The sequence below is a fragment of the Amycolatopsis sp. NPDC003676 genome, assembly GCF_053587275.1.
On sequence record NZ_JBSFNS010000054.1, the window covers coordinates 1 to 52,201 of the forward strand.

The window sequence follows — 52,201 nt, forward strand, 5'->3', positions numbered from 1 at the left end:
CCCCGTCACCGGACCACCCGGCCCGGCATAAGGCCCACTAGAAGCCCCACCAGGCACCGTCACCGGCGCGGCGCTGCTCGCATGCGTGCTGTCGTTGTTCATCTGCGGCGGCGGAGAGTAAACCGGCTGCGTCGAAGACGTCTCGTGATACGTCGTGTCCAGCCCGTGCATCACCTGGACCGCCTGCTGGTGCGCCGCGTCAGCCTGTTGCTGTTTGGCCGCCACGTCACCCATCGCGATCACGCCCTGCAACGGGTTGCCGTTCTGGAACTGCTCGGTCGCCTTGGCCATCTCGGCCTTCTGGTCGAACCCGGTCGGCTCCGGCATGTTCTTGTGCGCGTAGTCGGCCGCCGCGGACTGCTGGGAGTAGCGGTTCGACACCAGTTGCATCGCGCTGCCGGTTTTTTCCGTGTGGTCCGCCGTGCTCTGGAAGAACGAATGCGCTTGCGTCGCGGCCGTGCCCTGCCATTCGGCACCCGCGGTGTCGGCCGCGTTGCGGAACTCGTTGGACGCGTCCGCGAGCCAGTTGCCATAGAAGTTCGTCACGCGGCTGCGTTCGTTGATGCCCTTGAAGTCCAAGCCCTCGTTGACCATTTTGTGCAGGTCTTCGTGGCTGTACGACGCGTAGTTCGCGTCCGGCGCGGGCGCGTCGCCCCTGGTCTGCTGGCCCTGGAGCAGCTGCTGGCCCTGCTGGACCGAGTACTGCGAGGCATCCCGCTCAGTCGCGCTGCGCGTCTCCGGCGAGTCCTCGCCGACCGCGAAGATCTGGTGCACGTTCTGCGTCCGGGCGTAGTAGTCGCCCGCGGACTCGACGTGCTCCGCGCGATGCTGCTCGGTCATCCGGCCTCCCCGCCCCGTTTACGCACTGTGATCGCTCGCCCCCTGCATCGTACCGAGTCCCGGCGGGCGGCAGGAGGGTTCGCGGAATTTCGCCCCGGGCGGCCGTCTGGGGGAATTGATCAGGGCCTTCCCCGATGTCCGCGCCGCTGCCGCGTGTGACGATGGACCTCGTGCAGGACTTTCTCGACATCAGTGCCCCAGGGCGGGTTTCCTCGGCCGAAGAGGAGCCCTCGGCACTCGTGTCCGCCCAGGCGATGGAGGTCGCCGAACCCGAATCGCGGCCCAAGATGTACCGGCGGCGCTCCGGGCGGGCCGTCGCGGGCGTCGCGAGCGGGCTCGCCGACCACCTCGGCGTTCCGGTCGTCTGGGTCCGCGTCGTGTTCGCGCTGCTGGCCGCGCTCAACGGGGCCGGGCTGCTCGCGTACGGCCTGCTCTGGGTGTTCGTGCCGCAGAGCTCCGAGGAAAGCGAGACCGCGCCCAAGGCCCGCGACCGGCAGCAGGCCTACGGGCTGATCGCGCTCGGCATCGGGCTCGCGATCGCCAGCAGCACGCTCACGGGTGCCATCCGCGGCTGGGTCGCGGTGCCGCTCGCGCTCGCCGCGCTCGGTGCGGCGGTCGTCTGGCGGGAGGCGGACGAGTCGCAGCGGCGGCGCTGGCGCGTCGGGGCCCGCGACGGCCTGGTCGGCGAGGGCGGTCGGCTCGCGGCGATCGTCCGGATCCTCGCCGGGGTCGCGCTGGTGGCCACCGGCATCGGCTTCGTCGTGTTCGCCAGCGGTGACTTCGACCAGGTCAAGTTCGCTCTGATCGCGGTGCTCGCGACGCTGATCGGCGTCGCCGTCCTCACCGTTCCCTTCTGGCTGCGGCTGGTTCGCGACCTCGGCGAGGAACGCCAGGCCCGCATCCGCACCGACGAACGCGCCGAGATCGCCGCGCACCTGCACGACTCCGTCCTGCAGACCCTCGCGCTGATCCAGCGCCAAGCCGACCAGCCCGCCGAAGTCGCCCGCCTCGCGCGCGGCCAGGAACGCGAGCTGCGCGGCTGGCTGTACGGCCCCGGCGGCTACGGCAAGCCCAGCGACAAGCGGACCAAGGAAGAGGAAGAAGGCACTCGCCAGCAGCTGTCCGAGGCGCTCGCCGCGGCGTGCGGCGAGGTCGAGGACCAGTTCGCGATCTCGGTCGGCCAGGTCGTGGTCGGCGACGCCGAGCTGAATCCGCCGCTTACCGCGCTCGTGCAGGCGGCCCGCGAGGCGATCGTCAACGCGGCCAAGCACGCCGGCGTTGACGAGGTCAGCGTGTTCGCCGAGGTCGAGCCCACCGAGGTCACCGTGTTCGTGCGCGACCGCGGCAAGGGCTTCGACCCGGACGTCGTTCCCGCCGACCGGCACGGCCTCGCCGACTCGATCCGCGGCCGGATGGAACGCCACGGCGGCACCTGCAAGCTGCGCACCGCGCCCGGCGAGGGCACCGAAGTCCAGCTCGCCATGCCGGTGAAAGCGAGCAAAGGGGTGGCGTGACCTCGCTATGCTCGGGGGCAGGCGAAGCGAGGGAGTGGGCAGTCGTGACGGAGAGCCAGCGGGAACCGGTCAAGGTCTTCCTCGTGGACGACCACGCGTTGTTCCGCGCGGGAGTGCGCACGGAGCTGGATTCGATCACCGACGAGGTGCAGGTGGTCGGCGAGGCCGGGTCGGTCGCCGAAGCGGTCGCCGGCATCGTGCGCACCAGTCCGCAGGTCGTCCTGCTCGACGTCCACATGCCCGACGGCGGCGGTGCCGAGGTGCTCCGCCGCGTTCGCCCGGAGCTGCCGGATGTCGTGTTCCTCGCGCTGTCGGTGTCCGACGCCGCCGAGGACGTCATCGCGGTCATCCGCGCCGGCGCGCGCGGGTACGTCACCAAGACGATCTCGTCGAAGGAACTCGTCCGCGCGGTGGTCCGGGTTGCCGACGGCGACGCCGTGTTTTCCCCGCGCCTGGCCGGTTTCGTCCTCGACGCCTTCGCCGACCGTCCCGGCTCCGCGCCGATCAACGACCCCGAACTCGACCTGCTCACCCCGCGCGAGCGCGACGTCCTGCGCCTGCTCGCCCGCGGTTACGCGTACAAGGAAATCGCGTCCGAGCTGTTCATCTCGGTGAAGACGGTCGAGACGCACGTGTCGAGCGTCCTGCGCAAGACCCAGCTGTCCAACCGCTACGAGCTGTCCCGCTGGGCCTCGGACCGCCGCCTCGTCTAAGCCGGAGTCAGTTCTTCTTCCGGAGCCACCGCCGGTTTGCGCTGCAACCGGGTCAGCGCGACGCCGACGAGCACCACGAGCATGCCCGCGATCACGCGCAGATTCAGCTGCTCGTGCAGGAACACCGCGCCCAGCAGCACCGACACCACCGGCAGCAGATAGCCGACCACCGACGCGGCCACCGCGCCTTCGCTCGCCAGCAGCTGGTAGTTGAGCGCGAACGCGATCCCGGTGGAACCGAGGCCGAGGATCACCACCGCGATCACCGCGACCGGGCTCAGGTGCACCGGCGTGAGGCCGCCGAACGGCATGGCCAGCACCAGAAACCCCGTCGCCAGCAGCATTTGCCCAGCGGCGATCGCGTACGGCGAGGAGCCGGTGTTCGACAGGTACCGTCCTTCGTAGACGAACGCGAACCCGTAGCTCGCCGCCGCGGCGAGGCAGGCCAGCGCGCCCCAGCTGAGCAGCCCGGACGCCTGCCACGGCGCGAATATCAGCAGGATCCCGCCGATCCCGATCACCAGACCCGCGATCCGCGTCGCGGTCATCCGGTTCGCCGCCCCGAGGAACGGGGCCGCCACGAGCACCCAGAGCGGGGTGGTGGAGTTCAGCACCCCGGTGATGCCAGAGTCCACAGTGGTCTCGCCGACCGCGAAAAGCAGGAATGGCAAGGCATTGTGGAAGAACGCCGCGACGAGCAGGTGTCCCCAGGTGCTCCGTCGCGACGGCAGGCTCCGCCGCCCGATCAGGCACAGTGCCAGCAGCACCACGGCACCCAGCACGAGCCGCGCGAGCACCAGCTGCACGGGAGAAAGCGCTTCGAGCCCGAGTTTGATCCAGAAAAAGCTCGATCCCCACATCAACGCGAGCGCCGCGATCCTCAGCAGCGTCTTCGTCTCGCCCACCCCAGGTTCCTCCTTCGCCTCACTGGCCAGCTTTGCCGCGGCGAGGTGTAAGGACAAGCGAAAATAACTGCAGGGACGTTTAAGCAAAGCTGTAGGATTGAAAGCATGCTCGATGTACGGCGCATGCAGGTGCTGCGCGCGGTGATCACGAGCGGTTCGATCACTGCAGCGGCAAGGAATCTCGGGTACACGCCGTCGGCGATCAGCCAGCAGCTGGCGGTGCTCGAACGCGAAGCGGGCACGCCGTTGCTGGAACGCGTCGGCCGCGGTGTCCAGCCGACCCCGGCCGGGACGCTGCTGTCCGAACACGCCGAGACGCTCAGCGCGGAGCTAGCCCGAGCCGAGGCCGCGCTCACCGAGCTGAAGGAAGGCCGCACCGGCAAGCTCGCCATCCGCTACTTCGCCACGGCGGGCGCGACGATGGTGCCGTACGCGGTGGCCGCGCTGCGCCGGGAACACCCCGGAGTATGGCTCGACCTCAAGCTCATCGACCCGGGCGACCCGCTCACCGAGGTCGAAGAAGGCCGCGCTGACCTGGCGATCATCGTGTACCCGAGGCCGTCGGAGCCGGGCCGGGGCATTGAGCTGGTGCCGCTGCTGGACGATCCGTACCGCGCGGTCCTGCCGCGTGCGCATCGGCTGGCCCGCAAACGTGTTCTCGACCTGACCGATCTTGCCGACGAACCGTGGGTCGGCGTCGATCCGATCCCTGGCGCGTGCCGGGCGATCCTGGAAGGCGCCTGCGCGTCGGCGGGTTTCCACCCGAACGTCGTGGTCGAGTCCGAGGACTATCCGTCCGCACAAGGATTCATCGCCGCTGGGCTCGGTGTCGGTCTGGTCCCGGAGCTAGGCCTGGGCACGCCGCATCCGGGCGTGGTCGTGCGCCGCGTCCGCAATCCGCAGCCGAGCAGGCACATTCACGCGGCGGTGGCCGCACGGGTCGCGGGCAGTCCGGCCGTGCAGACGTTCCTCGAAGCCATGCAAGAGGCGACCGAGAACGTCGCCTGACGCCGGCTCAGACGAACAGCAGCTGCGAAACGCCGATCCCGATCAGGATCGCGCACAGGATCGCCGCGATGGTCAGGATGAGCCGCCGTCGCGCGGCCGCCTTCTCGCGAACGGCCTGCGCGGACGCGGCCTGCTGCGCCGGGGTGGGCGTGTAGCGGGCGGTCGGCTGCTGCATCGCTTGCTGCTGCATCGGCTGCGGCGGAGCGGGAGCCTGCGGCACCTGCTGGACCGGAAGCTGCATGAGCGGAGCCGGTTGCTGCGCGGGCATCGGCGGCTGCTGCGGCGGCATGATGTGCTGGGTGGCGTCCGGCTGGATCTGCTGCGTGACCTCGGGCAGATTCGGCTGCTGCGTCGGCACCGGCCGCGACGCCGGAACTGTCGGCAGCGCGGGCGCGGTCGGCGGAATGAACGCGGTCTGCTCGCGTCCGACGGTGATCGCCTTCAGCGCGTGGACGGTGTCGTCCATGGTCGGCCGGGCTGCCGGGTCGGCGCGCAGCATCTTCTGCAACGCCCCAGCGAGCGGGCCCGCATTCTCGGCAGGTCGTTCCGGGGACTGGCCGTCGTCGCCGAACGGCGGTACGCCTTCGACCGCGGTGTACAGCGTCGCGCCCAGCGAGAAGACGTCCGCAGCTGCCGACGGAGGAGCGCCTCGGGTGACCTCAGGCGCCCGGTAAGCGGCGTGCGGACCGCCGCCGGTGATGCCGATGTCAGTCAGCTTGACGCTGCCGTCGTCCGCGAGCAGCACGGTGTTCGGTTCGAGCGTGCGGTGGACGATGCCCGCCGAGTGGATCGACGCCATCGCGTCGCCGAGCTGAATGCCCAGGAACGCGGCCTGCTCCGGGGTGAGGCGGCCGTGCTCGGCGAGGAACACCGACATCCCGCGCGACGGGATGTACTCCATCACCAGCCACACGTCCTGGCCGTCCGGCAGCACGTCGTACACCGTGATCGCGCACGGATGGTCGATCCGGGCCGCGGCCTTGCCCTCTTCCATCGCCATCGCGCGGGCCTGTTCGGCGCGCTCCGGCGGCAAGCCGACGGGCAGGTACATGCGTTTGACGGCGACGGTCCGGAACAGCCGCGTGTCGAACGCGAGCCACACGATGCCCGCGCGGCCGCGCCCGATCGGCTGGTCGAGCCGGTACCGCTCGCCGACGATGCTGCCTTCTGAACTCAATGCTGTCCCTGGATCGCTTAGCTGGTCGGACCCGTCGGCGGTGCCGTCGCCGAGGTTTCCGACGGCTTCGGCTTAGTCGCCGACGACGACGGAGACACCCGCGTCTTCGACGGCTGCTCCTGCGTCGGAGTGTCCTCCGCCGTAGTGGACTTCCGCGAGTGCCGCGTCGACTGCGTCTCTCGTGTTGAGCTTTCCCGGAAAGACGTAGGCGGGGACGTAGTGGTTGCTTCCGAAGGCGGCTGTGTGACGGACGTCGGCGCGACCGCGGACGACGAAGCGGGCGGAGCCGGCTGCGAGGCGTCCGGCGGATTGCCCGGGGTCAGGAGCCACACGCCCAACGCGACCAGGCCGATCACCACGACGCCGCCGATCAGCGCGGGCTTCTTCCAAGCGCCGGGTTTCTCGTCCTCGTCGTCCTCGGGCGCGGTCTGCACCACCCGGGTGCGAGGCGCGGGCTCCTCGTCGTACGGGTCGTCCTCGTAGTGCTCGGGCACCGGGACCGCGCGCGTGGCGGCGAGTCCGTTGCGGCTCGGGTCGCCGTAGAGCGGCGGTTCCTGGTAGCCGTCCTGGTGGTAGCCGTGGTCGTCGTAGTCGTCCTCCGGGTAACCGGAGCCCGGCGGGTACGGGTCCTCGCCGTAGTACTGCTGCGCGCTCGGGTCGTACTGCTGCGTGACGCCCGGGTCGTCGAGCAGCGTGCCGGAGTGGCCCTGCTCGTCGTCGTGGTGCAGCAGACCGGCCGCTGCCGCGCCGCCCGCCGCACCGAGCGCGGCCGCGCCGAGAGTGCCCGAGGACGAGGCCATCATCGTGTCGCCGTCCGGGCCGCCGAGCGGGGTCTCGCCGCGCGCGACCGCGGACAGCAGTTCCTCGCATTCGTCGGCGGTGGGCCGGTGCTGGGTCTCCGGGTGCAGCAACACCGCGAGCACGCTCGCCAGCGGACCGGACTGCCGCGGCGGATTGATCTGCCCGGCGGCGACCGCGTGCAGCAGGCTCAGCGTGTTCTCGGACAGGCCGAACGGCGGCTGTCCCTCGCAGGCGGCGTACAGCGTGGAGCCGAGCGAGAAGACGTCCGACTCGGGGCCGGGGTCGCCGCCGATCGCGACCTCGGGGGCCAGGTAAGCGGGGGTGCCCGCGATCATCCCGGTCTTGGTGACCGTGACGTCGTCCTTGGCCCGCGAGATGCCGAAGTCGGTGATCTTCACGGTGCCGTTGCCGGCGAGCAGGATGTTGCCCGGCTTGATGTCGCGGTGCACGATGCCGACCGCGTGCGCCTCGCGCAGCGCGGCGGCGATCTGCGCGCCGATCCGCGCGACTTCCAGCGGCGGCAAGGTGCCCTTTTCCTGCAGCACCTGCGCCAGGCTGGTGGAAGCCAGGTATTCCATGATCAGGCAGGGCTGGCCGTTGTCGTCGGTGACGACGTCGAACACGGTGATCGCGTTCGGGTGGTGCAGCCGCGCGGCGATCCGGCCCTCGCGCATGGTGCGCTGCCGGGCGTCCTCCGCCTCGTGGTTCTCCAGCCCCGGCTGGAGCAGAAGCTGCTTGATGGCGACCGTACGGCCCAGCACCTCGTCGTGGGCGCGCCAGACGGCTCCCATCGCGCCGGAACCGATCTTTCCGACGATCCGGTACCGGTCGGCGACCAGACGACCCTCGTCGCTCACGCGACCTCCCTTTGGGGCTCCGACTTGCCGGGGCGGGACTTGTCTACCCCAAAGGGGTGAGTTCGAACCCGCCGCAGCACCGGAGCGTAGGCACCTGCTGTGGACCGTGCGCCGGTTTTGCCGAGACCGACCCGTGACAAGGCTAGGCGCTCACTCTGCGCACACGCACGCGGCACACTTCCGCCGACCCGGCACAACCACGTTCGTGCAGGTCAGGAGTAGACCGCGGACAGGACGCGGGCCTGGGAGATCACATCCTGCTCGACGACGTCGAACAATTGGGTCACGCGCACCAGGGTGCCGTCGGCCTGGTGGACCAGCGCCACGGCGAACACCGAACCGTCGTCCTGGACGTGCATCTCCTGGACGTCGATCGAGTCGGCCCCGCTCCACGCGCGGACCAGATCGCCCGTTTCGCCGCGCGCGACGTTCGGGGCGAGCAGCGAAAGCGCGTTCTCCGGCTGGTGGTCGATCGAGGCGTAGAACTTGCGCACCGCTTCGAGCTTCACCGGATCCGGCGCGGCCGCCGACGACGTGGCGGACTTCTTGTGCGACTCCGCCGCCGACGGGGCGCTCGACGCGGAAGACGACGAGGTGCCGGAGGTGGTCTGCGGAGTCGTGGCACCCGAATTCGACGGCGTGGTGGCCGCGGAATCGGTGTGCTTGGACTGCGTCGTGTTTTCGCTCTGCCCCGACGTCGTGCCGCCGGACGAGTGGCTCTTGCGCTGCTGAGGGACGGCCTGGCCGCCGAGCGCCGCCGCGCCGCTGAATCCGGCGGGCATCGCGGTTTCCTCGGCGACCGGAACGGCGGGCCGCGGTCCGCCGCTGAGCAGCGAGGCGGTGACGACAGCGCCGGCGACGAGTGCGCCAGCCCCGACGAGCCCGGCCAGCTTCGCGCGGCGGGCGAGCTTGCTCTCGGGCTCTTCGACGGGCTCCTCGGCCCGGACGACCGGGCGGCGGGTGCGCGGCGGCAGGTACTTCTGCGGTTCGCGGAACACCTGCTCGAGATACTCGCGGTCGGCTTCGGCCACGTCCTCGAGCAGTTCCGGCGGGATCACGTCCTCGACGCGCACGGCGTCGGGTTCTCGCCGGGTTCGCTGCCGTTCAAGCACGAAAATCCTCGCTCTGGGGGTTCGGGGCGGGACACGACACGGTGGCGGTGTCCCCGGGGCGGTCCGGACTGCCGATTCGTGGTCGGCGCCGGGCCTCGTAGTCGCCAGGTAACCCTGTGCCGACAGGCGGCCGCCAGACTCCGTCGCCGGAATGCCGCCGTCGTACGACGAACGGCAGCTTATGTCACCCAACCGGACGAGGGAACAACCGCTCACCGCTCCGCACGTGCATCGGCATTTGCAGACAGTGTGCTGGTCAGCGGCCGTCGTCGGTGATCTTGCCGTTGTCGTCGAAGGTGAGCGTGCGCTGCTCGGTGCTCTTGCTGCCGTCCTGGTGCGTGACCTCGACGGTGTTCACCGTGGTGCCGTGCTCCGGGTCGATGGTGACCTTCTTGACCTCGAAGTACGCGACGTCGGCGTAGCGCTTGCGCAGCCCTTGCGAGCCCTCCTGCTTGAGGTCGCCGGACGTGACCGACGAGGCCTTCGACGGGTCGGTGGTGACGTTGTTGAAGAACGTCTCCGAGTTGTTGCCCATCTTGTTCGGGTCGTTGGCGGTGAAGTACGGCGGTTCCTTCGTTTCCCGCTGAGCGGGAGTGACCGGCGGCTTCTCCGGCGGCTCGCTGGACGTGGGCGAGTCCGTGGTGCTCGGCGCGGACGTCTTGCTGCCGGTGCCAGGGCCCGCGGACGTGGTCGTGCCGGCGGAGCTGCTGCTCGCGGAACTGCTCGGGCCGGTGCCCTGCTGCGGGTGCGTGCCGTTGTCCGAGGTGACGCCGTCCGGGCTGGTGCTGGCCCCGCTGCGCGGAACGTTGCCGCCGACCCCGCCGTGCTGCCCGTTCGGGATGAGAGCGCTGAGGTTCGGGTTGCCGCCGTTCTGCCTGCCGGGCCAGCCGCCGCCACCGACCGCGTCGGTCGTCGTGGTGGTGGGCCCGCCGACCAGGAACGTCCCGGCGAACAGCAGTCCGACGACCACCGCGCCGGACGCGCCGGTGGCGAACCACGCGGCCTTGCGCCAGGTCTTCGGCGGGGTGACCGACGCGGGCACCGAGCCGAGGTCGAACGTGCCGAGTCCGTCCAGCAGCGGCGCGGCGTACACGCGCACCTCGTCGTCCTGCTGCTCTTGCGTCTCCTGCTTCGAGACGGCGGGCTCGCCGAGGGTGACGCGCTGGCGCCGGGGAGGCTCTTCCGCGACCGGGTTCAGCTCGACGCGTTCGCGAGGGCTTTCCGGCCGGTTGGCCAGCGCGGCTGAGGTGGTGGCGACGCGTTCCTGCCGGGTGCGCCGGGTCGGCTGGGGGAGCGCGCTCTCCTGCGGAGCGAAAGCGCGGTGCTCCTCGGGGATTCGGTCCTGCGGGGGCGCGAAGGCGGCGCGGGATTCGGCGCGGCGGCTCTGGGATTCCGGCTGCCGGGCAGGCGGGGCGGCTTGGCGGCGCTGCGGTTCGACGGGGGGAACGACGTTCTGGCGGGGCTCGGCCAGCCGATCCGGGACGGAGGCCTGGCGGCGTTCGACCGGGGCCCGGCGGCCCTGCGGCTCGACCGGAGCCCGGCGGCGCTGCGGCTGCGGCAGCGGAGGCTCGCCGATCGGCAACGTGCCGCTCGCGGTGGGAAAAACCGGCTGGTTCGGGGCCGGGCGGTTCCCGTCGTCGGGCGCCCGGTTCGCGCGCGGGGCCGGTGCGCCGCGCTGCTGCGGGTTCTCGCTGCCGCGTTGCACCGGAGCGGCCGGGCCGCCGCCGTTGCGGTGCCGGTGATGACCGGCGGAGCGGGCGGGCACCACGGGAGTCCAGGTGCCGTCGGCGCGGACGCGGTGCCGTCCGGGGACGGTGACCTCGGCGTCCGACACCGCGCCGGGACGGTCAGCGTGCCGCGGACCGCCCATCGTGTTTCCCGTCATGCCGGTCCGACCCCTCCGCGAGAGGGGCGTGACGGCACCGGGGCCGTCGTCAACCCGAACGGAGCAGGGAGGAAGAGAACGACGCTTGCGTCGTCACTTGCGAACTCCCGCGCAAATGCACGCGCACGCGGAGAACGGCGCGCAGAGCCGCAGCTCCCGCGCGTCCTCCGGGCATAGCCCGGCGTAAACGCCAGGGTCCTCACGGACTTCACAGTAGGAAACCGGCAGGCGAATGTCTTCACCCATCCTGCAACTTGCACCGGTTTCACTCGACCGGGCGCGCCCGAACGGGCGGCACGTCACGCAGCGCAGCATGCCGCCCGGTATTTCCCCAGTTCGGGGGCTAATCAGCCGCCGCTGCGGTACTTCGCCTGCGTCGACTGGAGGGCCTTCACCGACGTCGCGCCGCTACCGACCGCGATGACGATGGCGAGGATGTCCAGCACGACGTTGCCGGAAGTGAGCAGCCAGGCGAACAGCGAGGCCGCGGTGGCGCCGCCGGCCAGCGCCCAGCGGCTGCGCACGTACTGCGCCACCGGAGCCCCGCCCGCCCGCTTGCCCGCCGCGTTGTTCAGCATCGCGAGGTAGCCGACGTGGCCGAGGGACGCCAGCACGCTCGCGATCGCGATGATGACGGCGATGATGTTAATCATGTGTCCAGTCTGCCCGGTTTCCGTGCGGCGCGAATCGGGGATGCCCCGGATACCGCGTCAGCGGCCCAGCCTGCCGCGGCCGAGGTTCAGCAGCAGCATCGCGAGCTGACGGCCCTCCGGACCCAGTTCGCGGTAACGCGCCAGCACGTCCATCTCGCGGTTGTAGACGATTTTCGTGCCGCCCGCGGCCATCCGGGCCGCGCCGATGGTCTTCGACACCTCTACCCGGCGCTTCACGAGCCGGAGGATTTCGGAGTCGAGGAAGTCGATCTCCTCGCGAAGCGACGAGATGTCTTCGCCCGCCGACGTGTGCTCGGAAGGCTGTCCGTCGGCGTTCTGCGTCTGCGCGTTCATCGGGACCTCTCTGAAGTCCGGACTCCCTGTGGCCCAGGGACGGCGAAAGCCCCGGGTCCAGTGGACTCCGGGGCTGCGGGTGATGGCGGGTGGGGCACTACGCGATCACGGGAGCCGGAGTCCGGGTCCCGTAAAAAAATCGCTCGCTGCTGTGCCGCACGCTTTCAGTATGGCACAGGCGCACCCGGTCGCCGCCGGAACGCCCGCACCCGCGCGTGCAGCACAAGGCTGATGAACAGCCAGAACAACGGCATCGCGGGCCAGAAGAACAGCGCGCCGCCGACGGCCCAGCGGACGATCAGCAAGGTCGCGAGCACCACGACGATCCCGAGATGAACGCGCAACGCCGGATGGTCGCGCAAGGCGGTTCGGGTGAGCGGCCAGCCGCCGCCGCGCGGCCGTACTGGCTCCGGGCGGGGAAGATCTGAGGTGAGTTCGCCGAGTTCGTCGGTGTAGCGGACGGCGTAGACCGCGCGCAGCCGCTCTTCCACCTCTTCGAGCGTGAGCCGTCCTTCGGAACCGGCGGCCTGGATGGTCTCGGCGACGCGCTCGCGGTCGCCGTCGGAAGCCCTCAGCCGGGCGGGAATCTTGTCGTCCATGCCGTTCGATGCTCCGCGCCGCGGCGGCCTCGCGCGTCGGACGCGAGGCGACACTGCGGCGTACGTCGGCAAGCGCAGGCCGACCCCGTGGCTGTTCCGGGACTGTCGTACCCCCGGGGTAGCGTTGACAGACGATGGACACCCTCTTCGATCTCCCCGCAGACCCGCCCGCCCGCGCTGCCCGGCCGGGAACCGCAGACCTGCTCGAGGACCTCAACCCCGCCCAGCGCGAGGCGGTGACGCACGCCGGAGGTCCGCTGCTGGTCGTCGCGGGAGCCGGATCGGGCAAGACGCGCGTGCTCACGCGCCGGATCGCCTACCTGCTCGGGCAGCGCGGAGTGCATCCGGGCGAGATCATGGCGATCACGTTCACCAACAAGGCCGCCGCCGAGATGCGCGAACGCGTAGCGGCGCTTGTCGGCAAACGCGCGAACGCGATGTGGGTGTCCACGTTCCACTCGATGTGCGTGCGAATCCTGCGCCGTGAGGCGAAAACCCTCGACATGTCGTCGAGTTTCTCCATCTACGACTCGGACGACACGAAGCGGCTCATCACGCTCGTGGCGCGGGATCTCGACATCGACCCGAAGAAGTACGCCGCGCGCACGCTCGCGGTGCACATCTCGAACCTGAAGAACGAACTGGTCGATCCGGACGAGGCGGCCTCGAAGGCGGCCAACGACCTGGAGCGCCGGGTCGCCGAGGTCTACACCGAGTACCAGCGCAGGCTGGCGAGCGCGAACGCGTTCGACTTCGACGACCTGATCATGCGGACCGTGTCGTTGCTGCAAGCGTTCCCGGACGTCGCGGAGTACTACCGGCGGCGCTTCCGGCACGTCCTGGTCGACGAGTACCAGGACACCAACCACGCGCAGTACACCTTGGTGCGCGCGCTGGCCGGCACCGAGGCCACGGATACCGGGATCGAGCCCGCCGAACTGTGCGTGGTCGGCGACGCGGACCAGTCCATCTACGCCTTCCGCGGCGCGACCATCCGCAACATCGAGGAATTCGAACGCGACTTCCCGAACGCGCACACGATTCTGCTGGAGCAGAACTACCGCTCCACGCAAACGATCCTGTCCGCGGCCAACGCGGTGATCGCGCGCAACCCCAACCGGCGCGCCAAGCGGCTGTGGACCGATTCGGGCGACGGCGAGAAGATCGTCGGCTACGTGTCGGACAACGACCACGACGAGGCCGCGTTCGTCGCCGGGGAGATCGACTCGCTGGCGGAGAAGGGCGAGGCGGACTACTCGGATGTGGCGGTGTTCTACCGCACCAACAACCAGTCGCGAGTGTTCGAGGAAATCTTCATCCGGCTCGGCCTGCCGTACAAGGTCGTCGGCGGCGTGCGGTTCTACGAGCGGCGCGAAGTGCGGGACATGATCGCGTACCTGCGCGTCCTCGCGAACCCGGACGACACGGTCAGCCTGCGGCGGATTCTCAACGTCCCCAAACGCGGCATCGGCGACCGTGCCGAAGCAGTTGTGGCCACGCACGCGGAACGGGAACGGATCTCGTTCTGGGCCGCGTTGCGCGATGCGGTCGAGGACAAGGTGGCGCTGCTGAACCCGCGCTCGGCCAAGGCGATCACCGGATTCGTGACGCTGCTGGACGAACTGCAGGAGATGGCGTCGTCCGGCACCGAGGTGCACGACCTGCTCGAAGCGGTCCTGGAGCGCACCGGCTACCGCGCGGAACTCGAGGAATCGGACGACCCGCAGGACGCGTCGCGCGTCGAAAACCTCACCGAATTGGTGACTGTGGCGCGCGAATTCGCCGAGTTCACCGCCGAGGTCACCAACGACGAAAACGCGGAACTGGTCCTGGACGACGGCGTCCCCGCCCCCGGTTCGCTTCCCGCTTTCCTGGAGCGGGTTTCGCTGGTCGCGGACGCCGACTCGATCCCCGCCTCAGACGGCGGCGAGGAAGGCGACGGCGGCGCGGGCGTGGTCACTTTGATGACCGTGCACACGGCGAAGGGCCTGGAGTACCCGGTCGTCTTCTGTACCGGCTGGGAAGACGGAGTTTTCCCGCACATGCGCGCCCTGGGCGATCCCGCGGAGCTGGCCGAAGAGCGCCGCCTGGCCTACGTGGCGATTACCCGTGCGCGGCAACGACTTTACGTGTCGCGGGCGCTGACTCGGTCGGCCTGGGGACAGCCGCAGATGAACCCGGCCTCCCGCTTCCTGGACGAGCTGCCGCCAGACCTCGTCGACTGGCGGCGCCTGGAACCGTCCTCGCCCGGCTTCGGAAACTTCGGCTCCTCTTCCGGTTCCTCGTCGGGCCCGCGCGCCGCGACGACGTGGGGCCGCCGGTCCTCGACGTCGACGACTTCGAGCTCGCCGTTCGGGAAGGGCTGGAAGGAGACGGTGGCCCTGAAGCTGGACGTCGGAGACCGGGTGAGCCACGACAAGTACGGCCTGGGCACGGTTATCTCCTGCGACGGCATCGGCCCGCGCGCGACGGCGACGATCGACTTCGGAGCTTCGGGCAAGGTCCGGTTGATGCTGATCGGCAGCGTGCCGATGGTGAAACTCTGACTCTTGCCCGCGGATCGTGCGCTGCTGCGGTCCCGGTGGTCTGATCCTCTGTGCCGGGTGCCGGGTGCCGGGTGCCGGGTGCCGGGTGCCGGGTGCCGGGTGCCGGGTGCCGGGTGCCGGGTGCCGGGTGCCGGGTGCCGGGTGCCGGGGTGTGTCGCTTGATGGCTTCTTGTCGGCTAGGCCCGTGTCCTGGGCCGGATTCTCCGCGATCCCGCCCGCCAGCAGAGTCGAGCAGGTCGAGCCGGGCTGTGCCTCCAACACCCGCCGCTGCGCTCGCCGGTCTCGCGGACGAGGTCATCCCCGTGCCGCCGCTGCTCCGCGGGTTGCTCCAGGATGCTTCGCCTCCGCAGGGACTGGCTACGCCGATACCCGGCACAACCCTCGTCTCCGTCTCTGCCTCCGCACGATCCGCCGCGCCGCTACTGGATGCCTCACCGAGCGCTGACCCCTCAACTCGCTGGCGTCTGATGCTGTCCGTGCTCACAACATGCAGCGAGCGTGCCCGGAGCCGGAGCCGGAGCCGGAGCCGGAGCCGGATCCAGGCCCGGATGCCTTCTCCTGCCCCGTTCTGGACATCTTTCGCCGGACCGAGTGAACTCCCCAGCGATCCACCCGATCTTGTCGGTCCTCTCCGGCATACTTGGCTTCATCGAACACAAGTTCGATGAAATGCGGTATGCTGTGTGAAGGGACGCAGGGGATGGATGCGGTGCTGTTTGGGGTATTTGCCGCCGGGGTACAGGAGTACTTGAGGAGAGTCGCGGGGACGGTTGCTGTGGGGACGGCAGCCCGGCCAGCTCGGGACGCGCCAGGGGATGTGGCGCGGCTGGCCGCAGCATGGCGCGCGTTGCTGAGGCAACACGCATTAGGGCCAGACGGCAGATGCGTCGTCTGCGGAGGAACGTCGCGCGCCGACGAGGGGATCGCGCGATGGATGCCGTGGCGAAGACGCGCGGACCTGTGCACCGTGTGGCGGGTAGCAGTCGCCTATTTCGTCCGTCGCCTTCCTGGCAACGATCCGTGATACGCACACCTGGCGGCCTAGCTCGGATGCCCACACATCGCCAGGCAAAGATCGCCGAGGATTCCCTGCGCCACCGAGTTGTTCAGGGCGACTTCCACCTGATGCACTGCGACGAAAGCGAGCCTGATTGATCGATGTTCTGCCGCAAGCACGCGGACTTCCCACTCGCGGCGTGGTTCAGCAGCATCAGTTTTCCCGTGCGCAAAGCAGATTCCGCCGCTGTGCGCACAGGTGACTCGCGCAGTTCAAGCTCGTCGGCGATCGTCGCGGCAACTGGTGCACCGGTTGTCTGGCGTACGAAGCATGCGGGCCAGACTCGATCGAGACCGTCGTGCGGAAGCTGAGTCCAGCTGGCTGCCTGACCGGCGAGAAGCGCGGTTCGAGTTCAGGCGGCGACCATCGTGCGGCGGCAAAGCCAGTGCAGCGGTTGGCCAGCGGGTGATCCGCGCGGTTCAGGCTCAGTTGGCGATCGTCCTGCGGCAGCGGATGCCACCGCGCCCATTGCCTGACGGGCGAGAAGCGAAGATCAGCTGACGTTCACGCCGCGGGCAGCGAGCCACGGGCGCGGGTCGATCTTCTTGCTGCCGTCCTGCCACACCTCGAAGTGCAGGTGCGGGCCGGTGCTCTCGCCGCGGTTGCCGATCTCGGCGATCTGCTCGCCGCACTTGACCTTCTGGCCTTCGCGGACCGAGAAGCTGTTCATGTGGCCGTAGACCTGGATGGTGCCGTCGTCGAGCTGGACGCGTACCCAGAGGCCGAAACCGCTGGCGGGGCCGGCCTGGATGACGGTGCCGTCGGAGGCGGCGTAGATCGGGGTGCCGATCGAGTTGGCGATGTCGATGCCGAGGTGGCTCGTGCCCCAGCGGGCACCGAAACCGGAGGTGAACGTGCCGTGCGCGGGCATGCAGGTCTTCGGGCGGGCAGCCTCTTCGGCGGCCTGGCGCGCGGCTTCGGTTTCCGCCTGCACGCGGGCCTTGGTGACCTTGGCGCTGTCGGCCATCTTCGCGGCTTCGGCGGAGGCGTCGACGGCGTGGCCGGTCGGCAGCAGTTCGGGAGCTCCCCCGGAGCCCGCGCTGCCGAGGGTGAACGAGGCGCTCGCGTTCTGTGCGTTGGCGAGCGGGGTGACCGCGGCGTCGGAATCCCCGCCGCTGGTGGACTTGAGGGTCTGCCCGGCGGCGGCTGCGGCGAACGCGCCAGCCGCGACGGCGGCGACCACGACCCGCCCGCGAAGGGCGGAGGAGGGCGGGGAGATGCGGTGCTGTCCCCGGACGCGGATGACTGCACCGTCCAGTGCGTCTTTCAGCGCCGGGGAAGGGGCTTGGCCGCCGGGGGAGCGGTGTGAAGCCAAGACAGGGCCTTCCATCGTCGGGGAGTCGGGCGGAAGAGAACTCGGGCGGGGGATCCCGTGAACGAACCTCGGGGGTGATTCGCTCAGCGTTCTGCTTCGTGACCTGACTGTAATGGGGACCGCAGGACAGTAACGAAGCGGTGCCTCAATGAGCAAGGCGCCACCGGGCTTTCGGCCGAACGAGTGGCACGCATCGAGCTTCTAGCTGTGGAAACTACCCAAAGTTAATCGGGAACTACTTCGCTGGATGTGGCTTGAGTCACATACCTTCGGATGGCCCAACGCCGCTGAAGCCCTCCTGGCGGCTTAGCGGACGAAATAACCGGCCGCCCGGGCGCGTTGAAGCAGTTTCACCTAGATATCTGTGATGCCGCTCACTCGCACGCCAGGTCCATCGGACACTCTTTGACGGCTTCGCCTCGCGACCTCGAGCTACCGTCCGGCGACGGATCTTTCCCGCCCCGAGCTGCCTGGGCCGCAGGTCGAGGCCAGGTCTGTGTGTTGCCCCGACTGCACCAGCGCCCTGCCCGGCCAATCCTTGCGGCCCGGCTCCCCGGATCGCCAGGATTCCCCGCGTGCTGGCTTGGCTGTCGCTGATCTCTCCGCGACCCGGCTGGCACCTGCCCTCCCCGGCAAGCTCCGGCCATCCCCGTACCCGGCGGATCGTCCCCACGATCTGCCAGTGCCCGTCGCGGATTCGTCCGCGACCCGGCCGTGCCTGCCCCCGGCAAGCCCTGGCCGACTCCGTCCCTGTCAGGCCCTCCCCGGCCTGACAGGGACGGAGATCGCGGCTCCCCTCCGCGATGCGGCCGTTCACCTGCCCTCCCCGGCAGGTCTCGGCCATCTCCACCTCGGTCCCGGCAAGTCGTCCCCACGACCTGCCGGCACCCGCCGCGGCCTCCCCGCCGCGGCCTGGTCGGGCGCCTGCCACGAACAGGCATCCGACCTCGTCCATCGCCCCCGCGATGTGTCCCCGCACCTCGTCCCGTGCCGGAGTGACGCCCCGAACGACTCTCCCTTACGCGACTTCCCCGAAGTTTTTCCTCGACGCTCCCTCCGGCCCTTCGGTCTCTCTGCCGTCGAGACCTCCGGCCCACGCCCCTCTTACGCGGATCGGAGGATTTTTCTTCGCACCTGTCAGACGCGCGGGGACCGCCGGAGGTTCATCCGACGCCGAATTCACCCGCAAGTGCGTTCCGGCCTGGTCGAGGCGGCCCTGCCGTCCGCCTGCCGGGACCGGTCCTTGCTAGCGTCGCGAGCGATGACTCCGCCGACCCCAGAGCCTCCCGACGGCGACTCCGCCCCGGACACCCCGGGCCGTCCCGCCGGATCCCGGCGTCCCAGCCTCGCCGAGCGCAAGGCCGCCGCCCGCGCCCGAGCCCGTCGCGACGCCGGTCGCGCGAAATCGGATCCAGCCGACTCGTCCCGTCGCGGCGGGAAGACTTCCGCTGAGGGGCCGGCCGACTCGTCCGGTCGCGATGAGCCGAGGTCGGTGGGAAGACCGGAAGACTCGCCGCCTAGCCGCAGGAGTTCGCTCGATCGTGGCGAGGAGGCTTCCTCTGGAAGCCCCGCCGAGGGATCTCGTCTGGGCGGAGCGACTTCTGGCGGAGGCTCGCGCGACCGTGGCGAGCCGCAGTCAGCGGAAAGCTCAGCCGACTCGTCCCGCGGGGCCGAGGCAATCGCGGAAAGCTCAGCTGCCCCGTCCGGCAGCGGCGAGCCCGCGAAGAAGGACCCGGCCACTCAGTCCGGCCGAGGAGACGCGGCAGCCGCGCGACCGAGCGACCAGGCCACTCCGGCAGGCGTGTCCAGCCGGCAAAACTCCGACGCTGACCCGGTCGAGCGGAGGTCAGCGCCCCGCACCATCCCCAGCCGCCGAGACTCGAGCCAAGACCCAAGCCAAGATTCGGGCCAAGGCGAGACCCTCCTGGATCTCACCGACCAAACCCCCTCGCCAAGGCTCCGAGCCGCCACCGCTCTCCTCGGTCTCGGTGCCCTGGCCCTCGCCGCCGGCGCCATCGCCCCGGTCTCGCCCGATGCCGGGCCGGGCTACCTCTCCTGGCCGCTTCTCGTCATCCTCGCCGTAGTCCCGACCGGGATCGCGTTCGCGGCGGCTCGCAGCGGGCGGCACGGGCTGGCCGCCGGTCTCGTCACCGGTCTCGCCGCTCTCGCGCCGGGACGGCTGATTCTCGATCTCCAATTCCTCGTCAACGGCTCCAAAACCATCCGCCCCGAGCTGTATCTCCCAGACAGTCTGCTCGACCGCAGCGGCGTAGGCATCGGGTTCTGGCTGCTGATCGCCGGGCACCTGCTGACGCTCGTCGCCGGGATCGTGGCCGCGCAGGTCGTTCGTGAGCGCAACGAGATCGCCGGAGGCGACGACAAACGCCGCTGGCGGTTGATCATTCCGCTGCTCGCCGTAGTCGCCGCGGTCGGATTGCTGATGACCCCGGTCCTCTCCGACGATCCGTTTCTCCTTGCCCGGTCAGCGTTTGAGGGGCCAGGGCTAGCGCTCGCCGGTTACCTTCTCCTCGCTGGCGCGCTGCCAGTCGCCGCGGTGCTCGGGGTTTTCGCCGGATCCGACGGCGTCGCTCGCGGGACGCTCGGCGGGATCGTCGCGGCGGTGCTGGCCGTCGCGGTGCCGACGTTCGTCGCCGGGCTGGCCGTGCCGGGGCTGGGAGTCTCGACGGGCGCGTATCTCGCCGTCGTGCCGATGGTGCTGGTCCTCGTCCTCACTCCACTCGCGACACCGCAGCAGACCCAAACCGAACGCACCGACCTGGCCGGCGAGGCCCGCGTCCCAGGGCTCACGATCTGGCGTGCGCTCACCGCGTTGCTGGCATTGCTGACCGGAATCGCGGCGGCGATCGGCGCATTAGCCCCGCAACTCGGCAACAGCACGGACAGCCCGGCCCGGCTGCAACTGCTGATCGCGGCAATTCTTGTCGTGCTGCCAACACCTTTCCTTCTCGCAAGCCGTACCGCGTCGTTCGCGCGCGGGGTGCTCGCGGTGTTGTGGGCTGGCGTCGTTCTCGCGGGAACGGCTGTGCTCAGTACCGCCATCACTGCCTCCGAAGCGACGGGACTCGGCGGGCTCGGCGGCGCGATCAGTTACCACCTCGGCGCGGGAGCCGTTTTCACCGCGATCGCGCTGGGGCTCGCCGGGCTGACCGGATTGGCCGCGGTGGTGACCGGCGTCGTGGAACGCGACGACACCGGTACCGAAGGGCCGCGCTCCCGAGTGCTGATTCCGGCCGGAATCACCGCTGTGCTGGCGATCGCGACATTCGGCACGCCGGTGTTCACCGCGCAGGATTACGCGCCGCCCGGTCTCTGGTCCGATTTCGACACTCCGTCGTGGGGATTGCTCGCCGCGGTGCTTGTCGTTCTCGGGACGCTCGGGTTGAGCGTGCGTTCGCGACCCGGTGCCGCGGCGGCGGGATTGACTGGAGCGGCGGTGCTTCTCGCCTTGCACGTCGCCGAGATTCCACTGGTCAGTTCCCTGTTCCAAACAGCGAAGCCGGGCGCGGGGTTCTGGCTCGGGCTCGCCGCGACAGCAGCGGCAGTGGTCGCCGCTGTCACCGCGGCTGCCGGTGCGAAGAAGTGAGCCCGCGGCGCGTCGTCCTAGTGGAGCTGGCTGAAGAAACCGCGGCAATTCCCCTGGCGCGAATGCTGCGCGACGCCGGTCTCGAAGTCGTCCACGTTGGACACCTCGACACGACAGAAAAGATCGTCCGGACAACCGAACAGGAGGATCCAGACATTCTGGGCCTCCTCGGCGGTCCAATGCCCGAGGATCTCGCTGAAGCGCTCCCCGGAACCGAAGTGATCGAACTCGGCGAGGAAAGCCCCGAAAAGGCCGCCGAAATGCTTGTCGGTGGGCGGTCTCACACCCTCGGCACACCCTCTGACCGCGCACGGTGACCGACTTCACCAGGTGCGGCGTCCCCTGCGTCTGCGCTGGTCGCTAACCTCGACTGGTCCGACAGCGCGGTCCGGAAAACGGACCACCACAGTGGCGTGTCGTCAGGAGACTGGAGTAGTGGACCTCTACGAGTACCAGGCGAGGGATCTCTTCGCCGCCCACGGAGTACCGGTTCTGCCGGGCGCCGTGGCAAGCACCCCGGAAGAAGCCAAGGCCGCCGCGGAGCAGATCGGCACCCAGGTCGTCGTCAAGGCGCAGGTGAAGGTCGGCGGCCGGGGCAAGGCGGGCGGCGTCAAGCTGGCCCAGACGCCCGACGAGGCGAAGGAAAAGGCGGAAGCCATCCTCGGCCTCGACATCAAGGGCCACATCACGCATCGCGTGCTGGTGGCGGAAGCCTCGGACATCGCGTCCGAGTACTACTTCTCCTTCCTGCTCGACCGCGCCAACCGCACTTTCCTCGCGATGGCGTCGTCCGAGGGCGGCATGGAGATCGAGCAGCTCGCGGTCGAGCGCCCGGACGCGCTCGCCAAAATCCCGGTCGACGCGATCAAGGGCGTCGACAAGGCGACGGCGCTCGAGATCCTGAAGGCCGGCAACTTCCCGGCCGAGATCATCGACGAGGCCGCCGACGTCGTGGTGAAGCTGTGGGAGACCTTCGTCTCCGAGGACGCCACCCTGGTCGAGGTCAACCCGCTGGTCCGCGACCCGCAGGACAAGATCATCGCCCTCGACGGCAAGGTCACCCTCGACGAGAACGCCGCCTTCCGCCACCCGGCGCACGAGGAGCTCGTCGACAAGCAGGCCGAGAACCCGCTCGAGGCGAAGGCCAAGGCCAAGAACCTCAACTACGTCAAGCTCGAGGGCGAAGTCGGGATCATCGGCAACGGCGCGGGCCTCGTGATGTCCACTTTGGACGTCGTGGCGTACGCGGGCGAGAAGCACGGCGGCGTGAAGCCCGCCAACTTCCTCGACATCGGCGGCGGCGCGTCGGCCGAGGTCATGGCGGCCGGGCTGGACGTCATCCTCAACGACACCGACGTCAAGAGCGTGTTCGTGAACGTCTTCGGCGGCATCACCGCGTGCGACGCGGTCGCGAACGGCATCGTCGAGGCGCTGAAGATCCTGGGCGACGAGGCCACCAAGCCGCTGGTCGTCCGCCTGGACGGCAACAACGTCGTCGAGGGTCGTCAGATCCTGGCCGACGCGAACCACCCGCTGGTCACCGTGGTGGACACAATGGACAACGCGGCCGACAAGGCTGCCGAGCTCGCCGCGGCAGGTGCGTGAGATGTCGATCCTGATCAACGAGAACAGCAAGGTCATCGTCCAGGGGCTCACCGGCTCCGAGGGCATGAAGCACGCGACCAAGATGCTGAAGTCCGGCACCAACATCGTGGGCGGCGTCAACGCCCGCAAGGCCGGCCAGACGGTCACCATCGAGGGCAAGGACCTCACCGTGTTCGGCACGGTCGAGGAGGCCATCAAGGAGACCGGCGCCGACGTGTCGGTCATCTTCGTGCCGCCGAAGTTCGCCAAGGACGCGGTCATCGAGGCGATTGACGCCGAGATCCCGCTGGCCGTCGTCATCACCGAGGGCATCCCGGTGCACGACTCGGCCTACTTCTGGGCGCACGCGGTCGCGACCGGCAACAAGACCCGGATCATCGGGCCGAACTGCCCCGGCGTGATCAGCCCCGGCAAGTCGAACGCGGGCATCATCCCGGCCGACATCTCCCAGGGCGGCCCGATCGGTCTCGTGTCGAAGTCGGGCACGCTGACCTACCAGATGATGTACGAGCTGCGCGACATCGGTTTCTCGACCGCGGTCGGCATCGGCGGCGACCCGGTCATCGGCACCACCCACATCGACGCCCTCGAGGCGTTCGAGAAGGACGCCGACACCAAGGTCATCGTGATGATCGGCGAGATCGGCGGCGACGCCGAGGAGCGCGCCGCGGCCTACATCAAGGAGAACGTGACCAAGCCGGTCGTCGGCTACGTCGCGGGCTTCACCGCCCCTGAGGGCAAGACGATGGGCCACGCGGGCGCGATCGTCTCCGGTTCGTCGGGCACCGCCGCGGCGAAGAAGGAGGCCCTCGAGGCCGCCGGCGTCAAGGTCGGCAAGACCCCGAGCGAGACCGCGGTTCTCGCGCGCGAGCTGTACAACAGCCTCGGCTGACCAGCAGCGACTCCAACGGCGGAGGCCGGGCACCGACACGGTGCCCGGCCTTCGTCGTTTCCGCCCGCAACCGATCCGGCGCTCGGTGCGTCCAACCTCGCGGACGCCAAGGGCGGATGCGCTAGCGTGCAGTCACTCGTGAGCGGGGGACGCCGCCGGCGCGCCCGGGCACCGCAGGATCTCGAACCGCCGGTCGATGAGACAGGAGACCTTCCGATGACCTTCCCCAGTGGCGGGCCCGGCTACCCCCAGCAGGGCCAGCCGTCCCAGGGACCGCCCCCGTCGGGCGGGTTCCCGCAGCAGCCCCAGCCCCAGCAGGGCCCGCCTGCCTCGGGCGCCGGAACGCCGCCGAACCTTCCGCTGCTGCTGTCCCTCGGCGTGGCCGGGCTCGGGCTGGTGCAGTACTTCCTCGGCTTCGCCACCGAAGCGGGCACCGCCAGCCAGGCCATTCTGTTCCTGCTCGTCGGCGGTCTGCTGTCGGCGATGAATTTGCTGCCCAAGGGGCCGAAGACGCTGCCGTTCGCCGCGCTGTTCAGCGTGCTCGGCGGGCTGGGCGCGCTCGACGCGGTCATCTCCGGGCGAACGTCTGCCATCGTGATCGTGGTGCTGATCCTCGGTCTCCTGCAGATGGCCGCGGCGGTCGCCGTGCTGCTGTTCGAGTACGGCGTGCTCAAGCCGCCGACGGCGCAGCCGGCCGCCCCGGCGTACCAGCAGCCCTACGGCCAGCCGGGCCAGTACCAGGCGACGCAGTACCAGCCTGCTCCCGGCCAGCAGTCGCCGCAGCAGGCTCCGGGACAGCAGCCGCCGTCCCCGCAGCAGCCGCCCGCCACGCCGCCGCCGGGCGGACAGGCTACGACGTACGCGCCGCAGCAGGGCCAGTTCTTCCAGCCGCCCGCCGACCAGAACAAACCGGGCACGCCGCCCGGAGGTTTCGGACAGCAAGGCTGATACCCCTTCGCATTACCCACCCGCTGTGACTCTCCGTGTCACAGCGGGTGTTTTTATTGCCCTCGTGCCACGACCGGGTGGGCGTTGGATTCGCCACGTCCGCCGGGCGGCGTGCCTCACCCGGACGGCCGAGCGCGGATGTCATGGTCGGGGACATGCAGGTGCTCACCAGTCCCGGACGCCCCGCGGGCGACGAGCCGGTGGGCGACTCCCTTGACCAGGATGTACCCCGGTTCCGGGTGTTGCTCGCCGCGGCGCTCGGCCCGCTCGTCACCGGCTACGCGGTGGTCGCCACGCTGCTCGCGCTCGTCACCCTGACCGCCCAGCACGCGGTCTTCTCCGTGGGCGGCGTGCTGCTGTCGGCGGGGCCTGGCTGGCTCGCCGCTTACCAGGTCGAACTCGGGATCGGCGGGCATCCGCTCGGGATGCTGCCGCTGCTGCCGACCGTCGGCGTGGTGCTGCTGGTCGCGAGGGCGGCGGCCAAGGCGGTGCGACGGCTGCGCTGCGCCCGGCTGCGGCACACGGTTCCGTTGATCGCCACGATTTCCGGCGCACATCTGGTGTTCGGCGTGCTGATTTCGCTGCTGTCGATCGGCGAACCGGTACGGGCGAACTTCTGGCTCGCCGCGGTGGTGCCCGCCGTGCTCTCCGGACTCGCGGCTACCGGCGGGGTGCTTCGCCGGTTCGGGATGCCGCAGGTGCTCGCCGATCGGCTCGACCCGCTGGCCCTTCGCGGTTTGCGGGCGGGCCTGCTCGGGTTGTTCGCGCTGCTGGCGGCGGGCGCGCTGACGCTGACCGCCGCCACGGCGCTGTCCGCGCGCACGGTGTCCAGCCTGTTCGAGCCGTCGTTCGGCGGCAGCTTCGGGCTGTTCCTGCTTTCCGTGCTGTATCTGCCGAACGCCGTGGTCGCCGCGATGTCGTTCGTGAGCGGGCCCGGGTTCAGCATCGGCACTCTCGACGTGCACCTCATCGGCTACCGCGGCGGTTCGGTACCCGGGGTTCCGCTGCTCGGCGGCATTCCCGAGCACGCCGCGTCGTGGTGGCCGGTGCTGCTGGTGCTGCCGCTGGCGGTCGGGGTGCTGGTCGGCTGGTCGGTCCGCGCGGTGGACGAGGACCCGGCGGCGCGGCTGCGGGTCGTGGTCGTCGCGGGCGCGGTCGTCGGGTTCGGCTGCGTGCTGCTGGGCACGCTCGCCGGCGGACGGCTCGGCGACGGTCCGTTCGACCCGGTCAGCGTGCCGGTCGGGGTGGCCTCGATCGTGGCGTTCTGCTGGATCGTGATTCCGGCGGGGTTCGTGGCGTTCTTCGCGGGGGCGCACTCTCCGATGCGGCCGGTCGGTTCGCTTGAGGTGGAGGACGAGGAGCCGGAAGCCGAAGCCGAGCCGGATGCGGCTGAGGATGCCGAGTCCGATGAGGACGTTGCGGACGAGGAAGCCGAAGACGCCGAAGAAGACTCGGACCTGGCCGAAGATTCCGAAGAGACTGAAGTCGCCGAAGACTCCCCGGACGACGAGGACTTCGACGCCGAGGCCGACGCCGAACTGGGCCTCGACCTGCCGGAGGACGAGCCGGAAACCGAGGCCGCCGCGACCGAGGACAAGGCCGAAGCCGAGCCCGAAACCCCCGCCGAAGAGCCGGAGGCTGTGACCGAGTCCACCGAGGACTCCGGCGACGCGAAGCCCGCCGAGGACGACCGTTAGGGTTGGGGCGACCTGGTGAAGCGCCGTGCGCCCGAGGCGTACCGCCGTGCAAGGAGCCCGTTCTGGCCAGCCGCTTGGAACTGCCCACTCCGGTGAAGATCGTCGTGCTCGCGTCCGGTTCCGGCACGCTGCTGCAGGCTGTGCTCGACGCGGTCGGGCAGCCCGGGTTCCCGGCCTCCGTCGTCGCCGTCGGCGCGGATCGGAACGGCATCGAGGCGCTCACGCGGGCGGAACGGGCGGACGTGCCGTCGTTCACCGTGCGCGTCGCCGACCATCCGGACCGGGCCGCGTGGGACCGCGCGCTCGCCGCGGCCGTCGCGGCTTATCAGCCCGACCTCGTGGTGTCCGCGGGCTTCATGAAGATCCTCGGACCGGAGTTCCTGGCGCGGTTCGCGGGCCGCGTGATCAACACCCACCCCGCGCTGCTGCCGTCGTTCCCCGGGATGCACGCGGTCGCCGACGCGCTGGCCGCGGGCGTGCGCGTCACCGGATCGACGGTGCATTTCGTCGACGCCGGGGTGGACACTGGCCCGGTCATCGCCCAGGAGGCGGTGCCGGTGGAGACCGACGACACCGAAGACGTCCTGCACGAGCGGATCAAAGCCGTGGAACGCAGGCTGCTGGTTGAAACGATCGAGCGACTCGGCCGTGGTGGGTGCACCGTGGACGGACGAAAGGTGAGGTTTTCGTGAGCACAGCACAGGGACGGCGCCCGGTCCGGCGCGCGCTGATCGGCGTCTCGGACAAGGCCGGCCTGCTCGAGCTCGCGACCGGCCTGCACGCGGCCGGCGTGGAGATCGTGTCGACCGGCGGCACGGCGAAGGTCATCGCGAACGCCGGGGTTCCGGTCACGCCGGTCGAGCAGGTCACCGGGTTCCCGGAGTCGTTTGACGGCCGGGTCAAGACGCTGCACCCGCGCGTGCACGCCGGACTGCTCGCCGACCAGGGCAATGACGACCACGTCGCACAGCTCAAGCAGCTCGACATCGCGGCGTTCGACCTGCTCGTGGTGAACCTGTACCCGTTCCAGGCGACTGTCGCGTCCGGCGCGAGCCCCGAGGACTGCGTCGAGAACATCGACATCGGCGGTCCCGCGATGGTGCGCGCGGCCGCGAAGAACCACGGCAGTGTCGCTGTCGTCGTGGACCCGGCGCGGTACGCGTGGGTGCTCGAGCAGGTCTCCGCGGGCGGCTTCGAACTCTCGGACCGCAAGCGGCTCGCTGCGCAGGCGTACGCGCACACGGCTGCGTACGACACGGCTGTCGCTTCGTGGTTCGCCAACGCGTACGCGCCTTCGGACGACAGCGGCTTCCCGGACTTCCTCGGCGCGACGTGGGACCGTGCGGACGTACTGCGCTACGGCGAGAACCCGCACCAGAAGGCGGCGCTGTACCGCAGCGCACAGCCGGGCCTCGCGCATGCGGAGCAGCTTCACGGCAAGGCGATGTCGTACAACAACTACGTCGACACTGACGCCGCGCGCCGGGCCGCCTTCGACTTCTCCGAGCCGGCTGTCGCGATCATCAAGCACGCCAACCCGTGCGGGATCGCTGTCGGCACGGACATCGCTGAAGCGCACCGCAAGGCGCACGCCTGCGACCCGGTGTCCGCGTACGGCGGCGTGATCGCCACGAACCGTCCGGTGAGCGTCGCGGCGGCGGAGCAGATCGCCGAGGTCTTCACCGAGGTCGTGCTCGCCCCCGACTTCGAGCCGGAAGCGCTGGAGATCTTGCAGCGCAAGAAGAACGTGCGGCTGTTGAAGCTGCCCGCGATCGAGAACGCGGCCCCGGTGGAGTTCCGGCCGATCTCCGGCGGCGTGCTCGTGCAGACCGCCGACGCGATCGACGCCCCCGGCGACAACCCGGCGAACTGGGAGCTGGCCACCGGCTCGCCCGCCGACGAGCAGACCCTGGCGGACCTGGAATTCGCGTGGCGGGCGCTGCGCGCGGTGAAGTCCAACGCGATCCTGCTGGCGCACGAGCAGGCGACCGTCGGCGTCGGCATGGGCCAGGTCAACCGCGTCGACTCGTCGCGGCTGGCGGTCTCGCGGGCGGGCGACCGGGCGAAGGGCTCGGTCGGCGCGTCGGACGCGTTCTTCCCGTTCCCGGACGGGCTCGAGGTGCTGATCGAGGCAGGCGTGCGCGCTGTCGTGCAGCCCGGCGGTTCCATCCGCGACGCCGAGGTGATCGCTGCCGCCGAGGCCGCCGGGATCACGCTGTACCTGACCGGAACGCGGCACTTCGCGCACTGATTTTTTGCTGGCCGGCCGGGACTCCTCGAGTCCCGGCCGGTTTTTTCATCCCTCGCGCAAGATCGCGTAGACGACCTCGTCGCGGTAGCCGCCGTCACGCCAGGTGACCTGGCACAGCAGACCTTCGCGATGGAAGCCGGTCTTCTCGAGCACCTGCTGCCCGTCGAAGTCCTCGCTGTCGACGAAGGCTTCGAGCCGATGCGCGCGGGTGTGCTGGAAGAGCTGGTCGACGAGCAGCCGGTACGCCTTGTCGGTGCCGTGCCCGCGATAGTCCGGCAGCAACGTGACGCCGATCCGGAAGCACCCGCCGACCGGCCCGCCTCGATCGGCCGCCTCCCAGGTAGCCATCCCGGCGACGGCCGAGTCGACGGTCACCGCGACCGCGCTTGAAGCCGGGCTGAGGAACCCGTCCTCAGCGAAGCGGCGCCGTGCCCGCGGCCCGGTGAAACTCGTCCACTGGAAGGCCGCGGCGGCGTCCGGGTCCGTGGAGAACCGGTCGAGCACCGGCAGGTCAGCTTCGGCGAAACCCCGCAGGGCGATGTGTCCTGTCTTCATCAGGGTTCCCAGTGTAAAGAGCCGTTTTCCTGGTGTCCGGTGATCTTTCGGGTTCTTTCTCCGTGCTTGCTTGACAGCCGGGGAGGGGGCGAGTGAGACTGAGCTGTGTCGAACGGGTGTTCGATTCTGTTTGGTGCAGCGGTGTGTATTTGGATGTGAGTGTTGGGTGACCGTGCGGATTCCGCACGGATGAGGATGCGGAACCGCCTTCCCCGCGGTGCGCCGACGTCCGTCCCGGGCTTGGTTTGCCGACCTTGCTCCCGGGGCCGGTTCGTCGGCTGATCTTGGCGGAGGGAGGAAGCCGGTGACGACCGGAGTGGCTTCGGGGGCTGCTTCTTCGGAGCTCGCTTTTTCGGGGGCGACTTCGGAGACCGCGGGAGTTTCAGAGGCCGCCGGGGCTTGTGCGGCCGAGGGGACTTCCGCGGACGGTCCGGTCACGGCTGGTTCTGGTGCTGGTGAGGCTCTGGCGGTCGGGGCGGGCGGAGCTTGGGTTCTGTCCGGGGATGCTGCAGAGGCTCCCGGGACGGGCGGTTCTTCGGCTCTGGCGGGGATGGCCGCGGGGGCTTTCGGGGCTAGGGGAGTTCTGGAAGCAGCCGAGGCCGCTCCCGGGACAGGCGGTTCTTCGGCGGGGGACGTGCCGATGCTGCCTGCTGGCTCTATCCCGGCCGATCTCCTTGGCATTGCGGGGATTTCAGCGAAGCCGAAGAAACCCGCCAGGTCGTCTCGGAAGAACTTCCCTGACGCGGAAGTCATAGCTTCCGCCCCCACGAGCGTGCCGGAGGCGCGGCCGGCGCGCTCGTGGGAAGTATCGGTGCCGTGGTCGGCGATCGAAGCCTTGGCGAAGGAGCGAACGCCGGTCGCCGCGATGTCCTCAGGGTCGCGGAGGTCGATGTTCTCGTTGGGAGAGAACGGATCTCGTACTCGGCCGAGTTCTCTGGACGTGGCGTTCGAGCTATGGACGCCAGCCAGCTTCGACTCGTCGACGGGGCTTCGTTCTCAGACACGGTCAGGCCCGTCGGCCGAATCCAGCCGTGAGCTTCCTGCCAGGACTGCAGTGTCTGCTGACACGCGTATGTCCAGCGGGCCTGATTCGCCGACTCCGCTCAAACCGGCGATCCAGCCTGGTTCAGCTCCTTCGGCCCGAGGTGTCCCGTCTGCTGAACGCGATTCTCCGGCTCAGCCTGAATCGAAGAATCCGATCGAGCCGCCAGTTCGGCTTCGTCCGGCAGTTCCGGCTGAGCCTGTCCCGGCACCTCCACCCGATGCTCCGCTTACCCCTCCGACCCCGCTGCACCCCGCAACTCCACCCGACCCGGCAACCTCACCCGATCCCGAAGCTCCCGACTCGCCGAAACTCCGCCCCCCAACCCGGCTCCACCCCGCCGAGCCCGCACCCGATCCAGCAGGCCCGGCGAACCCGCTGGCCAAACTGACCGCCCTCCCCGGCGTCAGCACTGCCAGCACTGTCGCGGCCGAGCGGGCTTCCCGGGCCGACTGGGGCCACGCCGCCGGGCGGATGCTCCCCGTGGCCCCGGCCCTGGCGGATCTCCTCCCCGGGGCCGGGTTGCGACGCGGAAGCATTGTCGCGGTTCACCATTCCACCTCGTTGCTGTTCGCGTTGCTCGCGGAGGCGACCGTCGCGGGGGCGTGGGCTGCGGTCGTCGGTGCCCCGTCGCTGGGGATTGTCGCGGCGGCTGAGCACGGGGTCGCCGTTTCGCGGCTCGCGTTGGTTCCTCAGCCGGGGGCCGAATACCAAGCCGTGATGGCCGCTTTGCTCGACGGCGTCGACCTCGTTGTCACCGAGCCTCGTTCAGTCCGGCCGGACATCGCGCGCAGGCTCGCGGCAAGGGCGAGGAATCGCGGGGCGGTGCTGCTTTCGTTGGGGCCCTGGCCTGCCGCCGACGTCGAGCTGCACTGCACCCCCGGCGCCTGGACCGGCGTGCTTGAGCACGGGGCCGGTCACCTCCGTTCCCGTCCCGTCGAAGTGCATGCCCGCGGCCGCGGTGCGGCGGCTCGGCCTCGGTCGGCGTCGGTGTTTCTGCCCGGCTCGGACGGACGGGTTTCCCGAGGCGAGAAGCGCATCGCGGCGCAGGAAGAGGCAGTCGGGTGACCAGCACAGTCCACAAAGGACAAAAAGATCCACGCCGCCACCCGACGCGGATGCTGGTTCTGTGGTGCCCGGACTGGCCCGCGGTCGCTGCCGTCGCCGCGGCGGGAAGTGTGCTTACCCGGCCGGCGGCGGTGTTTCATGCCAACCGGGTCGTCGCGTGCACTGCGGTCGCGCGGGCGCGGAACATCCGGCGCGGGATGCGGCGGCGAGAAGCGGAATCCCAATGCCCGGACCTGGCGGTGTTCGGCGTAGACGACGCTCGGGACGCGCGGTTGTTCGAGAACGTCGCGTCGGCGGTGGAGGAACTGGTCGTCGGGCTGGAAGTGGTGCGGCCGGGGCTCCTCGCGGTTCCCGTCGCGGGCGCGGCCGGATACTTCGGCGGCGAACCGCAGCTCGCGGAGAAACTGGTCGACCAGGTGGCCGCGGCGGCCGGGGTCGAATGTCAGGTCGGCGTGGCGGAAGGATTGTTCGCGGCGACCCTCGCCGCGCGGCAGGGCGCGCTGGTCGAACCTGGGCGGGCGGCCGAATTTCTCGCCCCGTTGCCGGTGCTCGAACTGGATCAGCCGGGCTCTGAGCGAGCGGATCTGGTCGGCCTGCTCGTCCGGCTCGGGTTGCGCACGCTCGGCGCCTTCGCCGGACTCGGCGAGCGGGACGTCGCCGCTCGGTTCGGGCGCACCGGGGTGCTCGCGCATCGGCTCGCCCGGGGGCTGTCCGACCGGCCGCCGTTGCGCCGCAGCCCGCCGCCGGAATTGTCGCTCGCCGAATCGTTCGATCCGGTGCTCGCCCGGGTGGATGTCGCCGCGTTCATGGCGAAAAAACTCGGCGCGCGGTTCCACGCCGCGCTCGCGGATCGCGGGCTCGCGTGCACTCGATTGGGTATATACGCGACCACCGAGAACGGCGAGCAGCTCGGTCGCGTCTGGCGTTGTGCGGAACCACTTACGCCGCAAGGGGTAGCGGACCGGGTCCGGTGGCAGTTCGAGGGCTGGCTCAAGGCCGCGCCCGGCGAACGGCCCACGGCCGGGGTCGCGCGGTTGCGGCTCGAACCGGAAGAGACTGTCGAAGGGAGGTCATTGCAGCTGGGGCTGTGGCGGGGGAGCGATCCCGGAGCCGGTCCCGGCGAGGACGAGGAATTGGCTGCCGAACGGGCGGGCCGGGCATTCGTGCGGGTGCAAGGCTTGCTCGGCCCGGAAGGCGTGGTCACGCCGCTGCTCGACGGCGGACGCGATCCGGCGAGCCGGGTCCGGCTCATTCCGTGGGGCGACCCAAGGGAAGCCGTCGGACCGCCGGACGCCACGTGGCCTGCCCGGTTGCCTTCCCCGTCTCCGGCGACGGTGCTGGAACAACCGTTGCCAGTCCAGGTCATCGACGATCAGGGGCGGCCAGTCGGCCTCACCGCGCGCAAACGGCTGACCGCGCCGCCGCACGGACTTCGCGTCGCGGGCGGGCCGCCCCGGCCGATCACCGGATGGGCCGGTCCGTGGCCGGTCACGTCGGGCCGTCGTTCGACCGGGCCGCAGCAAGCCCGGCTGCAACTGTTGCTCGCGGCAGGGGAGAACGAAGCGCCGGAGGCGGTGCTCGTCCTTTGCTCCGGAACTGAAAATCCAGTGTGGACAGTGGAGGGGAGTTACGACTGACAGACAAAGACCAATCTTGCCGAGAAACCCTGTGTACACAACGAAAGGAAACCGCAGATGATGGACCACGACCTGCCGACGCCTCGCGTACCGGTCGAACCGCCGTGCCCGTTCGACCCGGCGCTGCTCGTGCCGCTGATCCCGCAACCCCGCAGATCGCCTGAGAACCGGGTGGACTGACGATGGGCTGGAACAATCCGCCGGTCCCGTGGAAGGATCTCGCGCGGGCGCTGTCGGGCGGGATGCCGCCCGGCGACCACGGCGACAGTCCCGCGTGGGGCCGCAAACGCGAGGCGTACCGCCGCCCCGCCGACATCCCGCCGCCGCGCAGCGACCTGGAAGCCGGGCCGCGAGTGGCGTACGCCGAACTGCACTGCCACTCCAACTTCAGTTTCCTCGACGGCGCCAGCCACCCCGAGGAACTGGTGGAGGAGGCCGCGCGGCTGCGGCTCGACGCGATCGCGCTCACCGACCACGACGGCATGTACGGCGTGGTCCGCTTCGCCGAAGCGGCCAAAGAGCTAGGCGTCGCAACGGTATTCGGCACCGAGCTGAGCTTCGGGCTGTCCGGGCCGCAAAACGGCGTCGCCGACCCCGAAGGCGAACACCTCCTCCTGCTGGCCCGCGGCGACGACGGTTACCGCAGCCTGTGCCGCGCGATCACTGCCGGGCAGTTGCGTGGCCACGAAGACGAAAAAGCGGAGCGTGCCGAAAAAGGCCGTCCGATCTACGACTTGCAGGCGGTGGCGGAGGAAGTCGCGGGGAAATGCGCGGTGCTTACCGGCTGTCGCAAGGGATCCGTGCGTTCGGCGTTGGTGCGCGAAGGCCCGGACGCCGCGCTCGCCGAGCTGCGTCGATTAGTCGACCTCTTCGGCCAGACTCAGGTGTACGTCGAACTGATCGACCACGGCCAGCCGCTCGACAGCGTGCACAACGACCTGCTCGCCGAGATGGCCAGCGAGCTCAAGCTGCCCACCGTCGCCACCACCGCCGCGCACTACGCCCGCCCGGAACGCGGCCGTCTCGCGGACGCGCTCGCCGCCATCCGCGCCCGGCGCAGCATCGACGACCTCGAAGGCTGGCTGCCCGGCGACGCCGCCGCGTTCTTGCGCTCTGGCAACGAAATGGCGGAAGTCTTCCAGCGGTACCCGGGCGCGGTGCAGCGGTCGGCGTTGCTGGGCATGGAATGCGCCTTCCCGCTTGAGCTTCTCGCGCCGGAACTGCCGCCGTTCGACGTGCCGGATGGCGAGACCGAGACCACGCACCTGCGAAACCTCGTCAAGGAAGGCTTCAAAGAGCGCTACTCGGGCAAAGACCACGCGGACAAGGCTTGGCAGCAGATCGAGCACGAGATGGAGGTGATCGAGGAACTCGAGTTCCCCGGGTACTTCCTGATCGTCTGGGACATCGTCCGGTTCTGCCGGGACAGCGGGATCCTTTGCCAGGGAAGGGGTTCCGCGGCCAACTCGGCGGTGTGCTACGCGCTCGGGATCACCAATGTCGATCCCATCGAGTACCACCTGCTCTTCGAACGGTTCCTCGCGCCCGACCGCGACGGTTACCCGGACATCGACATCGACATCGAGTCCGACCGGCGCGAGGAAGCGATCCAGTACGTCTACGGCAAACACGGCAGGCTCAACGCCGCACAGGTCGCGAACGTGATCACCTACCGCGCCCGCTCCGCGATCCGCGACGCCGCCAGGGCGCTCGGCTACTCGCCCGGCCAGCAGGACGCGTGGAGCAAGCAGATCGACCGCTGGGGCGCCTTGCAGCGCACGGAAAAGGACCACGACCACGACATCCCGCGCGACGTCGTGCAGCTCGCCTTCGCGCTCGAAGACTTCCCGCGCCACCTCGGCATCCACTCCGGCGGCATGGTGATGTGCCGGGAGCCGGTGAGCCAGGTGTGCCCGGTCGAATGGGCGCGGATGGAGAACCGCAGCGTGCTGCAGTGGGAGAAGGAGGATTGCGCCGCGGCGGGGCTGGTGAAGTTCGACCTGCTCGGGCTCGGCATGCTCTCCGCGCTGCACTACATGCTCGACCTGGTCGAGGAATACAAGGGCGAGAAGATCGATCTCGCCGAGCTGAACCTCAACGACCAGAACGTCTACGACATGCTTTGCCGCGCCGACGCGATCGGCGTGTTCCAGGTGGAGAGCCGGGCTCAGCTGGCGACCTTGCCGCGGTTGCGGCCGCGGGAATTCTACGACCTGGCCGTGGAAGTCGCGCTGATCCGCCCCGGCCCGATCCAGGGCGGTTCGGTGCACCCGTACATCCGCCGCAAACAAGGGCGCGAGAAGTGGGAGTACGACCATCCGCGGCTGAAGAACGCACTGGAGAAGACGCTGGGGGTGCCGCTGTTCCAGGAGCAGATGATGCAGATCGCCCTTGACGTCGCGAGCTTCACCCCGGCCGAGGCCGACCAGTTGCGGCACGCGATGGGGTCGAAACGGTCGCAGCGGAAAATGGAACGGCTGCACAAACGATTCCTCGACGGAGCCGTCGCCAACGAGGTGGACGCGGAGCTGGCGGAGAAGATCTTCCAGAAGCTCAAGGCGTTCGCCAACTTCGGCTTCCCGGAAAGCCACGCGCTGAGCTTCGCGCATCTGGTGTTCGCGAGCGCGTACTTCAAGCACTATCACCCGGACGCGTTCTGCGCGGGCCTGCTGCGGGCGCAGCCCATGGGGTTCTACTCGCCGCAGTCGCTGGTGGCGGACGCGCGCAGGCACGGCGTCACCACGCTCGGCCCGGACATCAACCTGAGTCTCCCGCACGCGACGCTGGAAGCATTGCCGGACAACGGAAAACTCCACGCGGTGCGCGGCGGGCTCAGCACTGTCCGGATGATCGGCGAAACGCTGGCCGAGGAGATCGTGGCGGAACGGCGGGCGAACGGCCGGTACGAGAGCATGTCCGACCTCGGCAGGCGCGTCCGGCTCACCACGCCGCAACTGGAGGCGCTGGCCACCGCGGGCGCGTTCAGCGCGTTCGGCCCGGACCGGCGGCAGGCGTTGTGGTCCGCGGGTGCGGTCGCGCAGGACCGGCCGGAGAAGCTTCCCGGCACCGGCGTCGGCGTGGACGCGCCGATGCTGCCCGGGATGGACGGGCTCGACCTCGCCGCCGCCGACGTGTGGGCCACCGGGATCTCGCCGGACAGCTACCCGACGGAGTTCATCCGCGACCGGCTCGACGCGCTCGGGGTGATCACCGCCGACCAGCTGCTGGGCCGGGACGACGGGGAACGGGTGCTCGTCGGGGGAGCGGTCACGCACCGCCAGCGTCCGGCGACCGCCGGTGGAGTCACGTTCCTGAACCTCGAGGACGAGACCGGCATGGTGAACGTGATCTGCACACTCGGGCTGTGGCAACGGTTCCACCGGATCGCGCGAGGCAGCGCGGCGCTGCTGGTGCACGGCGTGCTCGAAAAAGCGGACGGCGTGGCGAGCGTGCGCGCACAGAAACTCGAGCAGTTGACGCTGCGGATTCCCACGAGATCGCGGGACTTCCGATGACCGGCGGGCAGTGCGTGGACACACGCCTTCCGGCGGCTCGCAGCCACCCCGTCGACGAGGCGGCATCGGGGCTGATGTCATCCTGTCGGGGTGACGGAGACTGGCGAGGACTACACCGAAGCGCGACTTTCCGGCCAGTGGTGGGAAAAACGCCAGTTCGTGGGTTGCGACTTCACCGAGGCGGACCTGCGCGACCTGCGCACTCGCGGTTGCACCTTCGACAACTGCGACTTCACCAAGGTCGACCTCGCCGGCTCGCGGCACGACGCGACGGCGTTCCGCTCCTGCACGTTCGACCGTTCAGTGCTCGCCGACAGCCGTTGGTCGTCGTGCTCGCTGCTTGGTTCGTCCTTTGTGGACTGTCGATACACCGGGATCGCGCTGACCGAATGCGATCTGTCGCTGGCGTCGTTCGCGCGCGGCCGGTTGCGGAAACTGGACCTGTCGGGCCTGCGGATGCGGGAAGTGAACCTCAACGAGGCGGATCTGACGGATTCCGACCTGCGGGGCACGGATCTGTCCGGGGCCCGGATGATCGGCACGAAGCTTCCCGGAGCCGACCTGCGCGGCGCGGTCGTCGACGCGAACGGGCTGGTGCAGGCGGATCTGCGCGGCGCGTACGTGGATGTCGAACTGGCGGTGTCGTTCGCCGCGGCTCATGGCTTGGTCGTCAAGTAGCTCGTTTCCGAGCAGGGAAAAGGGGCGAAGCCCGCTGGCCCCGCCCCTTTTCCGCGTGCTCAGTCGATCGGCGGTTCGCCCGGGTCGAGTTCGATCAGGTCGCCCTCGGCGAGCAACTCTTCGATGCTGGCCGGAAGCAGGTACGCCGACCCGCCGCCCGGCTGGTTGAACCACGGGATCGCCACCCCGGCAAGGGTTTCGAGCGGCCGCTGCACCCGGTACACGTGGTACGGCCGGTTCACCCACTCCGGCACCAGCGAACGCTCCTCGAACGGGGTGCCCGCCGCGTAGGTCAGGTTGCCGTTCGGGCCGCCGAAGCGGTCCAGTTCGCTGCCCGCGGGCAGTTCGCGCAGTTCCTTGCCGCGGAACAGGGTCAGCGGCGGTTCCCCGGACAGCGGCGCGATGGGCCACTGCCCGCTGCCCCCGGAACCGTTGGCACGCACCGGTTCCTCGCGTCGCACCGGCGGTTCCCGCCGCGGCGGCGGGCCGACCGGAGGCGCGACCTGGGTGGGCGGTGCGCTGACCGGCGAGGCGATCTGCGTCGGCGGGGCGCTGACCGGGGGAGCCACCTGGGTCGGCGGGCTCACCGGTGCCGCGATCTGCGTCGGCGGAGCGGGCGGCGGAGTCTGCCGGGCCGGCGGTTCGTCGTCGGCCAGCAGCTGATCGGCTGGCGTGAACGCGGTCTGCTCCTGCGGCGGCACGTTCTCGCGGGGCCGGACCGGGAACGAACCCGTCGCGACCTCCGGCGACAACGTCGCCACCACTGGCGGCTTCGGCGCGTCCGCGACTGGCTCGGCCGGTGCCGGGGCTTCCGGCGCGACATACCCGTCGGGGTACAGCAGCACCTTGCCGAGCATGAACGCCGCGGCGTCCTCCGCGTCGCCGAACACCGCCGGGTTGATCAGCTCGCCGTCGTACCAGCCGACGCGCCAGCCTTCGCCCACCTGCTCGACGCTCCACCCGCGTTCGGTGGGGCCGCCGAGCCGGTAGGCGGCCTCGGGCACGTTCAGCTCGTCGAGCTTCGCCTGCAGGTCGGCCAGCTCCGGTTCGGCCGGCTGCTCCCGCCGCGCGACCCGGGCCGGTTCCGCCTGCTCCCGTGCCGCGCGCCGCCCGCCGGACGCCGGGGGCACCGGCATCTCCGGCACCGGAAGCCCGCCGGGGATCTCGGCCCCCGGCATGATCATCGCGGTCGGCGGGCCCGAGTCGTACTCGGCCTCGCGGCGGTTGTCGTCCTCGTAACCGCTGGAGTGCGTGAACAGCTCGGCCCGCTGCTCGTCGTCGTCGCGGGACGGCTCGTTGCTGTGCGTGAAGAGCACCGGTTCGTCGTGCCCGGCGTCGACCGGCTGGTGGACGTCGGTCTGGTCCTCGTCGTCGTCCGGGTGCCCCGGGCCGGTGCCGTTGCGGCCCGGAACGAGGTCGTGGTGGACGTCGGTGTGGTCTTCGTCGTCGTAATGACCGTCGTGACCGTTGTCGTAGCGGTCGTACTGCGCGCCGTCGAAGTCCTGCTCGAACGGCGGCTCCGCGGGACGCTCCGGCGCGGTGCCGTGGCGACCCTCGGCCTCCTTCTCGCGACCCCGGCCGTGCGCGGCGGCCAGCCCGGCCGCGGCCAGGCCGCCAGCCGCGGCGATCCCGGCCGCAGCCGCGCCGACGTGACTGCCGTGCTCGTCCGCCGGTTCGGCCTGGCTGCCGGTTTCCGCGCCGCGCCGTCCGCCGTCCTCGGCGTTCAGCCGCACGTCTTCCCGACGGCTGTCGTCCGCCTCGGCATCCGGCTGCGCCCGCCGACGGCCACCCTCTTGGTCGTTGTCCGCTGCGCCGCGACGCCCCGCGTCCGGCTCGGCGGTGTGCCGGTTCGAGGCCGGTTCGTCGGCGGAGCTGTCCGCGCCGATGAGCCCGTCGGCGCCGATGAGTCCGTCCGCGCCGACAAGCCCGTCCTCTGCTCGCGGGTCGGGCTGCTCGAACGCGCCGACGCCGGGGACCTTGCTCCCGTGCGCGTCGAGGTGCTCGTCGTACCCGCTTGCCGGGCCATCGGCGTGGTGCGCGGACTCGTCGTAACCCGCCTCGTCGTGCCCGTGCTGACCGGCGGATTCGTCGTATCCGTGCGGCTCGGCGTACTGCTCGTGGGATGCGGCGTCCTCGTACCCGTGCTGGTCGGAGTAACCGCTCTCGTGGCCCTCATAGCCGTGCTCAGCGTCGTATCCGCGGGCGTCGTGCGGTGCGGATTCGTCGTATTCGCCGTGGGGAGCAGCGTCGCGGTAGCCGGACTCGTCGTAATCCTGGTCGTGCTGGCCGTAGCCCTCGGCGTGGTCCCGCTGGTCGTAACCTTGCTGGTCGTAGGCGGAGTCAGGGTGATCCTGCTGGCTGTAGCCGTCGGCGTCGTGGTGGCCGGGCTGGTCGTAACCGGCGGCGTCGTGGGCTCGGTCGTCGTAACCAGCCTCGTGCGGGTGGCCGGATTCGGCGTGGGTGCCGTTCGCGTCGCGGGGATCGGCCTGCTCGTCAGTTCCGCGCGAACCGGCGAACCCGGCCGCGCCGACGACGCCCGCCGCCCCCGCCGCGGCAGCTACACCCAGTCCGCGCGACCCGCCGGGACTGTCCGGCCCGCCCGCGACCGGGCCGGACCCTCGCGTGCCCTGAGCATCCTGCGCGCCCGGGCCCTGCGGACCAGGTCGGTCGGACCCACGTGCGGCCGGCTCGAAGGGATCCTCCGAACCGCCACGTGCGCCAGCACCGCCGCGGTCGTCGTAGCCGGATTCGTCCGCTGCGCCGGGCCTGCCGAATTCGTCGGCCGGACGGAAGCTGTCGGCGGCGTCCGGCCGGCCAGCCGCGCCGGGCCTGCCGGAATCGGGACCGGCGAATTCCTGGGGGCGACCGAGACCGTCTGGGTCAGCTGCTGCTCCGGGCCTGCCGGACTCCGGGCCGCCGAACTCATCGGCCGGGCCGAGACCGTCGTGGCCGAAATCGTCCTGGCCGCTTGCCGCGCGGGGGGCATCCGCTGCGCCGGGCCTGCGGGAACCAGGGGCTCCGAACTCGTTCGCGGAGTCGTAGCCCTCGGGACCATCTGGCTGACCGGCTGCGCCGGGCCTGCGGGTGCCGAATTCGCTTGCCGAGTCGAAACCCTCGGGGGCATCTGGCCGACCTGCTGCGCTGGGCCTGCGGGTGCCGGGAGCTCCGAACTCGTTCGCCGAGTCGTAGCCCTCAGGGCCCTCTGGCTGACCTGCTGCGCGGGGGCTGCCGGAACCGGGGGCTCCGAATTCGTTTGCCGAGCCGTAGCTGTCGGAGCCGCCGAAGTCGTCGGCGGGGTGGAAGTCGTCGGGCCTGCCGGGAGTGCGGTTGTCGAATTCGTCGGCCGGGCCGCGCCGGTCGGGGCCAGGGGTGCCTGGCCTGCCGGAGTCGGGGCTGCCGAAGTCGTCCGCCGGGCGGAAGTTCTCCGGGCTGCCGGTCGCGCCGGGCCTGCCGGAGCCGGGAGTTCCGAAGTCGTCGGCCGGGTGGAAGTTCTCGGGGCTGCCGCCCTTGCCACCGGCCGCGCCGAGTGCGGCCGCGCCCAGACCGGCTGCGCCGAGTCCGGCCGCTGCTGCGCCAATTCCGGCTGCGCCTGGGCCACGGGAACCCTCGCCGCCAGGTCCGCCGGAACCGGGGCCGTCAGCGGCGGGGCCGCCGGAGCCCGGGCCGTGGGAATCGAATCCGCCGCCGGGGCCCCCGGGACCGCCAACGCCATTCGGTCCGCCTGGGCCGTTAGGTCCGCCCGGTGCGCCTGCACCGCCGGGGCCGCCAGCGTTAGCCGCGACACCGGGGCCGCCAGGAGTTCCAGCGCCGCCAGGTCCACCTGGTCCGCCAGCGCTAGGTCCACCGGCGCCGGGCCCGCCAGGTCCGCCAGCGCCGGGCCCACCGGAGCCCGGCCCACCGGCCCCAGGTCCACCAGCGCCAGGACCACCAGCAGGTCCACCTGGTCCGCCAGCGCCAGGACCACCCGCAGGACCACCCGGTGCACCAGCCCCAGGAGCGGGCCGCTGCTGAGGAGTCTGGCTCCCGCGAGTCAAATAAGCCGCCGCACCTTGCAGGGTCAGCTCGTCGACCTGCGGAAGCTGGAACCCGTTGGCCCGGATGTGCTCGATCAGGTCCGCTTCCGGCGAGACGCCGTACGTGCGGAGGTAGAAGTTCACCGCGGCCGGCCAGATCCAGTGGCCATCGGAATGGAAGGCGACCGGCACTGTCGCTTCGGGAGTCTGGGCGAGCCGGTCGATGTCGTAGCCGCGGTCCTGGACCACGAGCGGTGCGTGGTCCAGATAGTCCAGCAGCCGGTCCTGCTCGTCGACGTCCAGATCGGGACGGTTGATGACCGGGCGGCCGGCGGGACCGATGGTGTCGAAGATCCGCGCGATGCGGAAGTGCGGGCCGGGCTGTTCCGGGCCGAGGCCGGACATCCGGCGGATCAGCCACTCGGGCACGTTCTCCTCGGTGCGCGGGAACATCCGCAGCTCGTCGGAGTACGCCTGGGGCGGCGGGGCGAGGTGCCAGCCGGGCTCGTCGCGGTTGTACTCGAGGTTGTAGCTGGAGGGGTGGTCCAGCTGGTACCGCGCGTTGAACCAGGTGCCGCGGCCGTCGCGGTACATGCCCGCGCGGAGCCTGCCGAAGAGGGTCGCGATGTCGTGCGTCGCGATCCATTCCTGGGCGGAGCCGTCTTCGAGCACGATCTCGCCGGTCAGCTCGTGGTACCTGCCGACGGCTCGGTACTCCGCGGAGACTTTGCGCCAGTCGCGCGGGGCGGCGCGCAGCAGGGCCAGTCCGATCTGCTTGACCAGAGTGTCCTGCTCCGTCGCGTTCAGCTGCGTCGTCGGTTGTGCCACAGAGAACATTTTGACTGTTCGCGCGCGCGAACGCACCCCGCATAGGGCTTTTGCCACCCTCGGGCCGGTGGACGTGCCCGCTGACCTCGGCGGACGCGATATGGCACGGGTCACACGCCAGGGTGGGTGATGCGGTGGAGCCTCTCCAGTTTAAGACCCGGGACGGCTGATTCGACGGAAGACGCGCGGGCCGATCGGGTGGTGTCGTGGACACACAGAGTGCAGAACCCACTCCTGACCGGCAGCCCGCGGCGGCTCTGCGACAATGGCCGCCGTGACGGCGAAGATTCTCGACGGCAAGGCCACGAAGAACGCCATTTTCGCAGAGCTGCGCCCGCGAGTGGCCGCGCTCGCGGAGAAGGGGATCACCCCTGGGCTGGGCACGGTGCTGGTCGGCGACGACCCCGGTTCCCACTCCTACGTGAAGATGAAGCACGCGGACAGCGCGAAGATCGGCGTCAACTCGATCCGCCGCGACCTGCCCGCGGACATCTCGCAGGAGAAGCTCGAGGCCGTCATCGACGAGCTGAACGCCGACCCGGCCTGCCACGGCTACCTCGTCCAGTTGCCGCTGCCGAAGCACCTCGACGCGAACCGCATCCTGGAGCGCATCGACCCGGAGAAGGACGCCGACGGCCTCGCGCCGATCAGCCTCGGTCGGCTGGTGCTCGGCGAAAAGGGCGCGCTGCCCTGCACCCCGTACGGGATCATCGAGCTGCTCAAGCGGCACGACGTCGAGCTGAACGGCGCACAGGTCACTGTGGTCGGCCGTGGCATCACCGTCGGTCGCACGCTTGGCCTGCTGCTCACGCGTCGCAGCGAAAACTCCACTGTCACGCTTTGCCACACCGGCACCCGTGACCTCGCCGCCGAGGTGCGCCGCGCGGACATCGTGATCGCCGCGGCGGGCGTGCCCGGGATCATCAAGCCGGACATGGTCAAACCCGGCGCGGCGGTGCTGGACGTCGGCGTTTCCCATGTGGACGGCAAGCTCACCGGCGACGTCGACCCGGCGGTCGCCGAGATGGCCGGCTGGATCTCGCCGAACCCCGGCGGCGTCGGCCCGATGACGCGGGCGATGCTGGTCACCAACGTCGTCGAGGCCGCGGAACGCGCGGCCGCCCGCTGATGGCGATGACCGGTCAACGGCAGCGCGGCGACCGTCCCTGGCTCGTCCACGTGCCGTTCGCGGTGATCATGCTGCTGCTGGCCGTGGCTGTGGTGCGGGCGTTGCAGTACCACTGGCGCGAGGGTGCGGCGCTGGTCGGCGTCGCCCTGTTCGTGGCCGGTGCGCTGCGCGCGGTGCTGCCGGAGGAGCGCGCCGGGCTGCTGGCGATTCGCGGCAAGGCCGTCGACATCCTCACCTACGGCGCGTTGTGCGCCGCGGTGCTCTACATCTCGCTGTCGATCGCCGGCGGCCCGCTCGACACCACGTCCTAACCGGACCCGTCAGGACGCGAGCGCAAGTTCCTTCTGGACCCGCGCCTCGCGCCGGTCCAGCAATCCGGACACCGCGGCGATCGACACCCCGAGCACGGCCAGCAGCGAGCCGACCCAGTTCGGGGCCAGCAGGCCGAGACCGCCCGCGATGACCAGGCCGCCGAGGTACGCGCCGATCGAGTTGGCGATGTTGAACGCCGACTGCACCGCGGCCGAAACCAGCGACGGCGTGCCGCCCGCCTTCTCCATGATCCGCGCCTGCATCATCGGGCCGATCATGAAGCCCGCGACGCCCACGAAGAAGATCGTGATCGCCGCGCCGACCTTGCCCTGCGCGGTCACGGTGAAGATCGCGAGCACGGTGGCCAGCGAGAGCAGCGCGACGTACAGGCTCGGCATCAGCTTCTTGTCGGCGAGCCGTCCGCCGAGGTAGTTGCCGATCGTCATGCCGACGCCGGCGAGCGAGAGCAGCACCGTGACGTTGGCGGGCGAGTATCCGGCGACGTCGGTCAGCATCGGCGCGATGTAGGACATGCAGGCGAACACGCCGCCGAGCCCGAACATCACGATCGCCAGCGCCAGCCACACCTGCGGACGGCGGAACGCGCCCAGTTCGCCGCGGATCGACGGATCGGCCGGGCGGCCCTGGTGCGGCACCAGTTTCGCGATGGCGGCGATGGCGAGCAGGCCGATCACCGCGACGACGCCGAACGTCGCGCGCCAGCCGACCTGCTGGCCGAGCAGCGTGCCGAGCGGGACGCCGATGACGTTCGCCAGCGTCAGGCCCATGAACATCATCGACACGGCCTTCGCGCGCTGGCCGGGCTGCGCGAGGCTGGACGCGACGACCGCGCCCGCCCCGAAGAACGCGCCGTGCGGCAGGCCGGCGAGGAAGCGGAACGCGATGCCGAAGTCCTGGTTCGGCGAGAGCGCGAACAGCGCGTTGCCGACCGTGAACAGGCCCATCATCGCCAGCAGCATGGTCTTGCGCGGCAGCCGGACGGCCAGTGCGGTGAGCAGCGGCGCGCCGATCACGACGCCGAGCGCGTAGGCGGAGATGAAGTAGCCCGCGGACGGGATGTCGATGTGGAAGTCCGCGGCGGTCAGGGGCAGCACACCCATCATCACGAACTCGGTGGTACCGATGCCGAAGGCACCGACGGCGAGCGCGAGCAACGCGACGGGCACGGCTCTCCCTTCCTGGAGAAAACGATTGCTCAGCGCCTGGGTCACAGGCTTCTGAAGCGCTTTAGAACGAGGGCAAAAAACTAGACAGCCCCGACGTCGTCGTGCTGTCTCGCTCTAGTTGAACCGATGGAGGGCGGCCTTGTCATCCCGGTATTCGGGTGAGGCCCGCCACGTAGCGCGACCGCTCAGCGCGGCGCGGCCAATACGCCGTCGAGCAGGCCGGGGAAGAGCGCGTCGAGATCGTTGCGGCGCAAGGAGTTGTACCGGGTGGTGCCTTCCTGGCGGCCGACGATCACGCCCGCTTGGCGCAGCGTCGCGAGGTGATGGGTGAGTGTGGACTTGGTCACCGGCACCTCGAATCCGCTGCACGAGATCTCCGTTTCGGAGTTCGCGAGCTGCCGGACCATCGCCAGGCGGACCGGGTCGGCCAGCGCGCGGAGCACCGCTTCGACAGTGATCTCGTCGCGGTGCGGATAGGCGAGCGGCGGGAGCGGCACGGAAGCGGGCATGCGTCCATAGTACGACGGCTGTCGAAATTGTCGGTGCGGCCGTGTACGGTCGTCATCGAACTACGACGTTCATCGAACTATCCGTTCAGGTCTCATTGGGGGGACATTCATGTCCAGCGTCTCGTCCTCGGCGGCGGCCCGGAACTCGGTGCTCGCGTTCGGGGCCTTCGGCGTCGGCACCAGCGGCTACATCGTGGCCGGGCTGCTGCCGGCGCTGACCTCCGAGCTGCACATCTCCGCGACGGCCGCGGCGCAGCTCGTCACCTCGTTCGCCATCGCGTACGCGGTGGGCTCGCCGTTGTTCGCCGCGGCCACCGGCCGGTGGGAACGGCGCACGCTGCTGGTCGCCGCGCTCGCGGTGGCCGCGGTCGGGAACATCTTCGCGGCCGTCGCGCCGGGCTACACCACGTTGCTGATCGCGCGGGTCGTCACGGCGATCGGGGCCGCCGTCTACACCCCGGCCGCCACCGCGGTCGCCGCGGAGTTGACCACGCCGGACCGTCGCGGCCGAGCCGTTTCGCTCGTCTTCGGCGGGCTCACCATCGCGCTGATCTTCGGCGTTCCGCTGGGCAGCGTGATCTCCCAGCAGTTCGGCTACGAGGGCGCGTTCCTGTTCGTCGGCATTCTCTCGGCACTCGGCGCGCTCGGGGTGCGGGTCGCGTTGCCGAAGGTCGCGCCGCCGCCCGCGGTCAGGCTCGCCGAGCGGTTCGCGGTCGCCCGGGACAAGCGGATCGTCGCGTTGCTCGTCACCACCACGCTCGCCTGCCTCGCCGCGTTCATGGTCTACACGCTGGTGTCGCCGGTCCTGTCCGCCACGGCCGGGGTTTCCGGCGGGACGGTCACGGTCCTGCTGTTCTGCTACGGCATCGGCGGCGCGATCGGCAACTTCGCCGGCGGCCGCGCGGCCGACCGGTGGGGCCCGCGCAAGCCGCTGCTGATCATCCTCGCCGGGTTCACCGCCGTGATGGTGCTGCTGCCGTTCACCGCGACGACCGTCGTCGGGGCCGGGATCACGTTGTTCGTGTGGGGCGTGGCGAACTGGTCGTTCAGCCCGCCGGTGCAGCACCGGCTCATCGAGCTGTCGCCGGGCCACGCCGGTCTCGCGCTGTCGCTCAACGCGTCGGCGATCTACCTGGGCGTCGGGCTGTCCGGCGTGGTTGGCGGCGCGGTGCTGACCTCGGCCGGGGCGACCGTCCTGCCGGAGATCGCCGCGATCCTCGCCGCCGCGGCCGCGCTGGTGGTCGTGTTCTTCTGGGGCACGAGGAAGCGGGTTGAGGTCCGCGAGGAGGTCGCGGTCTGAGAAGCTGCCGGGCGTGGCGGAGGTACTGGAGACCGTGCCCGGGCACGGCGGCGAACTGGTGCTGCGGCGCGACGGCGCCGAGTTCGAGGTGATCGAAAACGGGATGTTCTTGATGGACACCCGAAACGGCGAGTCGGAACGGCTGCTCGTGACCGGAGCGGCCGACCGGCTCGCCCCCGGCGCGCGGATGCTGATCGGCGGCCTCGGCGTCGGGTTTTCCTTGCGCGCCGCGCTGGACCACTCCGCGGTCGGCTCCGTGGTCGTGGTGGAACGCGAACCGGCGGTGATCTCGTGGAACCGCACCGGCCCGTTGCGCGAGGTCCACGGCGGCGCGCTGGACGATCCGCGGGTGACCGTGGTCGAGGCGGATCTGCTGGAGTGGCTGCGGACGACCGGCGAGACGTTCGACGCGCTGTGCCTGGACATCGACAACGGTCCAGAGTGGACGGTCACCGAGGGGAATGCCTCGCTGTACGCGGCTTCCGGCCTGGACCGGCTGTCTCAGCTGCTGCGTCCGGGCGGAGTGCTGGCGGTGTGGAGCGCGGGCGCGGCACCGGAGTTCACGGCTCGGTTGCGGGAACGGTTCGCCGAGGTGGACTTGGTGGAGATTCCGGTGCCGAGGGGTGAGCCGGACGTGGTCTGGTTCGCGCGGGCCTGAGTCAGTTCGCCTTTGCGGCGGCCTTTGCGGCTTTCTTGAACGCGCGCACCTCGCCGAGCGTCTTGGCGTCCGTCACGTCCGCAATGGACCGACGGGAGCCGCGGTCGCCGTATGCGCCTGCGGCTTCGCGCCAGCCCTTCGGGGCGACGCCGCGCTGTTTGCCCAGCAGCGCCAGGAAGATCTTTGCCTTCTGCTCGCCGAAACCGGGCAGTGCCTTGAGTCGCTTCAGCACCTCTTCGCCGTCCGGCTTGGGGCGGCCGTCTAGCCAGATGCCTTCGGTGCGGCCGTCGTAGTTCTCGATGATGTGCAGCGCCAGCGCGTGCACGCGACGGGCCATCGAGCCGCCGTAGCGGTGGATCGCGGGCGGGACCACGCACATCTCCACGAATGCCTCGACGTCGGTGGCGGCGATCTTCTGCAGTGAGAAGCCGTCCATCCGGTCGGCGATCTTCCGCGGGCCCGCGAAGGCGTGCTCCATCGGGTACTGCTGGTCCAGGAGCATTCCGGTGAGCAGGGCGAACGGGTCGTCATTGAGCAGCTTGTCGGCCGCCGGGTCGCCGGTCAGGTGCAGTTCGCGCAGCATGGGGCCATCTTGACACACGGAGTCGGCTACCTGTAGTGACGCTGAGCGGTTGTGCGGAGTTCCGACATACTGTTGCGCAGGTGTGGGTTTCTTGCGGGAAACCCTTCAGCTGTGACTGGACCGATAGAGTCGGGGAGTGGATGCGTACGATCTCGGCCGCTTGACCGACTTCGACTTCGAGGAACTCTGCAAGGATCTCTTCGAAGTTGTACTCGGTTGCCCGCTCGAAATTTTCGCCCCTGGTCGTGACGGCGGAGTCGACCTCCGACACATAACTCCAGTTTCTGGGGACAAGACCGTCATCCAATGCAAACACTGGATGAAATCGGGACGGAAGGCACTGATCAGGCATCTTCGGCAAATCGAACTCCCCAAGGTCAAACGTCTCGCGCCGGGTCGCTATCTAGTCGCTACGACTGTGGATCTCACCGTGGGCGTGAAGGAAGAAATCGCCCAGATCTTTTCAGGCTTCGTGCAGTCCCCCGGAGACGTCTACGGGGCGAAAGAGATCGTCGCCCTCCTTCGAAAGCATCCGGATATTGTGCGTCGGCACATCCGGCTCTGGCTCGCCAGCAGCGCCGTGCTCGGTTCCTTGCTGAACCGGGACGTTCTGTTCCGGTCCAGGGCACTCGTACAGGACATCGACGAGAGCCTGCGCCTCTTCGTCCCACATTCCGGCCACGACCGTGCCCGCCGGTTGCTGGATGAGAAGCACAGCTGCCTCATCGCTGGCCCGCCCGGCACCGGTAAGACCACCTTGGCCCATATCCTCCTCGCGGATCACCAGGTCGAAGGCTTCACGATCGTTGAAGCCACCAACCGGCTAGGCGATGTCCACCGCATGTGGGACGACGAGGAGAAGCAAATCTTCTTTGTCGACGACTTTGTCGGTCAGACGATCTTGGACGTGAGTGCGGCACGTACGGCGAATCAGGAACTGCCGCGTTTGCTCCGCGCGGTGAAGAATTCACCGACCAAACGACTGGTGATCACCTGCCGGAACTACCTCGTCAAACAGGTGCGGGAACATCACGAGCGTTTGGATGCCCGAGTTCTCGATCCCTACGAGTGCACCGTCGACGCTACGGCTTTGACGACAGACGTCAGGGCAGAGATTTTCTACAACCACGTCTATTTCTCTGGCTTGGAGCCCGAGCAGCGTGCGCAACTCGCGCAACCGAAAGTGTATCAGTTAATCATCGGCCACCGCAACTACAGTCCGCGGCTGCTGGAACACGCAATCACCGAGGTCGTCGAGCTTCCCCTGGACGAACCCGGGAACGTTGCAAACGTCATTCTCCGAAACTTCGAGAATCCGGCACGCCTGTGGGAAAGGCTGATCGAAGAAGTACTTGACGCGGACGCCCTGGCCTTGGTTCTCACGCTGTACACGGCTAACCGGTCCGCGGACCACGAGCGCCTGCGTGACGCTTGGCGCGCACATGTCGATCTGAGTGTGACCTCGGACGCTGACCGTCGGTTTCGCCGGTCGCTTCGTCGTCTTGAACCCGTCATCGCAAAATTCAGCGAAGACTCGAATGGTCGTGTCGAGTTCAGTAACCCATCGATCATTGACTTCCTCCATAATCACCTGGCTCAGAATCCAGAAATAATCGATACTATTTGCGATTCGTCCATATTTTTTGATCAGCTCGTAACAGTCTGGGAGGCGGTCGGCTGGTGGGATCATACTGGACTCTACAATGCGGTAATTGACCGTGCCAACCGCTTTAGAGACGCAGTCGTGCGAATTCGGAATCCGGGGGCCCTTCTCGGTGAGTTTCGAAATGATCACGAAGAGGCCGAGGTGCGATTGGTCCTCGCACTCGGGGAATTTGGCGAGGCGGCTGGGCTGGCGGAGGCAGGGGAAAGGATCCTCGTGGAATTTGACGGCTCCGCATCGCCCAGTGTGAGCACGCTCCACCTGCTCACAAAGAGCGTCGCGACGTCATCCGTTCCGGAATGGCGAATATATACGAGGAGTTTTGTGCAACAGACGTATTCTGCTGCGTTCGCTGACATCCAGGTCTGGGATGATATTAAGCGGTTTCTGTCGATCATAGACGATCTAATCAGGTTTTGCCCTGAATTGGCAGAAGCGGCGAATCAAAAACTCGAAGACGTGAAGCTTGGGATGGCTATCGACGAGCTAGCGAAGTGGGCCGACGTGGAGCATGAAACGGATATCGAAGATAAAACTCTCGAGGAAATCCTTGGCTTCATTGAGGCCAAGGACCACGGCCTCAATGAGGAGTACGACCGAGCATGCGAGTACCTGGGCCGAGAGCCGGAGTCTTGCAATAGCATGCTCGCGCAATCGCCGCTGACATCGGAGCACAACCCCCAGCGGGTCGAACTGATGTTCTCTACGTTCCGCGAAGAGTGAGGCGGGAGCGCGCTTACTTGCGGCAACGAACTTATTGCGTCGAGCAGACGGCCGCTTAATCTCTTAGCTTTTAGACCGTTGATAGCTGCTGGCCCTGGAGGGTGAAAGTCGTCGTTGAACCGCGGGTTGGCCGCACAAACCGCCCGGTCAGCCGCGTGCGAAGCGGGCCGGGGTGGTGCCGAGGTAGCGGCGGAAGTGGCGGGTCAGGTGTGCCTGGTCGGCGAACCCGGCGGTGGTGGCGACGGCGGCGGGCGGGGTGCCGTCGAGCAGCAGCCTGCGGGCGTGGTCGACGCGGCGGCCGGTGACGTACCGGTGCGGCGGCAGTCCGAAACGGCGGCCGAAAGCGCGGACCAGGTGGACCGGGTGTGCGCCCAGCACCACAGACGCGTCGGCCAGCGTCAGCGAATCGGGCAGGCGTTCGTCCAGGAGGTCGCGCAGGTCGTCGGCCAGGCTGCGGTCGGGTGGGGTGACGGTCGGGCGGCCGAGATGGAGGCGCAGGCGTTGGGCGACGAGGGCGAGGCGGCTTTCGGCTTCCAACGGTTCGGCGAGCGACTGGTGCAGCTGATGGATTCTCGTGCGCAGCAACGGATCCGGCAGGCTCGGCTGATCGACGGCGGCTCCGATCAGGTCGTCGCCGAGCACGTCGGCGTCGAGGTAGAGCACGCGTTTACGGAAGCCTTGGCTCGTGGCGGCGCGGCCGTCGTGCGCGACGTTCGGCGGCAGCAGCGTGACGGCCGTGCCGAGTGCGCCGTGGTGGTGGCGGTCGAGGTCGTAGCTGATCGCGCCGTCGTCGACGATCAGCAGCGTCCAGGTGTCATGCGTGTGCGCGGGGTAGGCGTGGTCGGTGAACCGGGCGTGGAACGCCTCGGCGATTCCGGGCACCGAAGGACGCCAGGCCGACACCGTCATGTTCAAAACGTACAAGACCCGCGCGCGGCACCCAGCCGATGCTGTCCCGCATGAACCGATTCGACACGAAGATCGCCGTGCTGCTGCGGGACGACCTGGCCTCGTGGCAACGGCTGAACGTCACGGCGTTCCTGGTGAGCGGCGTGGCCCACACGACGCCCGAACTGATCGGCGAGCCCTACCTCGACGCCGACGACACCGAGTACCTGCCGATGTTCCGCCAGCCGGTACTCGTGTTCGCGGGCACTGCCGAGACGCTCGCGCTGGCGCACAGCCGGGCGCTTACTCGGGGGTTGCGGTTCTCGATTTTCACCGACGAGCTGTTCCAGACCGGCAATGACGTCGACAATCGCGCCGCGGTCCGGGCGGTGCCGACGGAGAAGCTGGCGTTGGCCGGGATGGCCCTGCACGGGCCGAAGAACGCGGTGGACAAGATCCTCAAGGGAGCGCAGCTGCACGGCTGAACGGAGTATTTTCCGCCGCAGCGAAGGGATTCCTGCCAAGATCGCAAGCGACCCTAGGGGAGGGAAATCATGCGAAGAATCTTGGCGGTCGTCGCCGCGGCGGGCATCGCGTGCGGGACCGCATCGGCTGCGCACGCGGACCCGGTCGGCTTCAGCTACACCTCGGACGAAGGTGCGCGCCCGTTCGAGGGCAGTGCTTCGTGGACTGCCGACGAGGTCACGGCCTGGGAGTACGGCGACGCGGTGAAGGTGAACGCCGAGACGCCGGACGGCTGGGACTGGGCGCGCCTCGAACTCAGCGCGCCTGCCGGACAGCAGTTGCACGTGGGCGCCTACTCGGGCGCCAGCGTCCGAGTGCCGAATTCGCCGCAGGCCGCGACACCTAGCTTCATCGCGTTTCGCGGGACCCGCGCAGACCCCGGAGGCGCCTGCGCGGCCCCGGGTGCGACCGCCGACTTCACCGTCGCTCGCCTGACCCGTGCGTCCGACGGAACGGTGACCGACCTCGACGTCACCTTCGTCCTGCACTGCTCCGCCGCTGCTGCTACTCGCGGCGAAGCGCACTTCCACCGTTAGGCCTCCGCGAACACCGCGAAAACCTGCCGTACCCGGTCGCCCTGATCGAGCGTCACGTGCTGTGCGGTTGCCGAGCTGAACCCGGCTTCGGTGGCCAGCGCGGCGGCTTCGTCGAGGGTGCCCGGGACGCGCAGGTCTCGCGGGACCACGTCGGCGAACTTGCCGGTCGGCCTGAAGCGTTCCGACGACACCATGCTGAACGCCAGCTTGCCGCCGGGACGCAGCACGCGCCGCCAGTCGGCCAGCGCGCTCGGGCCGAGGAAGTGCAGTGCGGACGCGCAGACGACCGCGTCGGCCTCGCCGTCGCCGATCGGCAGCGGGACCGCGGAGCCGACGTGCCAGGAGATGCGGCCGTCCGGGTCGCGGTCGGCGGCTTTGGCCCTGGCGATCTCGATCATCGCGGGGGAGAGGTCGATGGCGAACACGGCGGCCGGTTCCAGCCGCAGCGCCGAGAAGGCGGCCGCGCCGGTCCCGGCGGCGACGTCGACCAAGAGAGCGGGCTTGGGGGCAAGGCCGCTG

Annotated in this window: 40 protein-coding genes and 1 pseudogene; 23 read left to right on the forward strand and 18 right to left on the reverse strand. The window is 69.6% G+C overall.

Annotation, left to right across the window (positions count from 1 at the left end):
• Nucleotides 1-840 (reverse strand): annotated as a pseudogene (locus tag ACWDNU_RS27210) (hypothetical protein); the annotation flags it as partial.
• Between the two features lie 254 nt (nt 841-1,094).
• Between ACWDNU_RS27210 and ACWDNU_RS27215 the strand changes: the two are divergent.
• Nucleotides 1,095-2,354 carry an ATP-binding protein gene (locus ACWDNU_RS27215; RefSeq protein ID WP_449670999.1) on the forward strand — a complete coding sequence of 420 codons (1,260 nt, stop codon included), beginning with the start codon at nt 1,095-1,097 and terminating at the stop codon, nt 2,352-2,354.
• Between the two features lie 44 nt (nt 2,355-2,398).
• On the forward strand, nt 2,399-3,067 hold the full coding sequence (locus tag ACWDNU_RS27220) for a response regulator (protein WP_370932133.1): 669 nt from the start codon (nt 2,399-2,401) through the stop codon (nt 3,065-3,067).
• On the opposite strand, the gene ACWDNU_RS27225 is transcribed toward ACWDNU_RS27220, so the two are convergent.
• Nucleotides 3,064-3,972 carry a DMT family transporter gene (locus ACWDNU_RS27225; protein ID WP_449670977.1) on the reverse strand — a complete coding sequence of 303 codons (909 nt, stop codon included), beginning with the start codon at nt 3,970-3,972 and terminating at the stop codon, nt 3,064-3,066. The two genes, ACWDNU_RS27220 and ACWDNU_RS27225, sit on opposite strands and share 4 nt — an antisense overlap.
• Nucleotides 3,973-4,077: 105 nt before the next feature.
• Here ACWDNU_RS27225 and ACWDNU_RS27230 point away from each other — a divergent pair, with 105 nt between their 5' ends.
• Nucleotides 4,078-4,980 (forward strand): LysR family transcriptional regulator, encoded by a 903-nt coding sequence (locus ACWDNU_RS27230; protein ID WP_116206532.1) that lies wholly within the window; start codon nt 4,078-4,080, stop codon nt 4,978-4,980.
• A gap of 7 nt (nt 4,981-4,987) precedes the next feature.
• Here ACWDNU_RS27230 and ACWDNU_RS27235 read toward each other — a convergent pair whose 3' ends face one another.
• The 7 genes from ACWDNU_RS27235 to ACWDNU_RS27265 all read right to left on the reverse strand — a co-directional run bounded on the left by ACWDNU_RS27235 (nt 4,988) and on the right by ACWDNU_RS27265 (nt 12,418).
• On the reverse strand, nt 4,988-6,157 hold the full coding sequence (locus tag ACWDNU_RS27235) for a serine/threonine-protein kinase (protein ID WP_449670978.1): 1,170 nt from the start codon (nt 6,155-6,157) through the stop codon (nt 4,988-4,990).
• Between the two features lie 17 nt (nt 6,158-6,174).
• The gene (locus tag ACWDNU_RS27240; RefSeq protein WP_449670979.1) at nt 6,175-7,815 is read right to left on the reverse strand and encodes a protein kinase domain-containing protein; all 1,641 of its coding nucleotides are present in this window, start codon (nt 7,813-7,815) and stop codon (nt 6,175-6,177) included.
• Nucleotides 7,816-8,027: 212 nt separating this feature from the next.
• Nucleotides 8,028-8,927 (reverse strand): hypothetical protein, encoded by a 900-nt coding sequence (locus ACWDNU_RS27245; RefSeq protein ID WP_449670980.1) that lies wholly within the window; start codon nt 8,925-8,927, stop codon nt 8,028-8,030.
• Nucleotides 8,928-9,183: 256 nt separating this feature from the next.
• A complete protein-coding gene (locus ACWDNU_RS27250; RefSeq protein ID WP_449670981.1) occupies nt 9,184-10,812 on the reverse strand; it encodes a hypothetical protein in 1,629 nt (542 codons plus the stop codon).
• A gap of 347 nt (nt 10,813-11,159) precedes the next feature.
• Nucleotides 11,160-11,465, reverse strand: coding sequence for a hypothetical protein (locus ACWDNU_RS27255; protein WP_344270474.1), 306 nt, complete (start codon nt 11,463-11,465; stop codon nt 11,160-11,162).
• A 57-nt stretch (nt 11,466-11,522) separates the two neighbouring features.
• Nucleotides 11,523-11,819 carry a chorismate mutase gene (locus ACWDNU_RS27260; protein WP_370932126.1) on the reverse strand — a complete coding sequence of 99 codons (297 nt, stop codon included), beginning with the start codon at nt 11,817-11,819 and terminating at the stop codon, nt 11,523-11,525.
• A gap of 164 nt (nt 11,820-11,983) precedes the next feature.
• The gene (locus ACWDNU_RS27265) at nt 11,984-12,418 is read right to left on the reverse strand and encodes a DUF1707 SHOCT-like domain-containing protein (RefSeq protein WP_449670982.1); all 435 of its coding nucleotides are present in this window, start codon (nt 12,416-12,418) and stop codon (nt 11,984-11,986) included.
• Between the two features lie 134 nt (nt 12,419-12,552).
• On the opposite strand from ACWDNU_RS27265, the gene pcrA reads away from it, so the two are divergent.
• Complete coding sequence (gene pcrA / locus ACWDNU_RS27270; RefSeq protein ID WP_370932124.1) at nt 12,553-14,964, forward strand: DNA helicase PcrA; 2,412 nt, start codon at nt 12,553-12,555, stop codon at nt 14,962-14,964.
• Nucleotides 14,965-16,514: 1,550 nt separating this feature from the next.
• On the opposite strand, the gene ACWDNU_RS27275 is transcribed toward pcrA, so the two are convergent.
• On the reverse strand, nt 16,515-17,204 hold the full coding sequence (locus tag ACWDNU_RS27275) for a M23 family metallopeptidase (protein WP_370940578.1): 690 nt from the start codon (nt 17,202-17,204) through the stop codon (nt 16,515-16,517).
• Between the two features lie 1,933 nt (nt 17,205-19,137).
• Here ACWDNU_RS27275 and ACWDNU_RS27280 point away from each other — a divergent pair.
• Nucleotides 19,138-20,940 (forward strand): hypothetical protein, encoded by a 1,803-nt coding sequence (locus ACWDNU_RS27280; RefSeq protein ID WP_449670983.1) that lies wholly within the window; start codon nt 19,138-19,140, stop codon nt 20,938-20,940.
• Nucleotides 20,941-20,957: 17 nt separating this feature from the next.
• On the opposite strand, the gene ACWDNU_RS27285 is transcribed toward ACWDNU_RS27280, so the two are convergent.
• Complete coding sequence (locus ACWDNU_RS27285; protein ID WP_449670984.1) at nt 20,958-21,224, reverse strand: hypothetical protein; 267 nt, start codon at nt 21,222-21,224, stop codon at nt 20,958-20,960.
• 151 nt (nt 21,225-21,375) lie between these two features.
• On the opposite strand from ACWDNU_RS27285, the gene sucC reads away from it, so the two are divergent.
• From sucC to purH, 6 genes are all read left to right on the forward strand, one after another.
• Nucleotides 21,376-22,545 (forward strand): ADP-forming succinate--CoA ligase subunit beta, encoded by a 1,170-nt coding sequence (gene sucC, locus ACWDNU_RS27290; RefSeq protein ID WP_370932121.1) that lies wholly within the window; start codon nt 21,376-21,378, stop codon nt 22,543-22,545.
• 1 nt (nt 22,546) lies between these two features.
• Nucleotides 22,547-23,437, forward strand: a complete 891-nt coding sequence (gene sucD, locus ACWDNU_RS27295) for a succinate--CoA ligase subunit alpha (RefSeq protein WP_370932120.1) — start codon at nt 22,547-22,549, stop codon at nt 23,435-23,437.
• Between the two features lie 216 nt (nt 23,438-23,653).
• Nucleotides 23,654-24,385, forward strand: coding sequence for a DUF5336 domain-containing protein (locus tag ACWDNU_RS27300; protein ID WP_370932119.1), 732 nt, complete (start codon nt 23,654-23,656; stop codon nt 24,383-24,385).
• Nucleotides 24,386-24,540: 155 nt separating this feature from the next.
• Nucleotides 24,541-26,082 (forward strand): cell division protein PerM, encoded by a 1,542-nt coding sequence (locus tag ACWDNU_RS27305; protein WP_449670985.1) that lies wholly within the window; start codon nt 24,541-24,543, stop codon nt 26,080-26,082.
• A gap of 74 nt (nt 26,083-26,156) precedes the next feature.
• A complete protein-coding gene (purN, locus tag ACWDNU_RS27310; protein WP_449670986.1) occupies nt 26,157-26,774 on the forward strand; it encodes a phosphoribosylglycinamide formyltransferase in 618 nt (205 codons plus the stop codon).
• Nucleotides 26,771-28,333, forward strand: coding sequence for a bifunctional phosphoribosylaminoimidazolecarboxamide formyltransferase/IMP cyclohydrolase (purH, locus tag ACWDNU_RS27315; protein ID WP_370932116.1), 1,563 nt, complete (start codon nt 26,771-26,773; stop codon nt 28,331-28,333). The genes purN and purH overlap by 4 nt, the downstream gene beginning before the upstream one ends.
• A gap of 45 nt (nt 28,334-28,378) precedes the next feature.
• Here the strand turns inward: purH and ACWDNU_RS27320 are convergent, their stop codons facing one another.
• The gene (locus ACWDNU_RS27320) at nt 28,379-28,888 is read right to left on the reverse strand and encodes a GNAT family N-acetyltransferase (RefSeq protein ID WP_370932115.1); all 510 of its coding nucleotides are present in this window, start codon (nt 28,886-28,888) and stop codon (nt 28,379-28,381) included.
• 1,516 nt (nt 28,889-30,404) lie between these two features.
• On the opposite strand from ACWDNU_RS27320, the gene ACWDNU_RS27325 reads away from it, so the two are divergent.
• The 5 genes from ACWDNU_RS27325 to ACWDNU_RS27345 all read left to right on the forward strand — a co-directional run bounded on the left by ACWDNU_RS27325 (nt 30,405) and on the right by ACWDNU_RS27345 (nt 36,828).
• A complete protein-coding gene (locus tag ACWDNU_RS27325) occupies nt 30,405-30,998 on the forward strand; it encodes a hypothetical protein (RefSeq protein ID WP_449670987.1) in 594 nt (197 codons plus the stop codon).
• Nucleotides 30,999-31,048: 50 nt separating this feature from the next.
• Nucleotides 31,049-32,635, forward strand: coding sequence for a DNA polymerase Y family protein (locus ACWDNU_RS27330; protein WP_449670988.1), 1,587 nt, complete (start codon nt 31,049-31,051; stop codon nt 32,633-32,635).
• Nucleotides 32,636-32,692: 57 nt separating this feature from the next.
• Complete coding sequence (locus ACWDNU_RS27335) at nt 32,693-32,815, forward strand: hypothetical protein (RefSeq protein WP_354742403.1); 123 nt, start codon at nt 32,693-32,695, stop codon at nt 32,813-32,815.
• 2 nt (nt 32,816-32,817) lie between these two features.
• On the forward strand, nt 32,818-36,150 hold the full coding sequence (locus ACWDNU_RS27340) for an error-prone DNA polymerase (protein WP_449670989.1): 3,333 nt from the start codon (nt 32,818-32,820) through the stop codon (nt 36,148-36,150).
• Between the two features lie 90 nt (nt 36,151-36,240).
• Nucleotides 36,241-36,828, forward strand: a complete 588-nt coding sequence (locus tag ACWDNU_RS27345; RefSeq protein WP_370932111.1) for a pentapeptide repeat-containing protein — start codon at nt 36,241-36,243, stop codon at nt 36,826-36,828.
• Nucleotides 36,829-36,887: 59 nt separating this feature from the next.
• On the opposite strand, the gene ACWDNU_RS27350 is transcribed toward ACWDNU_RS27345, so the two are convergent.
• Entirely contained in the window at nt 36,888-41,669 is a 4,782-nt protein-coding gene (locus tag ACWDNU_RS27350) for a glycohydrolase toxin TNT-related protein (protein WP_449670990.1), read from the reverse strand.
• 274 nt (nt 41,670-41,943) lie between these two features.
• On the opposite strand from ACWDNU_RS27350, the gene ACWDNU_RS27355 reads away from it, so the two are divergent.
• Both ACWDNU_RS27355 and ACWDNU_RS27360 read left to right on the forward strand, forming a co-directional pair.
• Nucleotides 41,944-42,798 (forward strand): bifunctional methylenetetrahydrofolate dehydrogenase/methenyltetrahydrofolate cyclohydrolase, encoded by an 855-nt coding sequence (locus tag ACWDNU_RS27355; RefSeq protein WP_449670991.1) that lies wholly within the window; start codon nt 41,944-41,946, stop codon nt 42,796-42,798.
• Complete coding sequence (locus ACWDNU_RS27360; protein ID WP_370932108.1) at nt 42,798-43,109, forward strand: DUF3017 domain-containing protein; 312 nt, start codon at nt 42,798-42,800, stop codon at nt 43,107-43,109. The genes ACWDNU_RS27355 and ACWDNU_RS27360 overlap by 1 nt, the downstream gene beginning before the upstream one ends.
• A 9-nt stretch (nt 43,110-43,118) precedes the next feature.
• Here ACWDNU_RS27360 and ACWDNU_RS27365 read toward each other — a convergent pair whose 3' ends face one another.
• A complete protein-coding gene (locus ACWDNU_RS27365) occupies nt 43,119-44,297 on the reverse strand; it encodes an MFS transporter (protein WP_449670992.1) in 1,179 nt (392 codons plus the stop codon).
• Between the two features lie 185 nt (nt 44,298-44,482).
• A complete protein-coding gene (locus ACWDNU_RS27370; RefSeq protein ID WP_370932106.1) occupies nt 44,483-44,806 on the reverse strand; it encodes an ArsR/SmtB family transcription factor in 324 nt (107 codons plus the stop codon).
• A 109-nt stretch (nt 44,807-44,915) separates the two neighbouring features.
• On the opposite strand from ACWDNU_RS27370, the gene ACWDNU_RS27375 reads away from it, so the two are divergent.
• Both ACWDNU_RS27375 and ACWDNU_RS27380 read left to right on the forward strand, forming a co-directional pair.
• Nucleotides 44,916-46,106 (forward strand): MFS transporter, encoded by a 1,191-nt coding sequence (locus ACWDNU_RS27375; protein ID WP_370932105.1) that lies wholly within the window; start codon nt 44,916-44,918, stop codon nt 46,104-46,106.
• 13 nt (nt 46,107-46,119) lie between these two features.
• Nucleotides 46,120-46,764 carry a spermine/spermidine synthase domain-containing protein gene (locus ACWDNU_RS27380; RefSeq protein WP_449670993.1) on the forward strand — a complete coding sequence of 215 codons (645 nt, stop codon included), beginning with the start codon at nt 46,120-46,122 and terminating at the stop codon, nt 46,762-46,764.
• 1 nt (nt 46,765) lies between these two features.
• Here ACWDNU_RS27380 and ACWDNU_RS27385 read toward each other — a convergent pair whose 3' ends face one another.
• A complete protein-coding gene (locus ACWDNU_RS27385; protein ID WP_037816165.1) occupies nt 46,766-47,347 on the reverse strand; it encodes an HhH-GPD-type base excision DNA repair protein in 582 nt (193 codons plus the stop codon).
• Nucleotides 47,348-47,483: 136 nt separating this feature from the next.
• Between ACWDNU_RS27385 and ACWDNU_RS27390 the strand changes: the two genes are divergently transcribed.
• Nucleotides 47,484-49,733 carry an nSTAND3 domain-containing NTPase gene (locus ACWDNU_RS27390; RefSeq protein WP_449670994.1) on the forward strand — a complete coding sequence of 750 codons (2,250 nt, stop codon included), beginning with the start codon at nt 47,484-47,486 and terminating at the stop codon, nt 49,731-49,733.
• Between the two features lie 147 nt (nt 49,734-49,880).
• Here ACWDNU_RS27390 and ACWDNU_RS27395 read toward each other — a convergent pair whose 3' ends face one another.
• Nucleotides 49,881-50,642 carry an AraC family transcriptional regulator gene (locus ACWDNU_RS27395; protein ID WP_449670995.1) on the reverse strand — a complete coding sequence of 254 codons (762 nt, stop codon included), beginning with the start codon at nt 50,640-50,642 and terminating at the stop codon, nt 49,881-49,883.
• Nucleotides 50,643-50,692: 50 nt separating this feature from the next.
• On the opposite strand from ACWDNU_RS27395, the gene ACWDNU_RS27400 reads away from it, so the two are divergent.
• On the forward strand, nt 50,693-51,106 hold the full coding sequence (locus ACWDNU_RS27400; protein WP_449670996.1) for a DUF2000 family protein: 414 nt from the start codon (nt 50,693-50,695) through the stop codon (nt 51,104-51,106).
• Nucleotides 51,107-51,175: 69 nt separating this feature from the next.
• On the forward strand, nt 51,176-51,682 hold the full coding sequence (locus ACWDNU_RS27405) for a hypothetical protein (protein ID WP_449670997.1): 507 nt from the start codon (nt 51,176-51,178) through the stop codon (nt 51,680-51,682).
• Here ACWDNU_RS27405 and ACWDNU_RS27410 read toward each other — a convergent pair.
• A partial coding sequence (locus ACWDNU_RS27410; protein ID WP_449670998.1) for a class I SAM-dependent methyltransferase occupies nt 51,679-52,201 on the reverse strand: 523 nt, incomplete at its 5' end. The genes ACWDNU_RS27405 and ACWDNU_RS27410 overlap by 4 nt on opposite strands.

Bases quoted from the DNA above. Each gene is read 5' to 3' on its own strand.
- ACWDNU_RS27215 (WP_449670999.1), top strand. From the start codon at position 1,095: ATGGAGGTCGCCGAACCCGAATCGCGGCCCAAGATGTACCGGCGGCGC.
- ACWDNU_RS27230 (WP_116206532.1), top strand. From the start codon at position 4,078: ATGCTCGATGTACGGCGCATGCAGGTGCTGCGCGCGGTGATCACGAGC.
- ACWDNU_RS27250 (WP_449670981.1), bottom strand. From the start codon at position 10,812: ATGACGGGAAACACGATGGGCGGTCCGCGGCACGCTGACCGTCCCGGC.
- ACWDNU_RS27255 (WP_344270474.1), bottom strand. From the start codon at position 11,465: ATGATTAACATCATCGCCGTCATCATCGCGATCGCGAGCGTGCTGGCG.
- ACWDNU_RS27260 (WP_370932126.1), bottom strand. From the start codon at position 11,819: ATGAACGCGCAGACGCAGAACGCCGACGGACAGCCTTCCGAGCACACG.
- ACWDNU_RS27265 (WP_449670982.1), bottom strand. From the start codon at position 12,418: ATGGACGACAAGATTCCCGCCCGGCTGAGGGCTTCCGACGGCGACCGC.
- pcrA (WP_370932124.1), top strand. From the start codon at position 12,553: ATGGACACCCTCTTCGATCTCCCCGCAGACCCGCCCGCCCGCGCTGCC.
- sucD (WP_370932120.1), top strand. From the start codon at position 22,547: ATGTCGATCCTGATCAACGAGAACAGCAAGGTCATCGTCCAGGGGCTC.
- ACWDNU_RS27300 (WP_370932119.1), top strand. From the start codon at position 23,654: ATGACCTTCCCCAGTGGCGGGCCCGGCTACCCCCAGCAGGGCCAGCCG.
- ACWDNU_RS27305 (WP_449670985.1), top strand. From the start codon at position 24,541: ATGCAGGTGCTCACCAGTCCCGGACGCCCCGCGGGCGACGAGCCGGTG.
- ACWDNU_RS27320 (WP_370932115.1), bottom strand. From the start codon at position 28,888: ATGAAGACAGGACACATCGCCCTGCGGGGTTTCGCCGAAGCTGACCTG.
- ACWDNU_RS27325 (WP_449670987.1), top strand. From the start codon at position 30,405: ATGCTCCCCGTGGCCCCGGCCCTGGCGGATCTCCTCCCCGGGGCCGGG.
- ACWDNU_RS27330 (WP_449670988.1), top strand. From the start codon at position 31,049: ATGCTGGTTCTGTGGTGCCCGGACTGGCCCGCGGTCGCTGCCGTCGCC.
- ACWDNU_RS27335 (WP_354742403.1), top strand. From the start codon at position 32,693: ATGATGGACCACGACCTGCCGACGCCTCGCGTACCGGTCGAACCGCCG.
- ACWDNU_RS27340 (WP_449670989.1), top strand. From the start codon at position 32,818: ATGGGCTGGAACAATCCGCCGGTCCCGTGGAAGGATCTCGCGCGGGCG.
- ACWDNU_RS27360 (WP_370932108.1), top strand. From the start codon at position 42,798: ATGGCGATGACCGGTCAACGGCAGCGCGGCGACCGTCCCTGGCTCGTC.
- ACWDNU_RS27370 (WP_370932106.1), bottom strand. From the start codon at position 44,806: ATGCCCGCTTCCGTGCCGCTCCCGCCGCTCGCCTATCCGCACCGCGAC.
- ACWDNU_RS27375 (WP_370932105.1), top strand. From the start codon at position 44,916: ATGTCCAGCGTCTCGTCCTCGGCGGCGGCCCGGAACTCGGTGCTCGCG.
- ACWDNU_RS27385 (WP_037816165.1), bottom strand. From the start codon at position 47,347: ATGCTGCGCGAACTGCACCTGACCGGCGACCCGGCGGCCGACAAGCTG.
- ACWDNU_RS27395 (WP_449670995.1), bottom strand. From the start codon at position 50,642: ATGACGGTGTCGGCCTGGCGTCCTTCGGTGCCCGGAATCGCCGAGGCG.
- ACWDNU_RS27400 (WP_449670996.1), top strand. From the start codon at position 50,693: ATGAACCGATTCGACACGAAGATCGCCGTGCTGCTGCGGGACGACCTG.
- ACWDNU_RS27405 (WP_449670997.1), top strand. From the start codon at position 51,176: ATGCGAAGAATCTTGGCGGTCGTCGCCGCGGCGGGCATCGCGTGCGGG.